Origin of the sequence: Streptomyces sp. NRRL F-2580, assembly GCF_000720115.1 — a bacterium.
GTDB lineage: Bacteria > Actinomycetota > Actinomycetes > Streptomycetales > Streptomycetaceae > Streptomyces.
In genome coordinates this window covers 1-50,162 of sequence record NZ_JOIR01000044.1, presented here as the reverse complement: position 1 = coordinate 50,162, position 50,162 = coordinate 1, and the positions used below count along the sequence as shown (strand labels likewise).

Sequence of the window (50,162 nt, the reverse complement as noted above, 5' to 3'; positions counted from 1 at the left end):
GGCTGGGGCAGTGCCGGGGGCCGGGGCGCTGCCGGGGGCCGGGGCGCTGCCGACGGCGTGGGCGCTGCCGACGGCGTGGGCGGCACCTGGGGGCGGGGTGCCGTCAGGGCCCAGGGGTGCCCGGTCGTCCGGGACCGGTGCGGTGGTGGTCATGGCTGCGGGGATCCCTCGGGCCCTCAGCCCTGGCTCTTCGACGGGTCCTTGAGGCCGACCGTCGCGTAGTCGATCTCGCCGGTCCACACCGGGTGGCCGAACGCGCCGGCGATGTTGGGGCCGACGAGCAGCGGCTTGCGCTCCAGCAGGACCGGGATGGACGGGGACTTCTTCATGAGCTCCGCGTCCAGGTCGATCCAGGCCTGGTTGGCCTGCTTCGCGTCGGCCATGTTGTTGATCTCGTCGATCCGCTTGATGGTCGCCTCGTCGCGGAACTGGCTGTAGTTGCCCTGGTTGCCCTTGTCCTTGATGGTGCGTCCGTCGAAGACGAACGGGATCCAAGTGGAGCCGGACGGGTAGTCGGGGCACCAGCCGGTGAAGGTCATGTCGGGGGTGGTGGACAGATCGCCGATGACGTCGTAGTACGCGCCCGGGTCGACGGTGTCGATGACGACCTCGATGCCCGCGCGGGACAGGCCCTGCTGGATGGCCTCGGCGACGTTCTTGTCGCCGGTGGAGACGGACAGGGAGACCTTGAGCTTCTCCTTGCCGGCGGCCTTCAGCAGTTCCTTGGCCTTGGCCGGGTCGCCGGCCGGGGCGATCTTCAGCGTGTCGGCCTGCTTGCCGCCGGTCAGCGCCGGGGGCAGGTAGGCGGTGGCGATCTCGTTGAGGGCCGGCCCGCCGCCGGCGGTGACCACGGCCTCCTTGTCGACGGCGTACTGCACGGCCTCGCGGACCTTGGGGTCGTCGAAGGGGGCGCGGGAGTTGTTGAGGAAGAGCATCTCGGTACAGCCCTTGGACTCCGCGATCAGGCGCGCCTTGACGTCCGGCTTGGGCAGCACCTTGGGGGCGCTCTCGGGGCGCATGTCGGCGTACTGGACGGTGGAGGCGTCGGGGCCCTCGCCGGCGATGATGCGGTCGTCGACCTGGCCGCCCTTGAGGCCCATGACGACGACGAACTTGTCGGGGTAGGCCTTGCGCACGGTGTCGGTCTTCGCGTCCCAGTGCTCGTTGCGGACCAGGACCAGCTTCTTGTCGCGGTCGTACGACTCGATCTTGTAAGGGCCGGAGGAGAACGGGCGGGCGTCGTACTGGGTGCCCTTCTCCTGGGACTGGGGCACGGGCGAGAAGGTCGGCAGGGTGGCCGTCGCGGAGAACTCGGCCACCGGTCGCTTGAGTTCGAAGACGATCGTGCGGTCGTCGGGGGTCTTGACGGAGTCGAGGTGCTGCCCCTGGAGCGGGCCCTTGTAGCCCTCGGTCCCGGCCAGGTACTGGGCCGCGTAGTCGGGGCCGCCGGTGAGGTCGGGGGCGAAGGAGCGCTCGACGTTGTACTTGACGTCCTGGGCCCTGACCGGGGTGCCGTCCTCGTACTTCACGCCCTCCTTGAGGGTGAAGGTCCAGGTGCGGCCGCCGTTGGAGGGGGTGCCGAGGTCGGTGGCGAGGTCGGGGACCAGCTCGCTGCCGGCCTTGCCGGGCTCGGCCTTGAAGGTGACGAGGGTGCGGTAGAGGAGGCGCGTGCCGAAGTCCATGGTCGGCATGACCCAGTTGCGGGCGGGGTCGAGGTGGGCGAAGTCCTGGTTGGACAGGACGGTGAGGGTGCCGCCCTTGACCGGGGCGCCGCCGAGGATCTTGCCGTCGTTGGCGGCGGCGGGGTTGGACGCGCCGGCGCCGGCGGAGCCCTTCTTCGTGTCGGAGCAGCCCGAGGCGCCGAGTGCGAGTGCTGCCACCAGGGCGGTGGCGAGGGCGAGTTGGGTGCGCTTGGTCATGGGTCACTCCAGTGAAGGGCCGCGCTCTAGGGTGTGACCGGTAACATAGTAATGTGAAATTGTACTGACAAGGGGTTGAGCGGCCCGTTATTCAGCCGTGTCCAAATCCCTCTGCCCGGTGCGGTGTTGGGAGGCTCGGTGTGGGGAGGCAGGCTCGGACGCGACCCGGGGGACGGGGCCGGGTGTCAGATCGCGGCGAGCAGTTCCGGAAGCTTGCGCATGTCGTCGAAGACGATCGTGCCGGGGCCTTCGAGCCGCCCGGCGGGCGTCGGGCCGCCGGAGTAGCCGAACGCGCGCATCCCGGCCGCCCTGGCCGCCCGGACGCCGGGCCCGCTGTCCTCGACCACCGCGCACACCTGCGGGTCGAAGCCCATCGTGCGGGCGGCATGCAGGAAGAGGTCCGGGGCGGGCTTGCCCCGGGAGACCTCGCTCGCACTGAAGATACGGCCCTCGAAGTGGCCGTACAGACCGGTGCGCCCCAGGGTGTGCCGCATCTTCTCGTGCGAGCCGCTGGACGCGACGCAGGTCGGCAGGGTGATGGCGGCGAGCGCCTCGGGCAGCCCCTCCACCGGGTCCAGCCCGAGGTCCACCGCGTCCCGGTGCCGCTCGATGAGCCGCTTCCACCAGAGCGCGGCCGTCTGCACGCCGAGCCGCTCGGCGAGCTGCTCGACGATCGACTCCTTGGAGCGGCCGATGAAGCGCTCGACCACCTCGTCCGCGGTCAGCGGCCAGCCCAACTCCGCCCCGAGCTCCACCTGGAGGCGTACCGCGAGGCGTTCACTGTCGACCAGGACACCGTCGCAGTCGAATATCACGAGCTCTACCGGCTTGATCATCCCCACAGGATAGGCGGTGGACCGGCGGCTGCCGCCGGGTCTAGAGGCCGGAGCCGAGGCCGCCCGGGGTGCGGCCGACCGGTTCGTCGCGGCCCTGGGCCCAGAGCGAGCGGACGTGGCCGAGGTGGCGGACCATGCAGGCCTCGGCCGCCGCGGCGTCGCCGCTGATCATCAGGTCGAGCAGCTCGATGTGCTCCTCCGCCGAGGAGACGAGCTTGCCGGCCTCGTCCAGGCCGGTCAGCCCGTACAGGCGGGACCGCTTGCGCAGGTCGCCGACGGTCTCGACGAGCCGGTCGTTGCCCGCGAGCCCGAGCAGCGTGAGGTGGAAGCGGCGGTCCGCCTCCAGGTAACCGATGAGGTTGTGCTCGCGCGCGCTGGTGACGATCTCCTCCGCGATCGGCCGCAGCGCCTCCAGCTGCTCCGTCGTGGCGATCTTCGTGATCCGGCCGATGGTCGGCACCTCGATCATCGTGCGCAGTTCGGTGAACTGGTCCAGGTCGCGCTCGCTGACCTCGGTGATCCGGAAACCCTTGTTGCGGACCGGCTCGACCAGTCCCTCCCGGGCCAGGTCGAGCATCGCCTCGCGCACCGGGGTGGCCGAGACTCCGAGTTCGGTCGCGAGGCCGGGAGCCGAGTAGACGCTGCCGGGGCGCAGCTCACCCGCTATCAGGGCGGCTCGCAGTGCGTGGCCTACCTGGTCGCGGAGCCGTTCCTGGGCCTTGATGAGACTGTGCTGCTTCAGGTCACCCATTGCATTTCCTCCGAGACCCCCGACACCACCGACGCGCAGAGGAACAGCGTACAATGTCACGTTGCGCTGCTCACACTCCGGCGGCCTCCCACAGCGCGACCGCCACGGCGAGATCTTCCCAGGCCATGCCCACACTCTTGAAGAGCTGTGGACAACTCTGCGCTCCGCCCGCCGGCATCCGCCCCGCGACCAGGTCGGCGAGGGTGCCGGTGATGTGGCCGGGCCCGATCGCCCCCTCCGCCTCCGGGACCAGCAGGTCACCGGCCTCCCGCAGGGCCGCCGCGCGGGATTCCACGTACACGGCCGCGCGTCGCACGAGGGCCGTGTCCGTCTCCCGGGCGGTCGGCTCGTGCGAGCCCACGGCGACGACGGTGGCGCCCGGGCCGACGAGGCGCCCGTCGAAGAGCGGTTCCCGGGCGGTGGTGCAGCAGATCACCAGATCCGCGTCGGCCACCGCCTTCGGGGTACCGGTCCGGGCGGGCAGTCCCAGGCCGCGGGCGTGCGCGGCGAGCCGCTCCCCGCCCGCCGGGTCGCGGGCGACCACCACCACCTCGGCCAACTCCCGGACCGAGAGCGCCGCTTCGAGGTGCCCATAGGCCTGGGGTCCGGAGCCGAAGAGCACCAGCCGCAGCGGGCGGCCGGCCGGGGCCAGGTGGCGCAGCGCGAGGGCGGAGACGGCCGGCGTGCGCAGGGTGGTCAGGGCGGCTCCGTCGAGCAGGGCCAGCGGGCGCAGGGTGGGCCCGTCCAGCAGCAGGTAGGAGCCGGTGATCCGGGGCAGCCCGCGGGCCGGGTTGCCGGGCGCCACCCCGGCGATCTTCACCCCGGCGTACGAGCCGGACGCGGCCGGCATCAGCAGCAGTTCGCCGCCGGGTACGGCGAGCGCCGTACGCTGCGGACAGTTCTCGGGATCCAGCCCGGCCCGAAGGACCTCCGCCAGGGCATCCGCCGCCGCCGCCGGGGTCAGGAGCTCGGCCATGGCGTCGGCGCCCAACTGCGGGAGCCCGCCCGCAACCGGACCCGCCGGGGCCGTGGCCGGCGCCGCGGCGGCCGACGCGGCCGGGGCCGGCCCGGCGGACCTCCCCACATCGGACCGCCTCACCACGGGAATCCCGTCCCCAGCGCGTCGTGCGGGTCGAGCACGAAGGAGTGTTCGCCGGTGCGGTAGGCGGTGCCGGTGACCTCGGTGACCCCGCCGTCCAGCATCCGTCCGGTGAACATCGTGCCGGTGACCGACTCGTGCAGCAGGTCCTCGCCGGGGCCGAGCCGCCCGTCCTCCGCGAGCAGGGCGAGCCGCGTCGAGGTGCCGGAGCCGCAGGGCGAGCGGTCGATCTGGCCGTCCGCGAACACGGTGACGTTGCGCTGGTGCGGCCCGAACGGAGTGTCCGGGAGCTCCTCGTGGAGGATCACCCCGTACACCCCGGACAGCAGCGGGCCGTCGGGGTGCCAGGTGGCGGGGTGCGTGGCGAGCGCGGCCCGGATCTCCCGGCCGGCCCGCACCAGGGCGGGCAGGGAGGACCGGGAGACGTCCAGGCCGAGGTCGCGGGCGCGGACGGAGGCGTAGCAGGCCCCGGCGTGCGCGATGTCCACCTCGGCGAGGCCGAGGGTGGTGGCGACGGGGACCTTGCGGGCGCCCACCCGGGCCGGCACGTTGCGGAAGGTGACCCCGGTGGTGCGGCCGCCGTCCCGGTGCACGGTCGCGGTGACCCGCCCGGACGGTACGTCGATGCGCACCTGGGCGTCGCCGTCGTCCGGGGCGGCGACCCGGCCGGTGTCCACGGCCCAGGCGCCGAGGGCCATGGTGCCGTGGCCGCACGCGGTGGAGTAGCCGTCCTTGTGCCAGAACAGCACGCCGAAGTGGGCCCCGTCGTCGTCGGCCGGGACCACGAACCCCCCGTACATCCCGGCGTGTCCGCGCGGCTCCTGCACGAGCAGGCGCCGTACGTCGTCGAGCGCGCCCCGGCGCGGGGCGGTCCCCGAGCCACCCGGGCCGATGGCGGTGGCACAGCGCTCGGCGACGGTATCACCGGGCACCGCCGGGCCCTGCGCGCCGCAGTCGACGATCCGGAACGGCTCGCCGGCGGTGTGGTAGTCCACCGTTCGGACGGTGATCACAGGAGGAAGCCTCCGGGGAAGGGGTCGGCCGGATCGAGGAAGTACTGGGCGGTGCCGGTGATCCAGGCCCGGCCGGTGACCGTGGGGACCACGGCCGGGAGTCCGCCGACGGTGGTCCGCGCGACCAGCCGCCCGGTGAACTCGGTGCCGATGAAGGACTCGTTGACGAAGTCCGCGCCGAGCTCCAGGAGGCCGCGGGCGTGCAGCTGGGCCATCCGCGCGCTGGTGCCCGTACCGCAGGGCGAGCGGTCGAACCAGCCCGGGTGGATGGCCATGGCGTGCCGGGAGCGGCGGGCGTCGGAGCCGGGGGCGGCGAGGTAGACGTGCTTGACCCCGGCGATGGAGGGGTTCTCGGGGTGGACGGGCCGGTCGTCGCCCGCGTTGATCGCGTCCATGACCGCGAGTCCGGCGGCGAGCAGGTCGTCCTTGCGGGCGCGGTCGAAGGGGAGGCCGAGGGCGTCGAGTTCGACGAAGGCGTAGAAGTTGCCGCCGTAGGCCAGGTCGTAGGTGACCGTGCCGAAGCCGGCGACCTCGGCCTTGAGGTCGAGGCCGACGCTGAAGGAGGGGACGTTGGTGAGGGTGACGGCGGTGGCCGCACCGTCCTCGACGCGGACGTCGACGCTCACCAGTCCGGCCGGGGTGTCGAGCCGGACCGTGGTGACCGGCTCGACGACGGGCACCATGCCGGTCTCGACGAGGACGGTGGCGACACCGATGGTGCCGTGCCCGCACATGGGGAGCAGGCCGGACACCTCGATGTAGAGGACGCCGAAGTCGGCGTCGGGGCGGGTGGGGGGCTGCAGGATGGCGCCGCTCATCGCGGAGTGCCCGCGCGGCTCGTACATGAGCAGGGTGCGGACGTGGTCCGTGTGCTCGATGAAGTGGAGCCGCTTCTCGGCCATGGTGGCACCGGGGATCACCCCGACTCCCCCGGTGATCACCCGGGTCGGCATGCCCTCGGTGTGCGAGTCCACCGCGTGGTAGACGTGGCGCGTACGCATCTGGCGTCCCCTCCAGTCGGTTAGTTGAGGCCCTCGGCGAGGGCCTTCTCGGTGGCGGCGCGGACGGCCGCCTCGGTGTCGCCGGTGAGCGGGAAGCGGGGCGGACGGGTGGCGCCGCCGGGGCGCCCGGCCAGGTCCATGGAGAGCTTGATGGCCTGGACGAACTCGGTCTTGGAGTCCCAGCGCAGCAGGGAGTGCAGGGACTTGTAGAGCGGCAGGGCGGTGGTGAGGTCCCCGGCGACGGCGGCCCGGTAGAGGGTGGCGCAGGAGTTGGGGAGCGCGTTGGGGTAGCCGGCGATCCAGCCGACGGCGCCCGCGAGGGCGAGTTCGAGCAGGACGTCGTCGGCGCCGATGAGCAGGTCGAGGCCGGGGGCGAGTTCGGCGATCTCGTAGGCGCGGCGCACGTCCCCGCTGAACTCCTTGACGGCGACGATGGAGCCGTCGGTGTGCAGCCGGGCGAGGAGGGCCGGGGTCAGGTCCACCTTGGTGTCGTACGGGTTGTTGTACGCGACGACGGGCAGCCCGGCGCGGGCGACCTCGGCGTAGTGGGCGCGTACGGTCTCCTCGTCGGCCCGGAAGGCGTTGGGCGGCAGGAGGAGTACGGAGCCGGCGCCGGCCTCGGCGGCCTGCTCGGCCCAGCGGCGGGCCTCGGCACTGCCGTACGCGGCGACGCCGGGCATCACGCGGGCGCCGTCGCCGGCGGCTTCGACGGCGGTGCGCACGACCCGCGCGCGCTCCTCGTCGGTGAGGGTCTGGTACTCCCCGAGGGAGCCGTTGGGGACCACGCCGTCGCAGCCGTTGGCGATCAGCCAGGCCACGTGTTCGGCGTAGGCGTCGTAGTCGACGGTGAGGTCCTCGCGCAGGGGGAGGGCGGTGGCGACCATGATGCCGTGCCAGGGGCGGGTGCGGGTGTCCGTACCGGTGGTGGGCGCGGGGGTGTGCGCGTCGGTCATGAGAGAGCTCCCTAGAGTGATGTGTGACATTTTACTAGTGGGTGTGGAGCGGCCACAAGAGGCCGGGCCGCCCGATCAGTCGTCCGCCGGGGGCAGTTGCGCGAGGTGGCGCAGCGGGACCGGGCAGGACAGGGGCCGCCGGTCGGGCCCGGGCTCGCCGCCGGCGAGGGCGGCGACGGCAGGTCCGCACATGCGGCCCTGGCACCAGCCCATTCCGGAGCGGGTGAGGAGTTTGACCGTACGGGCGTCCCGGGCGCCCAGATCGGCGACGGCCTCGCGGATCCGGCCGGCCGGAACCTCCTCGCAGCGGCACACGACGGCGTCGTCGCGGAGCCAGCCGGTCCAGCCGTCGCCGGGCCGGTGGGCGGCGCCCATGGCCTCGGCGAAGCCGCGCAGGCGGGCGCGGCGGCCGGTGAGGGCGGCGGGCGCGGGCCGGCCTGCGATCGCGTGGGCGGCGATCTCCCCCTCGACGAGGGCCAGTTGGGCGCCGCCGATGCCGCCGGTCTCCCCCGCGGACCAGATCCCGGGGACGGAGGTCCGCTGCTGGGCGTCCAGCGCCAACGCGACGGTGCCGTCGGCGGTCCGGCGGGTGGCGCAGCCAAGGCCGGTCGCCAGCTCCAGCTGCGGGACGAGCCCGTGCCCGACGGCGAGGGCGTCGCAGGGGATCCGGCGGGCGGTACCCGGCAGCGGCCGCCAGTCCCTGTCGAGCCGGGCCACGGTGACGGCCTCGACCCGGTCGGTGCCGTGGGCTTCGGTCACGGCGTGCCGGGTGAGGAGGCGGATGCGGCGGCGCACGAGGGCGCTGCCGTACGTGGCGGCTTCGGCGAGCTTGCCGGGGTTGCGGAGCAGGGCGGGGAGGTGGCCGGCGTACGCGGTGTACGCCGCGGCTTCGACCACGGCCGGCACCCGGGCCCCGGCGGCCGCGAGCGAGCCGGCGACGGCGAGCAGCAGCGGACCGCTCCCGGCGACGACGACCCGCCTGCCGGGCAGGACGAGCCCGCTCTTGAGCATGGCCTGGGCCCCGCCGGCCCCGACCACGCCGGGCAGGGTCCAGCCGGGGAAGGGCAGTTGCCGCTCGTACGACCCGGTGGCGAGGAGCACGGCCCGGGCGCGCAGGGCGGCGGCGGCCTCCTCGGGACCGGCGACGGCGTGCTGTGTCCAGCCGCCGCCGTCCGGGACCACGGCCCAGACGTGGTGGGCCGGGAGGTACGTGATCCGGCCCGCCGACTCGTGGACGCGCAGGGCGGCTTCGCGACGGGCGAAGTCGGCCCAGCCGTGGTGCAGGGCCTCGGGGCGGGCAGCGCCGAGGCCCGGGGCGGGGTGACGGTAGTACTGCCCGCCGGGGCGGTCCCCCGCGTCGAGCACGGCGACCCGCAGGCCGAGCCCGGCGGCGGTGACGGCCGCGGCGAGCCCGGCCGGCCCGGCGCCGACGACGGCGAGGTCGAAGGCGGCGTCGGCCGAGGCGGCGTCGGTGAAGGCGGCGGGGTCAGACGGTGAGGTCGGCACGGCCGGTTCCCTCCTGGGTGGTGACGGTGTCCCCCGGGCGGGCCGGGACCAGGCAGGCGCGCTGGTTCGGGCGGCCGTTGACGGTGACGAGGCAGTCGTAGCAGCTGCCGATCCCGCAGAACGCGCCGCGCGGGGCGCCGCCCTCGCGGGTGGTCCGCCAGGCCAGGATCCCCGCGCCCCAGAGCGCGGCGGCGATGCTCTGGCCCGCCTGGGCCGTGAGTTCGCGGCCGTCGAAGCGCAGGACGTACGTGGCAGAGGGGGCTCCGCCGACGAGGGTGCGCGGGGTCTGGCTCATCGGCGGTTCTCCTCGGGCGCGGGCGCGGTACGGGTGGGGGGCGCGGGCCGGTACCGGGTCGCGCTGCGCGCGCCTTCTCCCCGGACCGTCATCGGGCCGGGTCCTGGTCGAAGCGCGCCGGGTGGAAGGGGGCCTGGGGGAGCGGGGGTTCGGCGCCCGTCAGGGCGGCGGTGATCAGGGCGCCGGTGGCCGGGGCCAGGCCGATGCCGGCTCCCTCGTGGCCGCAGGCGTGCAGGAGGCCCGGGCGCCGGGGGTCGGGGCCGATCGCCGGGAGGTGGTCGGGGAGGTAGGGGCGGAAGCCGTGGTAGGTGCGCAGGACCCGGACGTCGGCCAGCACCGGGAAGAGCGCCGCCGCCTGCGCGGCCAGCCGGCGCAGGGCCTCCGTCGAGAGGGAGCGGTCGAAGCCGACCCGCTCCCGGGTGGCGCCGATCAGGACCGGGCCCGAGGGGGTGCCCTCGACCACCGCCGAGGACTGCAGGGCGGCGGAGCCGCTGGCGACGTCCGCGATGTAGTCGGCGGCGTAGACCTTGTGCCGGACCAGTCGCGGGAGCGGCTCGGTCACCAGGACGAAGCCGCGGCGCGGGAGGACGGGCAGGGTGACGCCGGCCAGCTCGGCGATGCGGCCGCCCCAGGTGCCGGCCGCGTTCACCACGGCCGGGGCCAGGAGTTCGCGGCGCGGGGTGCGCACGCCTCGTACGGCGCCCCGGTCCAGCAGGACGCCCGTCACCTCCTCGCCGAGGTACACCTCGGCCCCGGACGCGGCGAGCAGCCGCGCCGCCGCCTGGGCCGGCTGGACCTGGGCGTCCTGCGGGTAGTGGAACCCGCCCGCCAGGCCCGGGGCCAGGTGCGGCTCCAGCTCCTGTAGGGCGTCCGCGGGCACCTCGACCGCGTCGACCCCGGCCTTGCGCTGGCCCTCGGCGAAGCTCCGCAGGGCCCGCACGGTGGCGTCGTCCGGGGCGACGACGAGCCCGCCCTTGGGCTCGTACTCGATCGCGGGCGGGAGGACCGCGGCGAGTTCGGTCCAGAGCCGGGTGGACAGGAGGGCCAGGTCGAGCTCCGGGCCCGCCTCCTTGTCGGAGACGAGCAGGTTGCCTTCGCCGGCGCCGGTCGTGCCGCCGGCGACGGCTCCGCGGTCGACCACGGCCACGGCGAGCCCGGCGCGGGCCGCGTAGTAGGCGCAGGCCGCCCCGACGACGCCGGCGCCGATGATCACGGCGTCCAGGGAGTGTCTCTTGAGCACGGCAGTAATATGTCACATTCTTTATTGGCTGCCCAGACCTGCCCGGACCGGTCCCGCACCCTCCTCAGGCGCGGGACCGGTCCGGTGCCGGGTCAGCTGCGGAGCGGTCCCTCACAGCTGTAACTCGAGGTGCCCGCCTTGTTGTTGCTCCAGATCTCCAGCGGACCGAAGGAGCAGTTCATGTCGGCGAGGTTGTTGGAGGCCGCGCCCGCCCGGTCGAGGATGAAGTAGTCGACCGTCTCCGACATGTCCTTGAAGTTCTGGTCGTCGCTGCGCCAGTTCTTCAGGTTGGCGGTGATCCGGCCGGTACAGGCGAACCGGCGCTTGCCGGCGTCGCCGTTCTCCACGCAGTCCGGGGTGTTGTACGTGGCCTTGGCGAAGGCCGACTTCACCGACGCGAGCGCGGAGTCGCGCAGCTGGTCGTTGGGGGTGAAGGAGGTGTTCGGCACGTAGAGCTGGTCGACCTTGGCGATCTGCGCGTCCAGGAAGCGGTCGTAGTCGCGCTGGAGGTAGCTGTCGGCGCCCATCCGGTGGCGCCAGGAGTCGTACGCCGCCACGTCGTTGTTGCGCAGGTGGGTGTACATCTCGCGCAGCAGGGTGGGCTTCTCGGTCCACAGGAACTCGAAGAAGGTGCCGGCGTAGCTGTAGAAGCGGAAGCCGTCGCCGTCGTAGGTGGCGTTCAGCAGCTGCTCGACGCTCATGCGCGGGCCGCCGCCCGAGGTGTCGCTGATGACGCTCTTCACGAGGGACTTGCGGACGGCGATGCCGTTGTCGCGGGTGGCGCCGTCGAAGAACTCGGCGGTGCCCTCGTCCATGGCGGTCGTGCGGTCGCCCTCGTACCAGGGGCCCTCGCCGAAGAAGCCGGGGACGGCGTAGCGGCCGTTGAGGTAGTGCGTGTACTCGTGGCGGAAGAGCTCTTCCAGGGTGAGGGAGGAGTCCTGCGGGACGCGGCGCTGGTAGGTGTAGAAGGTGGCGCCGTTCTCGATGTAGATGCCGCCGTTGTTGGTGCCGTAGCCGGTCAGGATCGGGTGGTAGTTCACGTAGTCGGCGCGGGAGGCGTAGAGCACGATGTTGAGCGTGGTGTTGGGGTCGCCCGCGATCGGCTGCTCGGTGCCGAGCACGCGGTGGTACTGGGCCTTGACCTGCTTGCTCGCGTAGTACAGCTGGTCGACGGTGGCCCGGTCCAGGGCGGTGCGGACCTTGATGGCGCCGTTGTCGTAGGAGTAGGTGTAGGGGAAGAGCTGCTTCTCGATGTCCTCCTTGCACACCCCGTACGGCTTGCACGCCTCGTAGAAGTTCAGCCAGGAGACGAGCTTGGCCCACTGCTCGCTGCCGTCGCCGAAGCCGGTCTTGACGGGCCCCAGCAGCGCGCCGAGGTCGGTGGCGATCTGGCCCCGCAGGCCGTCGACCTGGCCGAAGCGGCCGTACTCGCCGAGCGCGTCGCGGGCCACCCAGGCGTTGCCGGTCCCCTTGAGGTGGGTGTAGCCGGCGAAGGCCTTGAAGGCGGCGCGGTAGGCGGGGTCGGCGGAGACGGCGGCGTGGAAGGCGGTGTCCTCGTTGCCCGGGTAGACGCCCAGGTAGTTGGTCGAGAGCGCGGCGAGGACGGCGCCGGCCCAGGTGGCGTCGAGATTCGTGGCGGGGTGCGCCGGGTCCATGGTGGCCAGGACCTTCTTGATGAGCCCGAGCTGGTGCTGGCGCAGGCCGGGGCCCGCGGCGTAGAGGGCCTCGCGCAGCGTGCGGGCGTTGGAGGGGGTGACGTCGAAGGTCCGCGCGGCGTTGCCGAAGTCGTCGATGGCCTTGCGGGTCGCGGCGACGGTCGGGGCGTCGGTGACGTCGATCTCGTCGCGTGAGAAGTCGTGGTAGGCGACCGCGTGCAGGTACGTGAACATCTCCTCCAGGTGGGAGGAGTTGCGGCCGTCGTGGGCGGCGGCCAGGGCGGATATTCGGCGGGCGACGGCCTGGACGTGCGCGTCCGACATCACCGGGGCCAGGCGGGCGTCCCAGGTCCAGATGAGACCGCGCAGGCAGCCGTCGGCGAGGACGGCCTGGTCGCCGAGGAAGTCGGCGAACTGCTCCGGGGTGAGGTTCGTGATCCCGTCGAGGGTGCAGGGGACGCCGGCGGCGACGCTCTTCGCGGTGGGGGCCGCCTTGGCCGCCTTGCCGCGCTTCTCCAGGTCGTCGGCGGGCGCGGCGGCGGTCGCCGCGCCGGGCACCTGGCCGGTGATGGCCTGTCCGCCGGGGGCCGGGGCGGGCGCCGGGGTGTTGTCCTTCGCGTTGGCGAGGCGGTCGACCTCGTCGAACGGGTTCCCCGTGGGACCGGGGGCGGGAGCGGTCCGGGCGGCGGTGAAGGGGGCCGGCGCCGCGGACTCGGCGGCCTGCGTCGTGGCCTGTCCCGCGGTGGCGAGGAGGGTCACGGCCACGGCGGAGGCGAGAAGGGAAGAGCGCACAGCTCTGTGCTTGAGCACCGAGAACTCCTGATGGGGAGAGAGGTGAGGTGGGGGGTGGTGCGTGAACTGCCCTGGGTCACACGGCGTTTGACGGGGGTTAACGTGCCGCGGTGTGAGCTGTAACATAGTAATGTGAAATTGCACTGACAAGACCTGTGCGCCCATCAGTTCGCATCATTCTTGAAGGAGCCTCGTGACCGAGACCCCCGCCCTCCTCAACACGGGCAGTCACGACCGCCCGGTATCCCCGGAGTTGTCCCGCTTCATGGCGGGCGACTGGGCCACTTCCCCGCTCCCCGACTCCGCACGCGTACCGGGGTACGCCGTCACCCCGGCCCGCCGGGCACGGCTCTCGGCCCGCTTCCCCGGCGAGCGGCTGATCGTCCCGGCCGGCGAGCTGAAGGTCCGCTCCAACGACTGCGACCACCGGTTCCGCCCGCACAGCGCGTACGCCTGGCTGACCGGCCTCACGGGCGAGGACCAGGCGGGTCACGTCCTGGTCATGGAGCCGTCGGGCCCGCACGCCCACGAGGCAGTGCTGTACCTGCGGCCGCGCTCGCCGCGGGCGGGCGGGAACGAGGAGTTCTTCCGGGACCGCAGGTACGGGGAGTTCTGGGTGGGCCGCCGGCCGGACCTGGCGGAGGCGCAGCGCCTCACCGGCATCCGCTGCGCGCACCTGGACGAGCTGGGGTCACCGGCGGGCCGCGACGCGGCCTGCGACCCGGAACTGGCCTCCGCCCTCTCGGAGTTGCGCCTGGCGAAGGACGCGTGGGAGGTCGAGCAGCTCCAGCTGGCCGTGGACCACACGGCGGCCGGCTTCGAGGACGTCGTACGGGCCCTGCCGCGCGCCCTGGCGCATCCGCGCGGGGAGCGGTGGATCGAGGGGGTCTTCGGCCTGCGCGCGCGGGCCGAGGGCAACGGCACCGGGTACGAGACCATCGCGGCCTCGGGCGCCCACGCCTGCACCCTCCACTGGATCCGCAACGACGGCCGGCTGAACGGGGACGAACTGCTGCTGCTGGACGCAGGCGTGGAGACGGACACCCTCTACACGGCGGACATCACCCGCACCCTCCCGTTGTCGGGCCGCTTCTCCCCCGTCCAGCGGCAGGTCTACGAACTGGTCCTGGCCGCGCAGGAGGCGGGCATGGCGGCGCTGCGCCCCGGCGCGAGCTTCGGCGACTTCCACCGGGCCGGCATGCGGGTGATCGCGGAGGGCCTGGCGGAGTGGGGCGTCCTGAAGGACGCGGAGGGCGACCTGCACCGCCGGTACACGCTGTGCAGCAGCGGGCACATGCTGGGGCTGGACGTGCACGACTGCGCGAAGGCGCGGGCGGAGACCTACCTCGAGGGCGTCCTGGAGGAGGGCCAGGTCCTCACGGTGGAGCCGGGCCTGTACCTCCAGCCGGACGACGAGACGCTCCCGGCGGCGCTGCGGGGCATCGGGGTCCGCATCGAGGACGACCTGGTGATCACGGCGGACGGCGCCCGCCTGATGTCGGGCGCACTGCCGCGCACGGTCGCCGGGATCGAGGAGTGGATGGGCCGCCTGCTGGAGGGCTAGGGATGTCTTGTCGACCGGGCCGGGCGCCCCGTACGCGCGTCAGGGCGGCGGGTAGAACTGGCGGGCCCAGTGGCGGAAGAGGCCGATCGCCTCGTCGTTCGCGGCGAGGCGGGGCTGCGGCTCGTAGCGTTTGGTGTTCCAGATCCTCAGGTCCTGGCGGACTTTGCCGACCGCGGTCCTCAGCATCGCGTGGGCGAAGGCCCGGTGCAGGCCGCGCCGCGGGAGTGGAGCTGCCGCGGCGTCCGGCGCGTGGAGGTCCGCACAGGCCGTCGCCACGAGCATGCGGGTGTGCCGGGGCCCGGTCGGCGTGTGCATGGCCCACAGGTAGCTGACGAGACCGAGCCGGGGCAGCGGGAGTTCGACGCGGAGGTGTCCCAGCCCCGCCATGAGGAACGAATGGTCGGCCTGGATCCGCCGCCTCAGGGCGGCCGGCCGGTCCGGTCCCAGGCGCAGGCGCATGCGCAGGAGGGCGCCCTGGACCGTCGGGGGTTCGAGTTCCCGTACGGCCACGTGGTGCAGGACGGGCAGGTGCCGGTAGTCGAGGGTGTTCTCGATGATTTCCTGGGGGTGGGTGCGCACGTCGGTGCTCCAGGCGGCCGTCGGCACGACCCCCGCCTGGAGGGTGCCGGGAACCTCCCAGGTGGGCGGGGCGCCGTCCGGTTCGTTCCAGGCGAAGAGGAAGCCGTTGCGCTCGCTGACGGCGTGGTGCTGCAGGCGGGCGCGCGGTGGCGGGCCGTGGGGCGTCGAGGCGCAAGTGCCGTCCGGGGCGAAGGCGAAGCGGTGGAAGGGACACACCAGGTACTGGCCCTCGACGGTGCCGCCCGCCCCGAGATGGGCACCGAGGTGGGGACAGTACGGGTGCACCGCGCGGGCCCGGCCGTCGCGGGTGCGGTAGAGGACGACGTCCTCGCCCATGAACCGGCGGGTCAGGACGTTGCCGGGGGCGAGTTCGCGCGAGCGTGCCAGACAGAACCAACCGCTGGGGTACGGGAGATGCCGTCCCGGGTCTTCGACGGCATGCTGCGGACCACCGGCCCCGGACGGTGCGTCCCTCGTCGTCATGACCGGCAGCCAACCACAGAACGGGGCAAGGGATTTCACCTGCCCGGCAAGATCACTCGTACGAGCCACGTGCACGGCGCGACCCCCCGCCCGATGACGGGAGGGCCTAGGATCGGTCGCCCTGAGTGACCGTCATGTCACTTTCGAGAGCGATCCGGCACCGGCCGTGATGCTCACCGCGCGGGGAGGGAGCAGACGTGGCCCGGGAAACCTCCGGCAGTAACCGTCAGGCGGCGGAGGTCGTCGTCATCGGGGCCGGTCTGTCGGGTGTGGCCGCCGTGATCGCCCTGCGCCGGGCCGGGATCGACGACGTCGTGGTGCTGGAGAAGGCCGATCGCCTCGGCGGGACCTGGCGGGACAACACCTACCCGGGATGCGGGTGCGACGTGCCCGCGATGCTGTACGAGTACTCCTTCGCTCCCCACCCCTGGAGCCGCTGTTTCGCCGACCGCTCCGAGATCCTCGACTACCTGCGGCTCACCGCGTCCACGCACGGCGCGGACGACGCGATCCGCTACGGCACCGAGGTGCTGGACGCCCGCTGGGAGCCCGGGGCGCACCGCTGGAACCTGGAGACCACGACAGGTGCGTACACGGCCCGGGCCGTGATCGTCGCCACCGGCCCCTGGCACCGGCCCCGCCGTCCCGCCATCCCCGGCCTCGACGCCTTCCCCGGCCCCGTCTTCCACTCCGCCCGCTGGAACCACGACGCCGAACTGGCCGGGCGCCGTATCGCGGTGGTCGGCACCGGGGCGTCCGCCGTCCAGTTCCTGCCCGAGATCCAGCCGGAGGCCGCTCGCCTCGACGTCTTCCAGAGCACACCGCACTGGGTGCTCCCGAAGCCCGACTACCCCCTGCCCGCCCGGCTGCACGGCTTCCTCGGGCGCCATCCGGCCGCACGCCGCGCGCTGCGCGGCATGCACCACTGGACCCAGGAGGCCGTCGGCCTGCCGCTGCGCCACCCCCGCCTGCTGCGGCCCCTGGAGGCCGTGGCCCGCCTGCACCTGCGCACTTCCGTGCCGGACCGGGCCTTGCGCGAGGCGCTCACTCCCCACTACCGCCTCGGGGGCCGCCGTCTGATCACCTCCGACACCTACTACCCCACCCTCACCCGGCCCAACGTCCGCCTGCATCCCACCCGCGCGACCGCTGTGGAAGGCTCCCACGTCATCGGAGCCGACGGCCGGCGCGCACCCGCCGACGTCATCGTCCTCGCCACCGGCTACCACGTCGGCGAGATCCCCCTGGCCGGCCGGCTGCACGGCACCGGCGGCGTTCCGCTGGCCCGGACCTGGGCGGACGACCGCCGCGCCTACCTGGGCACCAGCGTCAGCGGATACCCCAACCTCTTCCTCCTCGTCGGGCCGAACCTGCTCACCGGCACCACTGCCGTACCCACCGTCCTGGAGGCCCAGCTCCGCTACATCGCCGGCGCCCTCACCCACTTGCGGGCCAGCGGGTGCGCCGCCATGGACGTCAGGCCCGAAGCCGAGGAAGCCCACCAGCGGGCCCTGCGCGAGGCGCTGCGCACCACCGTCTACAGCCCCGCCAACGGGTCCGGCTACTACTTCGGCGTCCCGGGCGTCAACACGTTCTCCTGGCCGTGGTCGACCGCCAGGCTCGTCAAGCGACTGCACGCCTTCTCCCCGGACCCGTACGCCTGGACGCTGCCGGGGGCGCTGCCGGCGCCCCGCGAGGGGCGGGATCGGCACGCGGACGGGACTCTCAGCCTCCGCCCGGGAGCGCGGCCCGGGGGGCCGTCAGGCACGCCGTGAGTTCCTCGACGAAGGCCTCCAGGTGGGGCGGGCGCGGCCCGGTCCGGGTGGCGCAGAACCAGGTGCGGGTCATCGGCTTCGCGCCGATCCGCACGAGGGCGAGGCCGTGCGAGGCGACGTACGGGGCGGCCACCCAGTTGGGCAGGACCGTCACGCCTTGGCCGCCCGCGACCATCTCGACCACCAGTTCGGTGACCACCGGCATGATGGTGATCCGGCCGGGCCGGGACCCCGGCGGGATCGGCAGCGGCGTCGAGGGGATGCGGCTCTGGTCGTAGCCGTCGTAGAGGACCAGGTCGACGCCGTCGAAGTCACGGGCGGTCAGGTGCGCCCGCGCGGCCCACGGGTGCCCGGCCGGCACCACGGCCATCATCTCGTCGTCGAACAGCCTGGTCAGGGACACCCGGTCCATCTGCACATCCGGCTTGGTGACCAGCGCGACGTCGACCAGGTCGGCGAGCAGTGCCGGGATCGGAGCGTCGTCGGGGACGGTCTCCAGGCGTACGTCGACGTCCGGCGCGCGCTCGCGGAAGGCGCGCAGTACGGGCGGCAGCCAGGGGAAGGTCGTGCTGCACTGCGCGGTGAAGCGGACCCGCCGGTCGCGCCCGTCGCGGATCTCCCTCAAGTCCCGGGAGGCCGAGGCCAGTTCGCCGAGGACCTGGCGGGCCGCCACGAGCATCCGGCGGCCGGCGGGGGTGGGGACCAGGCGGCGGCCCTTGCGGTCGAAGAGGGGCATGCCCAGGCGGGCCTCCAGGCGGGTGAGCCGCTGACTGAGTGCCGGCTGGCTCACGTAGAGCCTCTCGGCGGCCGCGGTCAGCGAGCCGGCCTCGGCGGTGGCGTCCAGGAGCTCAAGGTCGCGCAGATCCACATCCATAACGTGGGATTATGGCATGCTTCAATTTTCGTCGTGGTGTTATGGGTTGATGGTTCGTAGGTTTTCTGGTGTCAGCAGGACGGACCCCTCGCCCGGAAGGCACACACCATGAACGCCAACGCCAACGCCAGCTCCAACGCCGTCACCGCAATCGTCACCGGCTCCTCCAGCGGCATCGGGCTGGACATCGCCCGCGCCTTCCTGGCGAGTGGTGCCAACGTCGTCCTCAACGGCCGGGATTCCGACCGCCTCGCCAAGGCCGCCGCCGGTCTCGGTCACCCGGAGCGGACCGCCTGGGTCGCGGGTGCCATCGCCGAACCGGAGACCGGCGAGGCCCTCGTCCGTACCGCGCTCGACCGGTTCGGCGGAATCGACGTCCTGGTGAACAACGCGGGCACCTTCGCCTCGAAGCCCTTCGCCGAGGTCACCGAGGCCGAGCTCGACGGATTCCTGACGGGCAACCTCAAGGGGACCTACCTCACCACCCAGGCCGTGGTGCGGGCGCTGCGCGCCCAGGGCCGCGGCGGCAGCATCGTCAACATCGGCACCGTCCTGGTGGACCACGCGCTGGCCGGCTTCCCGGCCTCCGCACCCGTGGTCAGCAAGGCCGGAGTGCACGCGCTGACGACCAGCCTGGCCGCCGAGCTCGCCGCCGACGGGATCCGCGTCAACCTCGTGTCACCCGGCATCATCCGCACCCCACTGCACGCGGGCTCCGACGTGGACTCCTTCGGCGGACTGGCCCTGCTGAACCGGGTCGGCGAGGCCCCCGAGGTCTCCGACGCCGTGCTCTACCTCGCGGGCGCCACGTTCGTCACCGGCCACGCCCTGCGCGTGGACGGCGGTCATGTGACCGGCCGCGCCGTCTGAACCCCTGCCGCTCGCCCGCGTACTCCGCGCACTCCCCGCCCATCGGAAGGACATCCACCGCCATGCCGTACGTCAACGTCAAGATCACCCGTGAGGGCGCCACCGCCGCCCAGAAGGCCGAGATCATCGCCGGTGTGACCGACCTGCTGGTCAGGGTCCTCGACAAGGACCCGGCCACCACCTTCGTGCTCATCGACGAGGTCGCTCTGGAAGACTGGGGCGTCGGCGGCGTCACGACGGCCGAGTACCGCCGGACCCGTGCGCGGAGCTGAGCGGTAGGGGTCCGCTCCTCTGGGACGGTTACGGGAGCACCGCGATGCCGTCGAGTTCGACCAGGGCCTGGTCGTCCCAGAGGCGGACCACTCCGATGACGGCCATCGCCGGGTAGTCGCGGCCCGCCAGCCGGCGCCAGACGCGGCCCAGTTCGGCCGCGCAGGCGCGGTACGCCGGCACGTCCACGGCGTACACCGTCACCCGGGCCAGGTCCGCCGGGGAGCCGCCCGCCGCCGCGAGGGCGGCCAGGAGGTTGGTCAGGGCCACCTCGAACTGTTCCGGCAGGCCCTCCCCCACCACCTTGCCCGACCCGTCCAGCGCGGTCTGGCCCGCCAGGAACACCAGCCGGGATCCGCTCGCCGCGACGGCGTGCGAGAAGCCCGTCGCCGGCGACAGCTCCGCCGGGTTGATCCGGTCGAGGCTCATCGCCCGGCCGCCTCTCCGGCCGACGGCCCGGCCGGCGGCCCCGGCAGGGTCCCGTACAGCTCCTTCGCGATGATCGTGCGCTGCACCTCGCTCGCCCCCTCGTAGATCCTCGGCGCCCGCACCTCCCGGTAGAGGTGCTCCAGCAGGTGGCCCCGGCGCAGGGCGACCGCCCCGTGCAGCTGGACGGCGTGGTCGACCACGTACTGGGCCGTCTCCGTGGCCAGCAGTTTCGCCATGGCCGCCCGGCGCGGAACGTCCGCGGCGCCCCGGTCGTAGGCCCCGGCCGCCGCGTACACCAACAGCCGGGCCGCCTCCGTGCGGGTGGCCATCTCGGCCACCCGGTGCGCCACCGCCTGGAGGTCGCTCAGCGTTCCGCCGAACGCCGCCCTGCCCGCCGTGTACGCGAGCGTCGCGTCGAGCGCGGCCCGGGCCATGCCCACCGCGAAGGCGCCGACGCTCGGCCGGAAGAGGTTCAGGGTGTCCATCGCGACGCGGAAGCCCCGCCCTGGTTCGCCGAGCAGGTCCCGCGGCCCGACCGGGACCCCGTCGAAGGTCAGGGAGCCGATCGGGTGCGGGGAGAGCATGTCCAGCGGTTCGCCGGAGAGTCCGGGACGGTCGGCCGGGACGAGGAAGGCGGAGACCCCCTTGGCCCCCGGCCCCTCACCCGTCCGGGCGAACACGGTGTAGAAATCCGCTTCCGGGGCGTTGGAGATCCAGCACTTCTGTCCGCTGAGCCGCCAGCCGCCCCGGGCGTCCGGGTCGGCCGCGGCCGCAAGCGCCAAGGCCGCCGCGTCCGAGCCGGCTCCCGGCTCGCTCAGGGCGAAGGCCGCCACCGCCCGCCCGGCGCGCACCTGCGGCAGCCAGCGCTCCCGTTGCGCCTCGCTCCCGGCCCGGAGCACCGGGTACGCGCCCAGTCCCTGGAGGGCGAGTGCGGTCTCGGCCTCCGTACAGCCGTAGGCGAGGGACTCGCGCAGCAGGCACAGTTCCAGCGCGCCCGAGGCGAACACCCGCTCCAGCAGGCCCAGCTCGCCGAGCGCGGCGAGCAGCGGCCGGTTGACCCTGCCCGGTTCCCCCTTCTCGGCCAGCGGCCTCAGCCTGTCGGCCGCCAGTGCGCGCAACTGCCCGCACCACTCCTCCTGGTCCACCCCGAGCGCGAATCCGGTCATCCGAATGTCCCCGCATCTATCGCGTCCTGTTGACTGCCGTCACCATCACGATACGCTCGTGTGGCAACAGCACGGCCGGCCCCACCCCACTCCGGACCGCTGCAGGGGGCGACCCGCCTTGGACCTCATGCCTTCCGCTCACACGGACACCTTCGCCCGTGACCATCTGCCACCCGCCGACACCTGGCCGGAGCTCGTCTTCGATCTGCCCGAACTGGCCTATCCCGACCGGCTGAACTGCGGGGTGGAGCTGCTCGACGCCACCATCGCCCGGTTCCGCCCCGGGGGCGCCGACCGCCCGGCCTTCCGCAGCGGGGCGGGCGAGGTGTGGACGTACGGAGGGCTGCGCGAGCGCGTGGACCGCCTCGCCCACGTACTCACCGTCGACCTCGGCGTCGTCCCCGGCAACCGGGTGCTGCTGCGCGGGCCCACCAGCCCCTGGCTCGCCGCCTGCTGGCTGGCGGTCATGAAGGCGGGCGCGGTGGCGGTTACCGTACTGCCCCAGCAGCGCGCGAAGGAGCTGGCCACGGTCTGCGCGATGGCCCGGGTCCAGCACGCCCTGTGCCATGCCGACGTGCTGGACGACCTGGTCAAGGCCGAGGTGCCGGGGCTGCGGATCACCGCCTATGGGGGCGTGGCGCAGGACGACCTGCTGCGGCTGGCCGAGAGACACGAGGGGCCCTACCAGGCCGCCCCGACCTCCGCCGACGACGTCGCCCTGATCGCCTTCACCTCCGGGACCACCGGACGGCCCAAGGGCTGCATGCACTTCCACCGCGACCTGCTCGCCGTCGCCGACACCTTCTCCCGCAGCGTGCTGCGCCCCCGCCCGGACGACGTGTTCGCGGGCAGCCCGCCGCTCGGGTTCACCTTCGGCCTCGGCGGCCTGGTCGTCTTCCCGCTGCGGGCGGGCGCGTCCGCGCTGCTGCTGGAGGAGGCGGTGCCGCGCCGGCTGTTGCCCGCCCTCGCGGAGCACCGGGTGACGGTGCTGTTCACCGCCCCCACCGCGTACCGGACGATGCTGGACGCCCTGGGGCCGTACGACGTGGGCACGTACGACCTGTCCGCGCTGCGCCGCTGCGTCTCGGCCGGGGAGAACCTGCCCGCCGCCACCTGGCAGGCCTGGCACGAGCGCACCGGCCTGCGGATCATCAACGGCATCGGGGCGACCGAGCTGCTGCACATCTTCATCTCCGCCGCCGACGAGGAGATCCGGCCCGGCACGACCGGCCGGGTGGTCCCTGGCTGGCAGGCGCGGGTGGTGGACCGCGCCGGACGTCCCGTCACGGACAACGAGCCGGGGCTGCTGGCCGTACGCGGCCCGGTGGGCTGCCGCTACCTGGCCGATCCTCGGCAGGGGGAGTACGTACAGGGCGGCTGGAACCTGACCGGTGACACCTACGTGCGCGATCCGGAGGGCTACTTCCGCTACGTCGCCCGGGCCGACGACATGATCGTCTCGGCGGGTTACAACATCGCGGGCCCGGAGGTGGAGGAAGCCCTGCTGCGCCACCCGGACGTGGTGGAGGCGGCGGTGGTGGGCCGCCCGGACGAGCGACGCGGGCAGGTCGTGGTGGCGTACACCGTCACACGTGACGGCGTGGTCCTCACGGAGGAGGCGCTGCGCACCTTCATGCGGGCGGAGCTGGCCCCGCACAAGTGCCCGCGCTCCTTCGTCTTCCTCCCCGTGCTCCCCCGCACGGCGACGGGCAAGCTGCAGCGCTTCCGGCTGCGGGATCATGGAACCCCGCCCGACCGGCCCGACGGCCTAGAGTGAAGCCGTGGTCGAGCAGCACACCCCGCGATCCCTGATCGTCACGTTCTACGGAGCCTACGGGCGGGCCTTCGAGGGCCCGGTCCCGGTGTCCGCGCTGATCCGCCTGCTGGGCGCGGTCGGCGTGGACGCCCCGTCGGTCCGCTCGTCGGTGTCCCGGCTGAAGCGGCGCGGCTTTCTGCTGCCCGCGCGCGCCGCGGACGGTTCGGCGGCGTACGGGCTCTCCGAGGAGGCCCAGCAGCTGCTGGACGACGGCGACCGCCGGATCTACGGCAGTCCGCCGCTGTCGGACGAGTGGCTGGTGGCGGTGTTCTCCGTTCCGGAGCAGGAGCGGAGCAAACGGCACCTGCTGCGCTCCCGGCTGGCCCGGCTCGGTTTCGGCGCGGTGGCGCCGGGCGTGTGGATCGCCCCGGCCCGGCTGGCCGAGGAGACCGCGCACACGCTGGAGCGGCTGCACCTGACGCCGTACGTGGAACTGTTCCGCGGGGCCCACCTCGGCTTCGCGCCGAGCGCCGAGGCGGTGGCCCGCTGGTGGGACCTGGCGGCCCTGGCCAAGCAGCACGAGGAATTCCTCGATGTGCACGAACCGGCCCTGCGCGCCCTCCAGTCGGGCCCGGAGCCGACGCCGGAGGAGGCCTACCGCGGCTACCTGTTCGCGCTGGACTCCTGGCGGCGCCTGCCGTACGCCGACCCGGGCATGCCGCGCGAGCTGCTCCCGGCGGACTGGCCGGGCGACCGGGCGGCGGCCGTCTTCGCCGGGCTGCACGAGCGGCTGCGCGATTCCGGGGCGGCCTTCGCGGAACCGTAGGCGGCGAAGACCGCGTCACGAGGTGGCGCGACGCGTCACTCCCCTGTTCCTCCGTACCCGCCGCCACAGCCCCCGCCCTCGGCTCGGCCGCCGTCCCAGCCGCAGCCCTCGTACCGGGGCCCCGCGAGGCCGCCCGGGCGAGGGGCCACGGCCCTGCTGCTGGTGACGGCGGCGCTGGTCGGAGCCGCGGCCGGGTGCTCCGCCATCGCGCTCGCCTCCCGCGCCCGCGCCTACTGCGACGCCGCCTGGGAGCCGGCCGGGCGGTTCGAGATGGCCTTCCTGCTGATGCCGATGGTGCCGGGATGCGCCTTCCTCGCAGTGGTGACCGCCTCCCTCAGCCGAGAGCTGCCCATGCTGTTGCGCCCGGTGCCGTTCCTGCTCGTGCTCGCGCTGGTGGTGCTCGTGTCCTTCGCCACGATGGGGACGCTGGACGGATATCCCGGGAACCTGGAGCGGTGCGGGCCCGACAACGTGCCGCCGTGGTGGCCGCGTTGGCTGCCGACCTGACGGAAATCCGGGTGCGCGGCCGCTCCCCGTCCTGCCAGGATGGGCCATGACCTGGACCTTCACCACGGACCTGACGGCCTATCTGGCCGCGGCGGGTCCGGCCGCGGCTGCGCAGCCCGTCTCCAACACCCTTCTGCTGACCGTGGCCGACGGGCTGCGGCGGCGCGGCGGCGGCGCCTACGGCGACGGCACCCCCGTCTTCGGCTGGTGGACCGGCCCCGACCGGACCGTCGTCGGCGGGCTGCTGTGCACCCCGCCGTTCCCGATGGTGCTCGGCGTGGTTCCCGCCGAGGCGGTCCGGGCGCTGGGGGCCGCGCTCCGCGCCGAGCCGCTGCTCGCCGGGGTCCGCGCGTTCAACGCCCGCCGCCCGGACGCGGAGGCGCTGGCCGCGGCCTGGGGGCGGCCCACCCGGATCGCGGAGGAGCTCCGCCTGTACCGGCTGGCCGGCCTGGTCGCCCCGGATCCCGCCCCGTCCGGGCGGGCGCGCCCCGCCACCGGGGCGGACCTCCCGTTGCTGATGGAGTGGATCGAGGCCTTCCACGAGGAAGCGGGCGGGCACGGCACCGCCTCCGAGACCGCGCTGCGCGAGCGCATCTCGTACGGCGGGGCCCTGCTGTGGGAGCACGAGGGCGAGCCCGTCTCCCTCGCGGGCTTCTTCCGCCCGATCGGCTCGGCCTCCCGCATCGGCCCGGTCTACACCCCGCCCGCCCACCGCGGCCGCGGCTACGCCGCCGGGGTCACGCACGCGGCGACCCGGGCAGCGCACGCGGCCGGTGCCACGGAGGTCCTCCTCTTCACCGACCTGGCCAACCCCACGAGCAACGGCGTCTACCAGCGCCTGGGCTACACCCCGGTCGAGGACCGCGCCGAGGTCGTCCCGGTGTGAGCGGGCGGGGGCGGCGGCGGAGGCGGGGGAACCGGTCGAAACCCGCTTGAACATGTTTTCAATCTGAACACGTTCAAGGTGAGGCAACGCCGCCGTGCGTCACGCCGGCAGGCTCAGCCCCGGCCGGTGGGCGGTTTGCGGCTGCCGGCGCGGTACGGGGCCGGCCAGGGGGCGGCCGGGCCTTCGTAGGACTGGTCGGCGGCCGCGTGCAGGGTCCAGTGGGGGTCGTAGAGGTGGGGGCGGCCGAGGGCGCAGAGGTCGGCGCGGCCGGCCAGCAGCAGGGAGTTCACGTCGTCCCAGGAGGAGATGGCGCCGACCGCGATGACGGGGACGCCGAGCGCGTTGCGGATCCGGTCGGCGTACGGGGTCTGGTACGAGCGCCCGTACTCCGGGACCTCGTCCGCGACGACCTGACCGGTCGAGACGTCGATGGCGTCGGCGCCGTGCGCGGCGAAGGCGGCCGCGATCCGCACCGCCTCCTCGGGCGAGGTGCCGCCGGGCGCCCAGTCGGTGGCCGAGAGGCGGACCGTCATCGGGCGGTCCTCGGGCCAGACGGCGCGGACCGCGTCGAAGACCTCCAGCGGGAAGCGCAGCCGGTTCTCCAGGGAGCCGCCGTAGTCGTCCGTGCGGTGGTTGGTCAGGGGGGACAGGAAGCCGGAGAGCAGGTAGCCGTGGGCGCAGTGCAGTTCCAGGAGGTCGAACCCGCAATCGGCGGCCCGCACGGCGGCGGCCGCGAAGTCGGAGCGCAGCGCCACCAGGTCAGCCTGGTCGAGGGCGCGCGGGAGCGCCGAGACGCCTGGCCGGTAGGGCAGCTCGGAGGCGGCCACCAGCGGCCAGTTGCCCTCCGGGAGGGGGTCGTCCATGCCCTCCCACATGACCCGAGTCGAGCCCTTGCGGCCCGCGTGCCCGAGCTGGACGCCGAGCGCGGTGCCGGGTGCGGAGGTGTGGACGAAGTCGGTGATCCGCTGCCAGGCCGCCGCCTGCTCCTGGGTGTAGAGGCCGGCGCAGCCGGGGGTGATCCGCCCCTCGGCGGACACGCAGACCATCTCGGTCATGACCAGGGCGGCCCCGCCGAGGGCCCGGGCGCCCAGGTGCACGAGGTGGAAGTCCCCGGGGACGCCGTCGGCGGCCGAGTACATGTCCATCGGCGAGACGACGACCCGGTTGCGCAGGGTCAGACCGCGCAGGGTGAGGGGGGTGAACATCGGCGGGGTGTGCTCGTCCGGGCAGCCGAAGTCCCGTTCCACCGCCCGGGTGAAGCGCTCGTCGCGCAGCCGCAGGTTGTCGTGGGTGACCCGGCGGCTGCGGGTGAGCAGGTTGAAGGCGAACTGCCGGGCGGGCTGGTCGACGTATCCGGCGACCTCCTCGAACCAGGCCCGGCTCGCGGCCGCCGCCCGCTGGGTGCTGGCGACCGCGGGGCGGCGCGCCGCCTCGTACGCGGCGAGGGCGGCCGGTACGTCGCCCTCCGCGCCGGCCACCGCTTCGGCGAGCGCGAGCGCGTCCTCGACGGCCAGCTTGGTGCCGGACCCGATGGAGAAGTGGGCGGTGTGCGCGGCATCGCCGAGGAGCGCCACGTTGCCGTGTGACCAGCGGGCGTTGACGAGGGTGTCGAAGCGGGTCCAGGCCGAGCGGTTGCCGCGCAGCGGCCGGCCGCGCAGGGCCTCGCTGAAGGTCTTGGCGCAGCGGGCCGCGGACTCGTCCTCGTCGCAGAGGTCGAGGCCGGCCGCCCGCCAGACCTCCTCCCGCATCTCCACGATCACCGTGGAGGCGTCCGCCGAGTAGGGGTAGGCGTGCAGTTGCATGACCCCGTGCTCGGTCTCCGCGATCTCGAAGCGGAAGGACTCGAAGGCGAAGTCGGCGGCGAGCCAGATGTAGCGGCAGCGCCCGGGGGTCAGCGTCGGCCCGTAGTGCGCGGCCCGGGCCTCCCGGATCGCGCTGTGCACCCCGTCCGCCGCGACCACCAGGTCGTACGCGGAGGCGAGGTCCCGCACGTCGGGGGCCGCGGTGCGGAAGCGGAGCCGGACGCCGAGCCCGGCGCAGCGCTCGTGCAGGATCCGCAGCAGCCGGCGCCGCCCGATGGCGGCGAAGCCGTGGCCGCCGGAGGTCAGCAGCCGGCCCCGGTGCACGACGTCCACGTCGTCCCAGCGCACGAACTCGGCGCTCAGGGCGGCGTAGACGACGGTGTCGGCCCGCTCGATGCCGCCGAGGGTCTCGTCGGAGAGGACCACGCCGAAGCCGAAGGTGTCGTCCGGGGCGCGCCGCTCCCAGACCTCCACGGTGTGCCCCTGGCGGGCCAGCAGCGCGGCGGCGTACAGCCCGCCCGGCCCCCCGCCGACGACGGCGACCCGCATGGCGCCCGGAGACACGCGGCACGCTGGCATCCGGCTACCTGCCCTTCCAGGCGGGCGGCCGCTTCCCGGTGAAGGCCGCGTGGAACTCCGCGTAGTCCTGGCCGTTCATCAGCAGGGCCTGGGTGGCGGCGTCCAGCTCCACCGACGCGGCCAGCGGCATGTCGAGCTCGGCGGTGAGCAGTGCCTTGGTCTGCGCGTAGGCGAGGGCGGGGCCGGCGGCCAGGTGCGCGGCGAGTTCCGCGGCCCGTACGTGGGCCTTGCCCTCCTCGGTGAGCTCGCTGAGCAGGCCGATCCGCTCGGCCTCGGGGGCGCGTACGGGCTCTCCGAGCATCAGCAGCCGGGTGGCGTGGCCGAGGCCGACGACCCGGGGCAGCAGGTAGGCGGCGCCCATGTCCCCGCCGGAGAGTCCGACGCGGGTGAAGAGGAAGGCGAAGCGGGCGGTGGGGTCGGCGATGCGGAAGTCGGCGGCGAGCGCGAGGACGGCGCCGGCGCCGGCGGCCACGCCGTGCATGGCGGCGATCACCGGGAAGGGGCATTCGCGGATGGCGCGCACCACCTGGCCGGTCATCCGGTTGAAGTCGAGGAGCTGGGCGGTGTCCATGGCGAGGGTGGCGCCGATGATCTCGTCCACGTCGCCGCCGGAGCAGAAGCCCCGGCCCTCGCCGCCCAGGACGAGGGCGCGCACGGAACGCTCGCGGGACAGTTCGGCGAGCAGATCGCGCAGGTCGGCGTAGGCGCCGAAGGTGAGCGCGTTCAGCTTCTCGGGGCGGTCGAAGGTGACGGTGGCCACGCCGTCCTGCCGGGTCACCCGGAGGTGGTGCCACCGTTCGGTCGCTGCTGTGGAACCGGTGAAGGGGCTCACACGACCGACGGTATCAGCAGATCCTGACTTCCGTCACAGAAACGCGACACGCATCGCCGCGGGCGGGCCGCCCCTGCGGCGTATGACTATGCGTCACTCCGGCCGGGCCGGGCGAGCGTGGCGACGAGTACGGCCTTGATGGTGTGCAACCGGTTCTCGGCCTCGTCGAAGACGACGGAGTGCGCCGACTCGAACACCTCGTCGGTCACCTCCAGGGATTCGAGCCCGTGCCGCTCGTGGATCTCCCGGGCCACCTGGGTACCGAGGTCGTGGAAGGCCGGCAGGCAGTGCATGAACTTCACGTCCGGGTTCCCGGTGGCCCGCAGCACGTCCATGGTCACGGCGTACGGGGACAGGGCCGCGATGCGCTCGTCCCAGACCTCCTTGGGCTCGCCCATGGATACCCAGATGTCGGTCACCACGAAGTCCGCCTGCGCCACCCCCTCGGCGACCTCCTCGGTCAGCGTGATCCGGGCGCCGCTGCCCTCCGCGAGCTCCCGCGCCGCGGCCACCACCGGCTCGGCCGGCCAGTAGGCCCTGGGCGCGACGATCCGTACGTCCATGCCCAGCAGTGCGCCGGTCACCAGGTACGAGTTACCCATGTTGAAGCGGGCGTCGCCGAGGTAGGCGAAGGCGATCCGGTCCAGCGGCTTGGTGGTGTGCTCGGTCATGGTGAGCAGGTCGGCCAGCATCTGGGTCGGGTGCCAGTCGTCGGTGAGCCCGTTGAAGACGGGGACGCCCGAGTGGGCGGCGAGCTCCTCGACCGCCTGCTGACTGTCACCCCGGTACTCGATCCCGTCGAACATCCGGCCCAGCACCCGCGCGGTGTCCTTGACCGACTCCTTGTGGCCCATCTGGGAGCCGGCGGGGTCGAGGTAGGTGGTGTGGGCGCCCTGGTCCGCGGCCGCGACCTCGAAGGCGCAGCGGGTCCGCGTCGAGGTCTTCTCGAAGATCAGCGCGATGTTCCTGCCCTGGAGCAGGCGCTGCTCGACCCCGGCCTTCTTGGCCGCCTTCAGTTCGGCGGCGAGCTCGATCAGGCCGCGGAACTCGGCGGCCGTGAAGTCGAGCTCCTTGAGAAAACTACGGCCGGCGAGGTCGGTGGCCATGGGGTCGCTCCAGCGTCACGGTGACAGGGGATGCTGGAAGTCTATACGATGCTCCGTATTGATATACAGAGACCCCTCCCTCCCCCGCCCCCTCTCCCCGGGCCGGTGGCCGCCCGGGGCCTCAGACCGCGTCCCGCTCCACCGGACAGCTCATGCAGCGCGGACCGCCACGGCCCCGCCCCAGTTCGCTGCCCGGGATCTCGATCACCTCAATGCCCTGCTTGCGCAGGTGTGTGTTGGTCGTCACGTTCCGCTCGTACGCGACCACCACCCCCGGCTCCACGGCCAGCACGTTGCACCCGTCGTCCCACTGCTCGCGTTCCGCCGAGTGCACGTCCTGGGTCGCGGTCAGCACCCGGATCGAGTCCAGGCCGAGCGCCGCCGCGATGGCCCGGTGCATGTGCTCCGCCGGGTGGTCGGTCACCTTCAGCTCCTGCGGCCCGGCACCCGGCTCGATCGTGTAGGAGCGGAGCATGCCGAGCCCCGCGTACTGAGTGAACGTATCTCCGTCCACCATCGTCATCACCGTGTCCAGGTGCATGAACGCCCGGCTCTTCGGCATGTCCAACGCCACGATGGTGGTGGCCGAGCCGGCGGCGAACAGGCCCCGCGCCAGCATCTCCACCGCCTGCGGCGTGGTGCGCTCGCTCATCCCGATCAGCACCGCGCCGTTGCCGATGACCAGCACGTCCCCGCCCTCGATGGTCGAGGGGTAGTCCGCCTGCCCCTGCGACCAGTAGTGGAAGGCGCCGGAGGAGGTGAAGAGCGGGTGGTGCTTGTAGATCGCCTCGAAGTGGACGGTCTCGCGCTGCCGGGCCGGCCAGCGCATCGCGTTGATGGACACCCCGTCGTAGATCCAGGCGGAGGTGTCCCGGGTGAAGAGGTGGTTGGGCAGCGGCCCGAGCAGGAAGCCGTCGGTGTCCAGGGCGTGGAAGCGCACGGACACCGGCTCGGCGTGCCGCTCCAGGAACTCCCGCTTGGTCATCCCGCCGACCAGCGCCTCCGCCAGCTCGGCCGAGGGCAGCCCGTCGAAGACCGACCGCAGGTGGTCGGTGGCGAGCGGCCCGTACTCCTTCTCGTCGAAGACCCGGTCCAGTACGAGGTGTCTGGCCTCCGGGATGTCGAGGGCCTCGCACAACAGGTCCCCGAAGAGGTGGACCTCCACCCCCCGGTCCCGCAGCACGTCCGCGAAGCCGTCGTGCTCCTGGCGGGCCCGGCGCACCCACAGCACGTCGTCGAAGAGGAGCGCGTCCTTGTTGCTCGGTGTGAGCCGCTTCAGCTCCAGGTCGGGCCGGTGGAGGATGACGCGGCGAAGCCGCCCGGTCTCGGAGTCGACATGGAATCCCATGCCGTACACGTTCGCAGACCGGGCGGCCTTTTGAGGTGGCGTCCGCTCAGCGGGGGGTGCCGAGGCCGAGAAGGGCCGAAGGGGCGCCGGTGAGTTCCGGGGTGGTCAGGCCCAGTTCGGGCGCGGCCAGGTTCGGGATCCCGGAGTTGGAGGCGTCCGGCATCGTCAGCAGACCGCCGGCGACCAGCCCGGGGGTCCGGGCGAGCAGGTCGGTGGCGGGGGCCTCCACGGAACCCTCGCCGTCCGTCTCCGGCTTGCCCAGCAGGTTCGGCACCGGGGAGGTGACGAGGGTGCGGCCGAGCTCGGTGCCGATCGGGAGCACCGGGAGCAGTGGGCTCGGGAGCATGTCCCCCTTGTGGAAGCGGGGCGCCTCGGGCGCTCCCACGACCGGCACCGGCACGCCCGTGCCCACGCGCGGGGTGTCCACGCCCAGCGTGGTCTTCACGGCGTCCAACGGCACACCGACCGGCACCGAGTCCGCCGCGGCCGGGGTGGCCGCGCCGGCCGCGGCCATACAGGTCATGAGCGCCGCAATGCTTCCGCGCGCGGTCATCTTCATAAGTGACGTTCCGTCCTTCCAGGGTCGCGGACATTCCGCTGCCCTGGTTGAACGATCCCGCCGGTGGGTTTCCCGGAGTTCTCCGCGAAAGTTCCCCCATACGACCTAATTAGCGGCCGTACGGGGGCCGCTCCTTTACGGGTCGTGCTGACTGGGGCCGGCCCCGCCCCCTCAGAGCCGCGGGTCCACCGGCTCCGACTCCAGGGCGAGCACCGCGAAGACGGCCTCGTGGACCCGCCACAGCGGCTCCCCGGCCGCCAGCCGGTCCAGCGCCTCCAGCCCGAGCGCGTACTCGCGCAGGGCGAGTGAGCGCTTGTGCCCGAGGAACCGCTCGCGCAGCCGCTCCAGGTGGTCCGGCCGCGTGTACTCCGGGCCGTAGATGATCCGCAGGTACTCGCGCCCGCGCACCTTGACCCCGGGCTGCACCAGGCGGCCCTTCCCGTCCCGGGCGTACGCCTGGAGGGGCTTGACCACCATGCCCTCACCGCCGGCGGCCGTCAGCTCCAGCCACCAGTCGGTGCCGGCCCGTACGGAGTCCTCGTCCGCGGTGTCCACCAGGATCCGGCCGGTGCGGCGCAGCAGCCCGGTTCCCGCCGCCTCATCGGCGGCGACGAGGCGGTCCAGCCAGAACAGTTGCTCGTCGTGGGGCACGGCGGCCAGCGACCGCCCGGCCGCCGCCAGCAGCTGGAAGGGAGCGAACCGTACGCCGTCCAGCCCGTCGGTGGTCCAGCAGTAGCGGCGGTATGCCTCGGTGAAGGCGGCCGCGTCGGCGGCCCGGCCGCGCTGGCGCTCCAGCAGCTCCCCGGTGTCGACGCCCCGGGCCGCGGCCGCCTCCAGGGCGGCGATCGCGCCCGGGAAGACGGCGCCCGAGGCCGCGCCCACGGCGGCGTACTGGTTGCGCAGCAGTCCGCCGGACTTCAGGGACCAGGGCAGCAGTTCGCCGTCGACGAGCAGCCAGTCCGTGCCGAGCTCCTCCCAGAGGCCGGCGCCGGTGACCGCCGAGCGGAGCCGGGTGAGGACCTCCTCGGTGACCTCCGGATCCTTGAAGAAGGGCCGCCCGGTGCGGGTGTAGACGGAGCCGGTCGGGCCGTCGGCGCCGAAGCGCTCGCGGGCCGCGTCGGCGTCCTTGCAGACCAGGACGGTGGCGCGGGAACCCATGTGCTTCTCCTCGCACACGACCTGGGCGATGCCGTCCGCGCGGTACTGCGCGAAGGCCTCGGCCGGGTGCTCCAGGTAGCCCTCTTCACGGGAGGTGGCGGTGGGCGCCATGGTCGGCGGCAGGTACGGGACCAGCCGCGGGTCCACCGCGAAGCGGCTCATGACCTCCAGGGCCGCCGCCGCGTTCTCCTCGCGCACGTTGACGTTGCCCAGGTGCCGGGTCTCCACGACCCGGCGCCCGTGCACGTCGGCCAGGTCGAGCGGGCGCCCCTCGTGGCCGCCCGGCGCCTCGGCGGCGAGCGGCTTGACCGGCTCGTACCAGACCTTCTCGGCCGGTACGTCGACCAGTTCGCGCTCCGGCCAGCGCAGCGCGGTCATCTTCCCGCCGAAGACGGCCCCGGTGTCGAGGCAGATGGTGTTGTTGATCCAGGCGGTGTTCGGGACCGGGGTGTGGCCGTAGACCACGACGGCCTTGCCGCGGTAGTCCTCCGCCCACGGGTAGCGCACGGGCAGGCCGAACTCGTCGGTCTCGCCGGTGGTGTCCCCGTACAGGGCGTGCGAGCGGACCCGGCCGGAGGTGCGGCCGTGGTACTTCTCGGGCAGGCCGGCGTGGCAGACCACCAGCTTGCCGCCGTCGAGCACGTAGTGACTGACGAGGCCGCGGATGAACTCCCGTACCTCCTCGACGAACTCCGCCGGCTCCCGCTCCAGCTGCTCGATGGTCTCGGCGAGGCCGTGGGTCCGCTGGACCTTGGAGCCCTTGAGGTACCGGCCGAGCTTGTTCTCGTGGTTGCCGGGCACGCACAGGGCGTTGCCGGACTTCACCATGCCCATGACGCGGCGCAGCACGCCGGGGCTGTCCGGGCCGCGGTCGACGAGGTCGCCGACGAAGACGGCCGTGCGGCCCTCGGGGTGGACGCCGTCCTCGTAGCCGAGCTTGGCGAGGAGGGTCTCCAGCTCTGAGGAACAGCCGTGGATGTCACCGACGATGTCGAAGGGGCCGGTGAGGTGGGTGAGGTCGTTGAAGCGCTTCTCCAGGACCACCTCGGCGGTCTCGGCCTCCTCGACGGTGCGCAGGACGTGGACCTTGCGGAAGCCCTCGCGCTCCAGGCCGCGCAGCGAGCGCCGCAGGTCGCGGCGGTGGCGCTGGATGACGGCGCGGGGCAGTGCGGCCCGGTCGGGGCGGGCCGCGTTGCGCTCGGCGCAGACCTGTTCGGGCAGGTCCAGGACGATGGCGATGGGCAGGACGTCGTGCTCGCGGGCCAGCTGGACCAGCTGACGGCGGGCGTCGGCCTGGACGCTGGTGGCATCGACGACGGTGAGGCGGCCGGCGGCGAGGCGCTTGCCCGCGATGTAGTGCAGGACGTCGAAGGCGTCGCGGCTCGCGCTCTGGTCGTTCTCGTCGTCGGAGACCAGGCCCCGGCAGTAGTCGGAGGAGATGACCTCGGTCGGCTTGAAGTGCTTGCGGGCGAAGGTGGACTTGCCCGATCCGGTGGCCCCGATCAGGACGACGAGGGACAGGTCGGTGACGGGAAGTACGCGGGTGCGGTGGGGCCGGGTGTCGGTCTCGGTCTCGGTGCCGGTCTCGGTGGTCATGCTGCCTCGCCCTCCTTCGGGGTGTCGGTGGCGGTGTCCGTGTGGGCGGCCGGGTCGGTGGTGCTCTCGGTGGTGCTCTCAGTGGTGGTGTCGGGCTGGGTGAAGACGGCCATCTGGGTCGGCGGCCCGACCTCGGGGTCGTCGTCGCCGACGGGGACGTAGGCGACCTCGTACCCGTGGCGCGCCGCCACGGAGCCGGCCCAGGCGCGGAACTCCTCGCGGGTCCACTCGAAGCGGTGGTCGCCGTGCCGGACGTGCCCGGCGGGCAGGGTCTCCCAGCGGACGTTGTACTCGACGTTCGGCGTGGTCACGAGGACCGTGCGGGGGCGGGCCGAGCCGAACACCGCGTACTCCAGCGCGGGCAGCCGCTCCGGGTCCAGGTGCTCGATGACCTCGCTGAGCACGGCCGCGTCGTAGCCGGCCAGCCGTTTGTCGGTGTAGGCGAGCGAGCCCTGCAGGAGCGTGACGCGCGAGCTCTGCCGCTCGCCCAGCCGCTCCAGGCGCAGCCGCCGGGCAGCCGTGTTCAGGGCCCGTACCGACACGTCCATGCCGACGATCTCGGTGTACGCGGGGTCCTTGAGCAGGGCCTGCACCAGCTGGCCCTGTCCGCAGCCGAGGTCCAGCACCCGCTGGGCACCCGCGGCGCGCAGCGCGGCGAGGATCGCCTCGCGCCGCTGCGCGGCGAGCGGCACGGGCCGCTCCTGCGTGTCCCGCGTCTCGTCCACGGCGTTGTCGAGCTCCTCGACCTCGCTGCCGTCGGCCTCGGCGAGGCGGACCAGCTCCAGGCGCTCGATGGCGTCCTGGGTCAGCCGCTTGTGGCGGGCCAGGTAGCGGGAGCTGATCAGCCCGTTCTCGGGGTGGGCGGCGAGCCAGCCGTCTCCGGCGCGCAGCAGCTTGTCGACCTCGTCGGGGGCGATCCAGTAGTGCTTGGCGTCGTCGAGCACCGGCAGCAGCACGTAGAGCTGGCGCAGGGCGTCCGCCAGGCGCAGTTCCCCTTCCAGGACGAGGCGTACGTAGCGCGAGTCGCCCCACTCGGGGAACTGCCCGTCGAGCGGCAGGGCCTCGGCCTGTACGAGGTCCCAGCCGAGCGGGTCGAACAGCCGGTGCACCAGCTCGGCCCCGCCGCGGGCGGGCAGCACCGGGATCTCGATGCGCAACGGCAGCGCTCGCTCGGGCAGTTCCGGGCGGAGGACGCACTGGCCCTTGAGGGCGGTGCGGAACACCCCGCTGAGCGCGACGGCGAGCAGCGAGGAGGCGGCGTACGGGCGGTCGTTGACGTACTGCGCGAGCGCGGCGTCGGGCGCTCCGCCCCGGCCCTTGCCCTTGCCGCGCCGCACGAGCGCGACGGGATCCACCTCCAGCAGCAGGGCCGCCGTGCACCGTTCGGCCGTGGCCTCGGGATAGAACACGTGGGCGGTGCCGTGGGAGGTGGAGAACGCCTGCGTCTTCCCGGGATGCTTGTGCAGCAGGTAGCCCAGGTCGGTGGCGGATCGTTCAGGGGAGCCGGTGGTGGAGATCGTCAGGAACACACGCCCGATTGTTGCTGGTCACCGCCCCTGAGCGCCTCTCGTTTTCCGGGCGGAGGCGGGGGTCAGGCCGGATCCGCGCCGGGGGCCTCCCGGCCCTCCCCCGGGTGGACGGCGGTGGCCAGCGCGGCGATCCCGGCGGGGCCGATGCGGCAGCAGCCGCCGATCAGGCGGGCGCCGGAGCGGTGCCAGGCGCGCGTGGGCCAGGGGGCCGGGGTCCCGGGGGCGTGCCAGGTGTGGGTGGCGGCGTCCCAGACGGAGCCGTCGTTGGGGTAGGCCAGGAGCGGCTTGTGGGTGGTGGCGGCCGCCGCTTCGAGGGCGGGCAGGACCTCGGCCGGGTCACAGCAGTTGACGCCGACCGCGATGATCTCCGGGGCGTCCGCGGCGAGGGCGAAGGCCTCGCGGAGGGGCGCGCCGGAGCGGGTGCGGCCGTCGGCCACGGTGTAGGCGAGCCAGGCCGGGGCGCCGGTCTCCGCGAGGACGGTGAGCACGGCCTCGGCCTCGTCCGGGTCGGGGAGGGTCTCCACGGCGAGGACGTCGGGGCCGGCGTCGAGCAGGGCCTCGATGCGGGGGCGGTGGAAGGCGGCGAGCTCGCGCACGCTCAGGCCGTACCGGCCGCGGTACTCGGAGCCGTCCGCGCGCACGGCCCCGTACGGGCCCACCGACGCGGCCACCCACACCTCGTGGTCGGCGGACTCGGCCGCGCGGGCGGCGAGGGCGACGCTGCGGTGCAGCAGGGCGGTGGTCGCGGCCCGGTCGTACCCGTGGGCGGCGAAGGCCTCGTAGCCGACCTGGTAGCCGGCGGTGATCAGCACCTCGGCGCCGGCCCGCGCGTACGCCGTGTGGGCCGCCTCCACCTGGTCCGGCCGCTCGGCGAGCACCCGGCCCGTCCAGAGGCCGCCGGACAGGTCGCAGCCCTGGTCGGCGAGCTGGTTGCTCAGACCGCCGTCCAGGATCACGGTCCTGTGGCCGAGGGCCTCGGCGAGCGGGCCGGACGCGCGGGGCACGGGGGTGGCTCCTACCGGCCGAGCTGGGAGAGCACCTGGGCGGAGATCAGCTCCAGGTGGTCCAGGTCGTCGAGGTCGAGCAGCTGGAGGTAGACGCGGGAGGCGCCGGCGGCCCCGTAGGCGCCGATCTTCTCGACGACCTCGGCCGGGGAGCCGGCCAGGCCGTTGGCCTTGAGCTCGTCCACGTCCCGGCCGATGGCGGCGGCCCGGCGGGCCACCTCCGCGTCGTCCTTGCCCACGCACACGACGAGGGCGTTGGAGTAGACCAGCTCCTCGGGCTTGCGGCCGGCCTCCTCGGCGGCCTCCCGGACGCGGCCGAACTGCCGCTCGCTGTCGGCGACCGAGGCGAACGGCATGTTGAACTCGGACGCGTAGCGCGCGGCGAGCCGCGGGGTGCGCTTGGCGCCGTGGCCGCCGATGAGGACGGGGACCTTCGCCTGGGCGGGCTTGGGGAGCGCGGGTGAGTTCTCCACCTGGTAGTGGCGGCCCGCGAAGTCGAAGGTGGCGCCGGTCTCGGTGGCCCACATGCCGGTGACGATGGCCAGCTGTTCCTCCAGCCGGGACATCCGGTCCGCCGGGAAGGGGATGCCGTACGCCTTGTGCTCCTCCTCGAACCAGCCCGCGCCCAGGCCCAGTTCGACGCGGCCGCCGGACATCTGGTCCACCTGGGCCACCTGGATGGCGAGGACGCCGGGCAGCCGGAAGGTGCCGGCCGTCATCAGCGTGCCCAGGCGGATCCGCTTGGTCTCGCGGGCCAGGCCGGCGAGGGTGATCCAGGCGTCGGTGGGGCCGGGCAGGCCGTCGGCGGATCCCATCCTCAGATAGTGGTCGGAGCGGAAGAAGGCGTCGAAGCCCAGATCCTCGGTGGCCTTGGCGACGGTCAGGAGGGTGTCGTAGCTCGCACCCTGCTGCGGCTCGGTGAAAATGCGCAGATCCATGTACCCATCCTGCCCTTCCCGCCCCGGCAGGGTGAATCTGCGTCAACCGGACGGTCCACCCGGGACGGCGCCAGTGACCAGCCCGGATGGGGATCGTTTCCTCGGACGGAGCCGGACCGCCCGGCCCGCGCGCCGGCGGACTCTCGCCGGTGCGTCCACCGCCCCCTTCCGCCTCGGAAGGGCCAGGGCCGAGGAGGCCGCCATGTCCCACGAGGCCGTGCCGGAGACCCCACGACAGACCGGACCGAACGGACCGGCCGGACAGGCAGCACACGAGTACGCCCACCAGGAGCCCGCGGTACCCGCCCAGGGCGGTGGCGCGCCGCAGGGCCTGCTCCAGCAGATGGAGGAGCTGCTGGCGGCGCTGAACGCCGACCTCTCCCAGCTCGACGCCGATCTCCAGTCCTCCACGGACCGCACCGCCGAGGGCGAGCGCCCGTCCTACCGGTCGTCCTGACCGTGCGGGTCCCGCCGCGCACGGCGGGGCCCACTCGCTTCACCCGCGCCGTCGAAGCGTCCGCTCAGGCCACGCCCGAGGCGGATCCCCGCTCCCGGACCACCATGCGGCGCAGGATCGCCCGTACCCGGTCGCTCGACTCGTCAGCCGCGTCGATCGACTCTATGCACTGCCAGTACAGGGTCTCGTCGTCCGTGCCGCAGGCCACCCCGACCAGGGCTATCCCCACTTCGCCCAGCAGCGCCTGAAGCCCGAGCAGCACCTGTCGGACGTCCGAGACCTCGCTCAGCTGCGCCGCCCGCGGCGGATACTCGGGCGCACTGCCCTCGCCGCGCAGGGCGGCTCTGTCGAGCACCCCGCATCCTCTGCCTCCCGCTTCCCCCAGTCCCCGTGCCTCCGATCTCAGCTCCGGCGGCCCGGTGACCGCCAGATAGCTCCCGATCCCCTGCGCGAGCGCCTGGGCCTGCCAGGCCTCGCCCACGATGTCCCACGCAGCCCCACTCTGTGCCAGCGCGTGCCGACCGACCGCGATGAGCCGTACCGCATCCATATGCCGTCCCCCGTCCGCACGACATCCCGCCGTCCTCACCACTACCCAGAGTGAGGGCAACAAGCCAGTAAAGCCAGGGGTATTCGGAAAATGTGGACAGAAACGTGATTGTGGATGAGTCCATCACTCCGAAGAGTGACGATTCGGTGTCGGTGTACCGGTCACGGGGAAGCGGAGTTCGTTCCTCTCGATCTTCGCCGCGAGCGCATCCAGCACATCCACCCCGAGGACCTCACAGAACTGCAGCAGATACGCGAGCACGTCGGCCACCTCATCGGCCACGCGGTGGGCGGTTTCCGGCTTCTCCATGACCTTCGCCGACTGTTCCGGTGTCAGCCACTGGAAGATCTCGACCAGTTCGGCCGCCTCCACGCTCAGCGCCACGGCCAGGTTCTTGGGCGTGTGGTACGGCTCCCAGCCGCGTGCGGCCGCGAACTCCGCGAGCCGGCGCTGCAGTCGGTCCAGCCGTTCGTCGGGCCGCTGCTCGGGCCGCGGCTCGGGCTGCGGCTCCTGGTTCTCGTTCATGCCGTCAGGTCTACCATCGCGACGCCCGGGAGGCGGCGGGCGGCCGCCGCGGTACCCTCCCCCACCGCCGCCACCAGCCGGATGTGGCCGCGCGCCCCGGACAGCAGGGCCAGGCGCAGCAGCTCGGCGCTCTGGTTCCGGTCCAGGCCGCGGTCGAAGCCGTCGGCCAGCACGGTCAGGGCCTGCTGCGCGGAGAGCAGTTCGGCGGCCGGATCCATGGCCAGCACTCCCGGGCCGGTCAGCAGGACCAGTGCCAGCGCGAGGAAGCGCAGCTCGCCCGCGCCGAGGCGGGCCAGTTCCGTGGCGGGCCGGGCGGGGCCGCGGTCCAGTACGGCCGTGACCGCCCCGCCGCCCGCGGGGGCCCGTACGTCGAGGCCGGCGACGGGCCCGGCGCAGCCGGTGCGGGCCGCTCCGGCCAGCAGCGCGTGGCGGGTGCCGCATTCGTGGCGGGTCCGGCGCAGTACGTCGGCCAGGTTGGCGCAGTCGCCGAGCAGCCGGCCCTCCCCGGGCGGGACGGCGGCGCGCATCCGGTCCGGGCGGGGGTCGCAGGGGAACACCGAGCGCAGGGCGACCACGACCTGCTCGGCGGCGGCCAGGACCTGTCGCTGGCCGGCCGTGGAGCCGGCGACGCGCAGCGGGAGCAGCGCCGTCCCGAGCCGGTCGTCGGGCAGCGGGGCCCGGGTGACGCCGATGGCGCCGCCGGTCAGCCAGGCGGCCTGGACGGAGCGCCGGCCGGGGTCGCGCAGGGCGGTGGCGAGCAGGATCTGCCCGTCCTGCGAGAGCCGTTCGCCGACGATCCGCAGCGCGGGCTCGGCCTGGACGGCGAGGTCGAGCCGGACCGGTCCGGCGGGGCCGTCGACCGTGCAGCCGAGGCGGAATCCGCGCCGCCGCTGGGCGTCGGGCACGGCCAGGTCGGGGATGCGGGCGCGCGGGTCCGGGAAGGCCTCCTCCAGCGTGGCGCCGGAACCGAGCCCCGCCAGGGCCTCGTAGGCGGCCAGGGCCTGGGACTTGCCGCTGCCGCTCGGCCCGGCGAAGAGGGTGACGGGGCCGAGCGGGAAGGCCGCCGACCGGTGCGGTCCAAAGGCGGAGAGCCGCAGTTCGGTGACCACGGGCCGCCGGTGCGGCTGCTGCCTCGGGGACTCGGCGCGCGTCGGCGCGGCCTGCGCGGGCACGGTGGGGCCGTCGGTCCACGCGCCGTCGGCCGGAGCGCCCTCGGCTAACGAGGGGTCGACGTCGGGGGCGGGTGCGGCGGGGGCGAGGGCAGGTGCGGCGAGGGCGGGTGCGGCGGGGGCCGGGCCCACCGCCGCGTCCAAGGTGGCGTCCATGCGCGGGACGGTACGGGCCGCCGGACCCCCCGTGGACCCGGCGAACCGTTCCCTCGCGGGGACCTTCCTACGATCGGGGGACGGCCGCGGCCGCGATGCCCTCGACCTCGGTCCCCACCGGCGCCAGCAGGAAGACGTTCCGGTCCACCCGGTGCATCCCGCTGCCCAGCCCGAAGACCACGCCGCTGCTGAAGTCCAGGATGCGCTTGGCCACTTCACTGTCCGCGCCGGTGAGGTCGAGCAGCACCGGGATCTGCGCGATGAGGTACTCCGCCACCTCCCGCGCGTCCGCGAAGATCTGAACTCTGATCACCACGAAGCGCCGCTGCTCCGCCACCGACGCTCCGGGCGCCTTGGGAATCGTGCGGTGGTCCACCCGGGAGGGCCATTCGTTGCGACTGCGCAGGGGGACCACCTGCGCGAGCCCCTCCCACTGTTCGTCGGTGACGTCGTACCTGCTCACCGGGCCGCCTCGGCCGCGCGCTTCTTGTGCATCCCCCCATCCTCTCGCGTTTCACCCGTTCAGCCCAACAGCGACACGAACCACGCCGGTACTCCCGGGACGCAAGATGAGTTAGGTTAGGCATACCTAACCCACTCGGACGATGGAGAGATCCGCATGCGCATGTCCGGTGCTCCCGCCACCCCGGCCGCCCGGCCCACCGACGCCGAGCGGATCCGGTCGATCCTGACCGCCGCCCACTCCATGACGCTGATCACCGACGAGCGGCGCACCGAGGTCCGCCACCTCGACGGCGGCGACCCGATGGGCAGGCTGCACCTGCACCCCGCCGAACCGGGCGGCGACGACGAGTACCGGCCCACGATCCGGCTGGAGTTCACCGACGTCGCCCCCACCCCCGTACGAGACCGGGTGCGCGCCCGCGTCACCGTGCTGGGCCGCCTGCTCACCCCGTACTCGGACGAGGCCGCCGACTCCACCTGCGTGGAGTTCGGCCAGGCCGTCCTGGAAACCGGACGCGGACTCGCGTACGTCGGCCTGGAGGAGCTGGAGGCGGCCCGCCCCGACCCGCTCGCCCCGTACGAGGCGGGCATGCTCACGCACCTCCTCGACGACCACCACGACCTCGTCACCCTGCTGCTGCGCCTGGTCCGGCCGCTGCCCACCTCCGCCGTCGTGCGCGCGCTCCCGGTCGCCATGGACCGGTACGGGATCACCCTGCGGCTGGAGGAGCGGCGCGGCCACCGGGACGTGCCGCTGCCCTTCCCCTCCCCCCTCGACGACGTCGAGCAGTCGGGTACGCAGATCCAGGCGCTCTTCGCGGCGGCCCGCCGGAGCTCGCACCGCAACACCCTGCCAGCGTGAGGGAATAGGGTCCGGCGGGGCCCGGTTGGGAACGATCATGAAGGCCATCACGTACAGCGCATACGGAACTGCCGAGAACCTCACGCTCGTTGACGTACCGGAGCCTAAGGTGGGACCGGGCGAGGTGCTCGTCCGCGTCAAGGCCGCCGGGGTCAACCCGGTGGACTGGAAGCTCGCCGCCGGGTACCTCGACCCGATCCTCGAAGTCCGCCATCCCGTCATACCCGGCTGGGACGTCGCCGGAGTCGTCGAGGCGGTCGGCCCGGACACCTTCGAGTTCGCCGTGGGCGACGAGGTGTACGGCTACGTCCGCAAGGAATGGGTGGAGCTCGGCACCTACGCCGAACTGGTCAGCGCCCCCGTCCGCACCCTCGCCCGCAAGCCCCGCGCGCTGAGCTTCGAGCAGGCCGCGGGCATCCCGCTGGCCGGCCTCACGGCCTACCAGTCCCTCACCCGCGTGGGCGTCAAGGCCGGCGAGACCGTCGTCATCCACTCCGCGGCGGGCGGCACGGGCTCCTTCGGCGTGCAGATCGCCGTCGCGCTCGGCCTGCGGGTCATCGGCACGGCCGGCGCGCACAACCACGACTACCTGCGCGGGCTCGGCGCCGAACCGGTGCTGTACGGGGAGGGCCTGGCGGACCGGATCCGCGAGCTGGCGCCCGAAGGCGTCGACGCGGCCCTGGACTTCTACGGGGACGACGTCGTGGAGACCCTGCAGTCCCTGGTCAAGGAGCGCGGCCGGGTCGTCTCCATCGCCGACCACCAGGCCGCCGCCAAGGGCGCCCACCAGCTGTGGGTGCGCCCCGACACGGCCGACCTGACGTTCCTCGCGGAACTGGCCGACGCGGGCGGCCTCACCGTCAACGTGGAGCACGCGCTGCCGCTCGCCGAGGCGGCCAGGGCATGGGAGCTGAGCACCGCGGGCCGCACGCGCGGCAAGATCGTCCTGACGGTCTGACGCGAGGACCGGCGGGGGCAGGGGGCCCGCCCTGATCGCCCCGACCGCCCCGACCGTCGGGGGCGGGGCGGTCCGCGCGGAACGCCCCTCCCCCGGCCCTCAGGACGTGATCGGCCGCAGGTCCCCTCCCAGCGGCGGCCCGATCGCCCTGAGCGACCCGGGCGTCCGGCCCTCGCCCCAGCCGATCTCGCGCCGGTAGCTGCCGAGCAGCCCGCGGTCCGCCAGGGCCGCCTCGTCCCGTACGGCCGGGTCGTCCCCCGCCGGGCGGGTCAGCGGCGAGACGAACAGCGCGTCCGCCGGGCAGTTGGCCTCGCACAGGAAGCAGGTCTGGCAGTCCTCCTGCCGGGCGAGCAGCGGGATCCCCCCGGGGCCGCGCTCGAAGACGTCCGTCGGGCACACCTCGATGCACTTGTCACAGGTGATGCACCGTTCGTGCGAGACCAGCTCGATCACGCCGCCACCCCCGTGCCCGCCGGGGCCGCAGGCCGGGTCCACACCCGGTCCAGGCCGCCCACCAGGATCCGGTGGTGCAGTGCCGGGTCCTGCTGCGGATGGTCCAGCCGCTTGGCCATCCCACGGGTCTCGGGCCGGGCGAGGGCGGCCGCGTACATCCACCGCGCGTGCGCCGTCATCGCGGCCGCCTGCCGGGCCCGGACCAGCTCCGCGCCCTCGCCGTGGAGCGTGGCCCTCAGCCGCGACCAGGCCGCGTCCAGGGTCCGCAGCGAGGCGGCGAGGACCTCACCGCGGCGCAGGTAGTTCTTGTCGTACGGGAGCACCTCCGCCTGTACGAGTTCCACGGCGGCCCGGTGCCCGCCCGGCTCGGCCCGGTGTCCCGTCGGGCGCAGCCCGGCTCCGCCGACGCCGGTGACGGGGCGGTCGGCGGCCCGTCCCCACGGACCGAGGGACAGGGCGTGCGCGGCGGCGCCCCGGCCTGCCCAGCTGCCGGAGGAGACGGCCCAGGCGGCGTTGTGGCTGCCGCCTCCGGTGAAGCCGCCGCAGATCTCCTCACGGGTGGCCGCGTCCCCGGCGGCGTACAGGCCCGGGACGCCGGTGGCGCAGTCGTCGCCGGTGATCCGGATGCCGCCGGTGCCGCGGACCGTGCCCTCGGCGAGCAGGGTCACGGCGAAGCGGTCGGTGAAGGGGTCGATGCCGAGCCGGTCGAAGGTGAGGAAGAAGTTGGGCTGGGCCAGGCGCATGGCGGCCCGGGCCTTCTCGTCGGCGCGGTCGAGGCGCGCGTACACGCGGGCGCCCGTGAGGAGTTCGCGGGCGATCGCCGAGCGGCCGCCCTGGCTGGCCGCGCCCTCCAGCACGCTGCCGTCCTCCTGGGAGAAGGTGGCGAAGGAGTAGAAGGCGGTCTTGGTGACCGAGGTGCCCTCGGGGGCGATCCCGTAGGCGTTGGAGAACTCCATGCCGGAGAGCTCCGCCCCGGCCTCGGCGGCGAAGAGCGCGCCGTCGCCGGTGTTGGTGTTGGTGCCGAGCGCCCCGCTGAGGAAGGCGCAGCCGCCGGTGGCGAGGACCACGGCGCCGGCCCGGACCCGGTAGTGCTCCCGGGCCTGGCGGCGGTAGCCGGCGGCGCCCGCGACGGCGCCGTCCGCGTCGGTGAGCAGTTCGGTGACCGGGCTGTGGTCGAGGATCTCGACCCCGGCGCGGCGGATCCGGATGCGCATCCGCCGCATGTACTCGGGGCCTTGGAGGCCGCCCCGGAGCGGCCTGCCGTCGGGCCCGGTGGGGAAGGGGTAGCGGCCCTCGGTGGCCAGCTCGTTCATCCTGTCGTACGTCTCGTCGAGGACCCGGGCCATCCACCGCCGGTCGGCCAGGTAGCCCCCGAGGCCCTCGCGGGAGGCCATGGCCGCCTCGCGGGCGGCCGGCTCGGGCGGCACGTACCAGACGCCGGTGCCGCCGGCGGCCGTGGCGCCGCTCGTCCCGCAGTAGCCCTTGTCCGCGAGGACGACCCGGGCCCCGGCCCGGGCCGCCTTGAGGGCGGCCCAGGTCGCGGCCGGTCCGCCGCCGACGACGAGGACGTCGGTGCCGTGATCGGTCATGCGCTCCCCCTGGTGTGGCGGTTGGCCGGCCGGGCCAGGCCGTAGTTCTCGCGGAGGGTGCGGCCGGTGTACTCGGTGCGGAACAGGCCGCGCCGCTGCAGGATCGGCACGACGTGGTCGACGAAGTCGGTCAGGCCCGTGGGCAGGACGGGCGCCATGATGTTGAAGCCGTCGGCGGCGCCCTGCGCGAACCACTCCTCCAGCTGGTCGGCGATCTGCTCGGGGGTGCCCGCGAAGGTGCGGTGGCCGCGGCCGGCGCCGAGACGGGCGATCAGCTCGCGCAGGGTGAGGCCGTCACGGCGGGCGAGCTCGGCGACGAGGGTGAAGCGGCTCTTGTTGCCGTTGACGTCCCGTTCCTCGGGCAGGTCGGGCAGCGGGCCGTCGAGCGGCAGGCCGGTCAGGTCCACGTTGAGCATGCCGGAGAGCTGGGCGAGGCCGTACTCCGGCACCTGGAGGTCGGTCAGCTGCTGCTCCAAGGCCTTGGCCTCGGCCTCGGTGGAGCCGATGACCGGGGCGATGCCGGGCAGCACGAGCAGGTCGCCCTCGGTGCGGCCGTACTTGGCGAGGCGGGACTTGAGGTCCTTGTAGAAGGTCTGGCCGTCGGCGAGGGTCTGCTGCGCGGTGAAGACGGCCTCGGCGTACTGGGCGGCGAACTCCTTGCCGTCCTCGGAGGAGCCGGCCTGCACGAGGAGCGGGTGTCCCTGGGGCGAGCGCGGGACGTTGAGCGGTCCGGCGACACCGAAGTACTCGCCGCGGTGGGCGGCGGGGTGGAGCTTGTCGGTGTCGGCGTAGATGCCGCCCTCCTTGTCGAGGACGATCGCGTCGTCCTCCCAGCTGTCCCAGAGCTTGGTGGCGACGTCGAGGAACTCGCGGGCGCGGTCGTAGCGGAGGTTGTGCGCCAGGTGCTCGTCGCGGTTGAAGTTGCGGGCCTCGTCGACGGTGCCGGAGGTGACGATGTTCCAGCCGGCGCGGCCACCGCTGATGTGGTCGAGGGAGGCGAACTTCCGGGCGGTGTTGAAGGGCTCGTTGAAGGTGGTGGAGACGGTCGCGATCAGCCCGATGTGCTCGGTGACGGCGGCGATGGCGGACAGCAGGGTGAGGGGCTCGAAGCCGCCGAGGGCGTTGTAACGGGCCTTGCCCCAGAGGGCGAGTCCGTCGGCGAAGAAGATGGAGTCGAGCCGTCCGCGCTCGGCGGTGCGGGCCAGTTCCTGGAAGTACCTCAGGTCGGTGACCCGTTCGGGGGTGCTGTCGGGGTGGCGCCAGGCGGCGTCGTGGTGCCCGGCGTTCATGAGGAAGGCGTTGAGGTGGAGGGTCCGGGGGGTGGTGGTCATGACTGTTCCTCGTGTGTCAGGTGGTGCGAAGCGGGGGTCGGGCACCGGGCGGCGGGCGTCGGGTGCCGGGCGTCGGGTGCCGGGCGTCGGGTGCCGGGCGTCGGGTGCCGGACGTCGGGTGCATCAGCCGTGGGGCATCAGGCACCGGGCGTCAGGCCGGGGCGCGTCAGGCCGGGACGCGCCAGGTGCTGAGGCGGCGTTCGATCGTGACCAGCAGCTGGTTGAAGGCCACACCGATGGCGGAGATGGTGACGATGCCCGCGTACATCTGCGGGATCGCGAAGTTGAACTGCGAGGCGTTGATCAGATAGCCGAGGCCGGCCTTGGCGCCGATCATCTCGGCGGCGACGAGGACGAGGATGGAGACGGCGCCGGCGAGCCGGATGCCGGTGAAGATGGCCGGTACGGAGGCCGGGAGGATCACCTTCTGGAACAGGCGGGGCGTCGAGAGGTCCATTGACCGGGCGAGCCGGATCAGGGTGGGATCGGCGTTGCGGACGGCGCTGATGGTGTTGAGCAGGACGGGCCAGAGGCAGGCGTAGACGACGATCGACACCTTCGAGGTCTCGCCGATGCCGAGGAGCAGGACGAACACCGGGAGCAGCGCGAGGGCCGCGGTGTTGCGGAAGACCTCCAGCAGCGGCCCGAGGAAGTCGGCGAGCGGCCGGTACCAGCCGATGAGCAGGCCGAGCGGGACGGCGACGGCCACGGCGATGCCGAAGCCGCCGAAGGAGCGGATCAGGCTGGCCTGGGTGTGGTCGGCGAGCTGGCCGTCGCCGGCCAGCTCCCACCAGGCGACGGCCACCTCGCTGATGGGCGGCAGGAAGGTGGCGTCGACCAGGCCGGCGCGCGGGGCGAACTCCCAGAGGGCGACCAGCGCGAGGATCGCGGCGGTCCGGACGGCGACGGCCTTCAGGGCGCGTACGACGGCGAGCGCGGCGGACTTCGTACGGGCGGGGGCCGGCCCGCGGGCGGCGCCGGCGTCGGCGTCGCCGTCGCCGACGGCCGGGGGCTTCCCGGCCGGGGCCGGGGCCGGGGCCGAGGCCGAGGCAGCGGCCGGAGCCGAGGCAGGGGCCGAGGCAGCGGCAGGGGCCGGAGCCGAGGCAGGGGCCGAGGCAGCGGCCGGGGCCGAGGCAGCGGCCGGGGCCGAGGCAGGGGTCTTGGGCGCGGAGGGTCCGTCCACGGCGGCGGTGCCAGCGTCCGGGACGGACCCGGCCGGGACGGCGACAGGGCCGGTCCCGGCCGGAGCCGGAGCCTGGGCCTGGGCCTGGGCCTGGGCCGGAGCCTGGGTCTCGAGGGCGGAAGCTCCGTCCGCGGCGGCAGTCCCGGCGGCGGCGGTGACGGCCTGCGCGGCCGGGACGGATCCGGCCAGGGCGGAGGCTGGGGCGAGGCCGGATTCCGCCGGGGCCGGGGCTCGGCCGGACTCCGCCGGGGCCGGCGCGGAGTCGGCCGGGGTCGGGGCGGAGTCCGCCGGGGTCGGGGCGGAGTCCGCCGGGGTCGGGGTCGGGGCGGAGTCCGCCGGGGTCGGGGTCGGGGCGGAGTCCGCCGGGGTCGGGGTCGGGGCGGCCGGGGTCGCCAGGGGGGTGGTGTCGGTTCCGGTGCTCATGCGGCTGCCGCCTCCTTCTCCAGTTGCTGGGCGCGGGCCACCTCGTCGTGGAGGAGGTTCCAGATCTCGTGCCGGTAGCGGGCGAACTCCGGGCTGGACCGCAGGGCCTCCCCCAGCAGTCCGTCGCGGTCGCCGAAGGAGACCGGGACGACCTCCTTGACCCGGCCGGGCCGGGAGGTCATGACGGCCACCCGCTGCCCGAGGTAGACCGCCTCCTCGATGCCGTGCGTGATGAAGACGACGGTCTTGCCGGTCCTCTGCCAGATGCGGCGCAGCTCGTCCTGGAGGGACTCGCGGGTCTGCGCGTCGAGCGCGGCGAACGGCTCGTCCATCAGCAGCACGTCCGGGTCGTACGCCAGCGCGCGGGCGATGGCGACGCGCTGGCGCATGCCTCCGGACAGCTGGTGCGGGTGCCGGTCCTCGAAGCCGGTCAGTCCGACGAGGTCCAGGAACTCCCTGGCCCGGGCGGCGCGTTGGCGGCGCGGCACACCGGTGGCTTCCAGGCCGAACTCGACGTTGCCCTGGGCGGTGCGCCATGGCAGCAGCGCGTACTGCTGGAAGACGATGCCCCGGTCCAGACCCGGCCCGGTGACCGGCTTGCCGTCGAGCAGGATCCGGCCGCCCGTCGGACGCGACAGCCCGCCGAGGAGGTCGAGGAGCGTGGACTTGCCGCAGCCGCTGGGTCCGACGACCACGAGGAACTCCCCGCTGCGGATCTCCAGGTCGATGCCGTCGAGGGCGGTGAACTCCCCGAAGGTCTTGCGCACTCCCTCGAACACGATCTTCGTCATGATGGCCGTCACCCCTTTCCGTAGGCGTTGAACTCGTTGGTGTAGAGGTCGGACGGCTTGAACTGCCCCTGCTTGATGTCGCCGCGCTCACCGAGCCAGTCGAGCCAGAGCTGGAACTCCTGGTCGGGGATCCGGCCGCCCGTCTCGGCGATCCCGTACGAGCGCCAGTACTGCAGGGCGGTGGTGTCCTCGTTGCGGCCGCGCTTCTTGACGATCTCGGTCATCCGGGCGACGGCCTCCTCGCGCGGGGTGGTGCGGGACCACTCGATGGCCTTGGCCACGCCCGTCACGAAGGTCCGTACGGTGTCCGGGTTCTGCTTGATGAAGCGCTCGGTCATGATGTAGGTGCCCGCGCTGAACGGGCCGAGCAGTTCCACGTCGGTGAACAGCGGGCGGATGCCGCCGGCGGCGACGGCCTTGTCGCGCAGGATGCCGGTGAGCACCCCGACCTCGATCTGCTTCGCGCGCAGCGCCTGTTCGGTGTTGACGGGCGGTATCACCAGGGCCTCGACCTTGGCCGCGTCCGCCTTGGAGAGGCCGTTGCGGCTGAGGTAGGTGTCGAGCAGCGCCTGGTAGTGGGCGCCCAGGGTGTTCATGCCGACCTTCTTGCCGATCAGGTCCCGGGCGGAGCGGATCGGGCTGTCCTCCAGGACGAAGTAGCCGGCGTAGGAGTACTGGTCCGAGCCGTAGGAGGAGATGAGCGCCTTGATCGGCGCCTTGCCGGCGGCGAGCTTGATGACCGCGCCGTTGAAGGCGCTCCCGAAGTGGGTCTGGCCGGTGGCGGCGGACTGGATGTCCTGCGGGCCGCTGATGGTGTTGCCGACCCATTCGAGCGTGACGTCCTCGAAGTAGCCGAGGTCGGCGGCGAGTTCGGGGAGCGTGACCGCACCGACCGAGCCCTGGTACTTCAGGGTCTTGACCTGCGAGCCCGATCCGCCGCCCGTGGCGGTGGCCGTGCCGCAGCTCACCGCGGCCGCCGAGATGCCGAGCAGGGTCAGGAACTGGCGTCGGGAGGTGCGGGTCGAGGTGAATCCTGCGGGCATGACGAGGTCCTTGTCGGTGCGGTTGCGTGGTGGCGTCGGGTTGTCGGGTTGTCGGGTTGTCGTGTCGTGTTGTCGTATTACGGAGCGGTGGTGAGCGCGGCGGCGGCGGGCGCGGCGCGCAGGGCCTCCGCGAACTCGTCGACCGCCTGGAAGAGATCGAGCTCGGCCTCGGGCCGCAGCCGGTCGGGGCCGGAGCCGCGCTCGACGGAGGAGTCGAGGACGAACCGGCCGGCGGTGACGTGCCGGGCGCCGAGGGCGGCGAGCACGGGGCGCAGGGCGTAGTCGATGGTCAGGACGTGGGCGAGGCTGCCGCCGGTGGCCAGCGGGAGAATCGTCTTGCCGGCGAGGCCGTCCTGCGGGAGCAGGTCGAGGAAGGCCTTGAGCAGGCCGGTGTACGAGGCCTTGTAGACCGGGGTCGCGATGACCAGGCCGTCCGCCTCGGCCACGGCTTCGAGCGCCCGGCGGATCTCGGGCTCGCCGCGGCGGGCGGCGAGCAGGTCGGCGGCTGGGAGCTCGCGCACGGACAGGTGTGCGGTGCCGAAGCCGGAGTGGGACAGGCGGCGCAGCACGTGGTCGGCCACGACGGCGGTACGGGAGTGGGCGGAGGGGCTGCCGGTGATGGCGAGCAGGTGGGGCACGGGGGCTCCTTGGGTGGCGTACGGGAGCGGTCGGGGCGGTGCTGGGCGGGGGGTGCTGGGCGGGGGGGGGGGG

The 50,162-nt window shown here is 73.6% G+C and carries 46 protein-coding genes; 11 read left to right on the top strand and 35 right to left on the bottom strand.

Features of this window, described 5'->3' with window-relative positions:
* Positions 1-176 precede the first annotated feature (176 nt).
* From IF88_RS0134035 to IF88_RS0133985, 11 genes are all read right to left on the bottom strand, one after another.
* Positions 177-1,919 (bottom strand): ABC transporter substrate-binding protein, encoded by a 1,743-nt coding sequence (locus IF88_RS0134035; protein WP_030721543.1) that lies wholly within the window; start codon positions 1,917-1,919, stop codon positions 177-179.
* A 185-nt stretch (positions 1,920-2,104) separates the two neighbouring features.
* Positions 2,105-2,755, bottom strand: a complete 651-nt coding sequence (locus IF88_RS0134030) for an HAD family hydrolase (RefSeq protein WP_030721542.1) — start codon at positions 2,753-2,755, stop codon at positions 2,105-2,107.
* 40 nt (positions 2,756-2,795) lie between these two features.
* On the bottom strand, positions 2,796-3,506 hold the full coding sequence (locus IF88_RS0134025; protein ID WP_037808050.1) for a GntR family transcriptional regulator: 711 nt from the start codon (positions 3,504-3,506) through the stop codon (positions 2,796-2,798).
* A 70-nt stretch (positions 3,507-3,576) separates the two neighbouring features.
* A complete protein-coding gene (locus IF88_RS0134020; RefSeq protein WP_037808074.1) occupies positions 3,577-4,482 on the bottom strand; it encodes an ornithine cyclodeaminase family protein in 906 nt (301 codons plus the stop codon).
* A gap of 119 nt (positions 4,483-4,601) precedes the next feature.
* The gene (locus tag IF88_RS0134015; RefSeq protein ID WP_030721536.1) at positions 4,602-5,618 is read right to left on the bottom strand and encodes a proline racemase family protein; all 1,017 of its coding nucleotides are present in this window, start codon (positions 5,616-5,618) and stop codon (positions 4,602-4,604) included.
* The gene (locus IF88_RS0134010; protein WP_030721534.1) at positions 5,615-6,619 is read right to left on the bottom strand and encodes a proline racemase family protein; all 1,005 of its coding nucleotides are present in this window, start codon (positions 6,617-6,619) and stop codon (positions 5,615-5,617) included. The genes IF88_RS0134015 and IF88_RS0134010 overlap by 4 nt, the downstream gene beginning before the upstream one ends.
* Positions 6,620-6,639: 20 nt before the next feature.
* The gene (locus IF88_RS0134005) at positions 6,640-7,572 is read right to left on the bottom strand and encodes a dihydrodipicolinate synthase family protein (protein WP_030721532.1); all 933 of its coding nucleotides are present in this window, start codon (positions 7,570-7,572) and stop codon (positions 6,640-6,642) included.
* A gap of 75 nt (positions 7,573-7,647) precedes the next feature.
* A complete protein-coding gene (locus IF88_RS0134000) occupies positions 7,648-9,078 on the bottom strand; it encodes an NAD(P)/FAD-dependent oxidoreductase (protein WP_030721530.1) in 1,431 nt (476 codons plus the stop codon).
* Positions 9,059-9,373: a (2Fe-2S)-binding protein gene (locus tag IF88_RS0133995; RefSeq protein ID WP_030721527.1), complete on the bottom strand. Its 315-nt coding sequence runs from the start codon at positions 9,371-9,373 to the stop codon at positions 9,059-9,061. Before IF88_RS0133995 ends, IF88_RS0134000 begins: the two co-directional genes overlap by 20 nt.
* An 88-nt stretch (positions 9,374-9,461) precedes the next feature.
* Positions 9,462-10,613, bottom strand: coding sequence for an NAD(P)/FAD-dependent oxidoreductase (locus IF88_RS0133990; protein WP_030721525.1), 1,152 nt, complete (start codon positions 10,611-10,613; stop codon positions 9,462-9,464).
* A gap of 92 nt (positions 10,614-10,705) precedes the next feature.
* Positions 10,706-13,078 (bottom strand): collagenase, encoded by a 2,373-nt coding sequence (locus tag IF88_RS0133985; RefSeq protein ID WP_030721523.1) that lies wholly within the window; start codon positions 13,076-13,078, stop codon positions 10,706-10,708.
* Positions 13,079-13,253: 175 nt separating this feature from the next.
* Between IF88_RS0133985 and IF88_RS0133980 the strand changes: the two genes are divergently transcribed.
* Positions 13,254-14,624: an aminopeptidase P family protein gene (locus IF88_RS0133980; RefSeq protein WP_030721522.1), complete on the top strand. Its 1,371-nt coding sequence runs from the start codon at positions 13,254-13,256 to the stop codon at positions 14,622-14,624.
* Positions 14,625-14,663: 39 nt separating this feature from the next.
* On the opposite strand, the gene IF88_RS0133975 is transcribed toward IF88_RS0133980, so the two are convergent.
* Complete coding sequence (locus IF88_RS0133975) at positions 14,664-15,686, bottom strand: Rieske 2Fe-2S domain-containing protein (protein ID WP_078893308.1); 1,023 nt, start codon at positions 15,684-15,686, stop codon at positions 14,664-14,666.
* A 197-nt stretch (positions 15,687-15,883) separates the two neighbouring features.
* On the opposite strand from IF88_RS0133975, the gene IF88_RS0133970 reads away from it, so the two are divergent.
* Positions 15,884-17,461, top strand: coding sequence for a flavin-containing monooxygenase (locus IF88_RS0133970; protein WP_063754877.1), 1,578 nt, complete (start codon positions 15,884-15,886; stop codon positions 17,459-17,461).
* Here IF88_RS0133970 and IF88_RS0133965 read toward each other — a convergent pair.
* Positions 17,412-18,335 (bottom strand): LysR family transcriptional regulator, encoded by a 924-nt coding sequence (locus IF88_RS0133965; RefSeq protein ID WP_051838019.1) that lies wholly within the window; start codon positions 18,333-18,335, stop codon positions 17,412-17,414. The genes IF88_RS0133970 and IF88_RS0133965 overlap by 50 nt on opposite strands.
* Positions 18,336-18,443: 108 nt before the next feature.
* On the opposite strand from IF88_RS0133965, the gene IF88_RS0133960 reads away from it, so the two are divergent.
* Together IF88_RS0133960 and IF88_RS0133955 are read left to right on the top strand one after the other, a co-directional pair.
* Positions 18,444-19,205 (top strand): SDR family NAD(P)-dependent oxidoreductase, encoded by a 762-nt coding sequence (locus IF88_RS0133960; RefSeq protein WP_051838018.1) that lies wholly within the window; start codon positions 18,444-18,446, stop codon positions 19,203-19,205.
* Positions 19,206-19,267: 62 nt separating this feature from the next.
* Entirely contained in the window at positions 19,268-19,477 is a 210-nt protein-coding gene (locus tag IF88_RS0133955; RefSeq protein ID WP_030721511.1) for a tautomerase family protein, read from the top strand.
* Between the two features lie 28 nt (positions 19,478-19,505).
* Here the strand turns inward: IF88_RS0133955 and IF88_RS0133950 are convergent, their stop codons facing one another.
* Both IF88_RS0133950 and IF88_RS0133945 read right to left on the bottom strand, forming a co-directional pair.
* Positions 19,506-19,904 (bottom strand): RidA family protein, encoded by a 399-nt coding sequence (locus IF88_RS0133950; RefSeq protein ID WP_030721497.1) that lies wholly within the window; start codon positions 19,902-19,904, stop codon positions 19,506-19,508.
* Positions 19,901-21,070, bottom strand: coding sequence for an acyl-CoA dehydrogenase family protein (locus IF88_RS0133945; protein ID WP_037808044.1), 1,170 nt, complete (start codon positions 21,068-21,070; stop codon positions 19,901-19,903). Before IF88_RS0133945 ends, IF88_RS0133950 begins: the two co-directional genes overlap by 4 nt.
* Before the next feature lie 127 nt (positions 21,071-21,197).
* Between IF88_RS0133945 and IF88_RS0133940 the strand changes: the two genes are divergently transcribed.
* The 4 genes from IF88_RS0133940 to IF88_RS0133925 all read left to right on the top strand — a co-directional run bounded on the left by IF88_RS0133940 (position 21,198) and on the right by IF88_RS0133925 (position 25,045).
* A complete protein-coding gene (locus tag IF88_RS0133940) occupies positions 21,198-22,847 on the top strand; it encodes an AMP-binding protein (RefSeq protein ID WP_030721492.1) in 1,650 nt (549 codons plus the stop codon).
* A gap of 4 nt (positions 22,848-22,851) precedes the next feature.
* Complete coding sequence (locus tag IF88_RS0133935) at positions 22,852-23,652, top strand: PaaX family transcriptional regulator C-terminal domain-containing protein (RefSeq protein ID WP_030721489.1); 801 nt, start codon at positions 22,852-22,854, stop codon at positions 23,650-23,652.
* A gap of 162 nt (positions 23,653-23,814) precedes the next feature.
* Positions 23,815-24,159, top strand: coding sequence for a hypothetical protein (locus tag IF88_RS45925; RefSeq protein WP_051838017.1), 345 nt, complete (start codon positions 23,815-23,817; stop codon positions 24,157-24,159).
* A 46-nt stretch (positions 24,160-24,205) separates the two neighbouring features.
* Positions 24,206-25,045, top strand: a complete 840-nt coding sequence (locus tag IF88_RS0133925; RefSeq protein ID WP_030721482.1) for a GNAT family N-acetyltransferase — start codon at positions 24,206-24,208, stop codon at positions 25,043-25,045.
* 113 nt (positions 25,046-25,158) lie between these two features.
* Here the strand turns inward: IF88_RS0133925 and IF88_RS0133920 are convergent, their stop codons facing one another.
* The 9 genes from IF88_RS0133920 to IF88_RS0133880 form a co-directional block, all read right to left on the bottom strand.
* Positions 25,159-27,426, bottom strand: a complete 2,268-nt coding sequence (locus tag IF88_RS0133920; protein WP_037808041.1) for a bifunctional salicylyl-CoA 5-hydroxylase/oxidoreductase — start codon at positions 27,424-27,426, stop codon at positions 25,159-25,161.
* Between the two features lie 4 nt (positions 27,427-27,430).
* Positions 27,431-28,258, bottom strand: a complete 828-nt coding sequence (locus tag IF88_RS0133915) for an enoyl-CoA hydratase family protein (protein WP_030721476.1) — start codon at positions 28,256-28,258, stop codon at positions 27,431-27,433.
* A gap of 86 nt (positions 28,259-28,344) precedes the next feature.
* Positions 28,345-29,364 (bottom strand): ornithine carbamoyltransferase, encoded by a 1,020-nt coding sequence (gene argF, locus IF88_RS0133910; protein WP_030721473.1) that lies wholly within the window; start codon positions 29,362-29,364, stop codon positions 28,345-28,347.
* A 121-nt stretch (positions 29,365-29,485) separates the two neighbouring features.
* Complete coding sequence (locus tag IF88_RS0133905) at positions 29,486-30,712, bottom strand: arginine deiminase (protein ID WP_030721469.1); 1,227 nt, start codon at positions 30,710-30,712, stop codon at positions 29,486-29,488.
* A 46-nt stretch (positions 30,713-30,758) separates the two neighbouring features.
* The gene (locus IF88_RS0133900) at positions 30,759-31,265 is read right to left on the bottom strand and encodes a hypothetical protein (RefSeq protein WP_234323794.1); all 507 of its coding nucleotides are present in this window, start codon (positions 31,263-31,265) and stop codon (positions 30,759-30,761) included.
* Between the two features lie 177 nt (positions 31,266-31,442).
* Positions 31,443-34,025 carry a polynucleotide kinase-phosphatase gene (locus IF88_RS0133895; RefSeq protein WP_030721463.1) on the bottom strand — a complete coding sequence of 861 codons (2,583 nt, stop codon included), beginning with the start codon at positions 34,023-34,025 and terminating at the stop codon, positions 31,443-31,445.
* Positions 34,022-35,554 (bottom strand): 3' terminal RNA ribose 2'-O-methyltransferase Hen1, encoded by a 1,533-nt coding sequence (locus tag IF88_RS0133890; protein ID WP_030721460.1) that lies wholly within the window; start codon positions 35,552-35,554, stop codon positions 34,022-34,024. The genes IF88_RS0133895 and IF88_RS0133890 overlap by 4 nt, the downstream gene beginning before the upstream one ends.
* A gap of 62 nt (positions 35,555-35,616) precedes the next feature.
* Positions 35,617-36,558 (bottom strand): homocysteine S-methyltransferase, encoded by a 942-nt coding sequence (gene mmuM, locus IF88_RS0133885; protein WP_051838016.1) that lies wholly within the window; start codon positions 36,556-36,558, stop codon positions 35,617-35,619.
* Between the two features lie 11 nt (positions 36,559-36,569).
* Positions 36,570-37,496 carry an LLM class F420-dependent oxidoreductase gene (locus IF88_RS0133880; protein WP_030721455.1) on the bottom strand — a complete coding sequence of 309 codons (927 nt, stop codon included), beginning with the start codon at positions 37,494-37,496 and terminating at the stop codon, positions 36,570-36,572.
* Between the two features lie 202 nt (positions 37,497-37,698).
* Between IF88_RS0133880 and IF88_RS41280 the strand changes: the two genes are divergently transcribed.
* Complete coding sequence (locus IF88_RS41280; RefSeq protein WP_051838015.1) at positions 37,699-37,953, top strand: hypothetical protein; 255 nt, start codon at positions 37,699-37,701, stop codon at positions 37,951-37,953.
* A 64-nt stretch (positions 37,954-38,017) separates the two neighbouring features.
* Here the strand turns inward: IF88_RS41280 and IF88_RS0133870 are convergent, their stop codons facing one another.
* From IF88_RS0133870 to IF88_RS0133855, 4 genes are all read right to left on the bottom strand, one after another.
* Positions 38,018-38,503, bottom strand: coding sequence for a DUF6099 family protein (locus IF88_RS0133870; RefSeq protein ID WP_030721452.1), 486 nt, complete (start codon positions 38,501-38,503; stop codon positions 38,018-38,020).
* Positions 38,504-38,626: 123 nt separating this feature from the next.
* On the bottom strand, positions 38,627-39,028 hold the full coding sequence (locus IF88_RS0133865) for a nucleotide pyrophosphohydrolase (RefSeq protein WP_030721449.1): 402 nt from the start codon (positions 39,026-39,028) through the stop codon (positions 38,627-38,629).
* On the bottom strand, positions 39,025-40,353 hold the full coding sequence (locus IF88_RS0133860; protein WP_030721447.1) for a hypothetical protein: 1,329 nt from the start codon (positions 40,351-40,353) through the stop codon (positions 39,025-39,027). Before IF88_RS0133860 ends, IF88_RS0133865 begins: the two co-directional genes overlap by 4 nt.
* Positions 40,354-40,420: 67 nt before the next feature.
* Complete coding sequence (locus IF88_RS0133855) at positions 40,421-40,816, bottom strand: cell division protein SepF (RefSeq protein WP_030721444.1); 396 nt, start codon at positions 40,814-40,816, stop codon at positions 40,421-40,423.
* 156 nt (positions 40,817-40,972) lie between these two features.
* Here IF88_RS0133855 and IF88_RS0133850 point away from each other — a divergent pair, with 156 nt between their 5' ends.
* Both IF88_RS0133850 and IF88_RS0133845 read left to right on the top strand, forming a co-directional pair.
* Positions 40,973-41,680 carry a DUF2470 domain-containing protein gene (locus IF88_RS0133850; RefSeq protein ID WP_030721441.1) on the top strand — a complete coding sequence of 236 codons (708 nt, stop codon included), beginning with the start codon at positions 40,973-40,975 and terminating at the stop codon, positions 41,678-41,680.
* 37 nt (positions 41,681-41,717) lie between these two features.
* Positions 41,718-42,638: an NADP-dependent oxidoreductase gene (locus IF88_RS0133845; RefSeq protein ID WP_030721438.1), complete on the top strand. Its 921-nt coding sequence runs from the start codon at positions 41,718-41,720 to the stop codon at positions 42,636-42,638.
* A 99-nt stretch (positions 42,639-42,737) separates the two neighbouring features.
* On the opposite strand, the gene IF88_RS0133840 is transcribed toward IF88_RS0133845, so the two are convergent.
* The 7 genes from IF88_RS0133840 to ssuE form a co-directional block, all read right to left on the bottom strand.
* A complete protein-coding gene (locus tag IF88_RS0133840) occupies positions 42,738-43,091 on the bottom strand; it encodes a 4Fe-4S dicluster domain-containing protein (protein ID WP_030721436.1) in 354 nt (117 codons plus the stop codon).
* Positions 43,088-44,680 carry an FAD-dependent oxidoreductase gene (locus tag IF88_RS0133835; protein ID WP_030721433.1) on the bottom strand — a complete coding sequence of 531 codons (1,593 nt, stop codon included), beginning with the start codon at positions 44,678-44,680 and terminating at the stop codon, positions 43,088-43,090. Before IF88_RS0133835 ends, IF88_RS0133840 begins: the two co-directional genes overlap by 4 nt.
* Complete coding sequence (locus IF88_RS0133830) at positions 44,677-46,011, bottom strand: LLM class flavin-dependent oxidoreductase (RefSeq protein WP_030721431.1); 1,335 nt, start codon at positions 46,009-46,011, stop codon at positions 44,677-44,679. The genes IF88_RS0133835 and IF88_RS0133830 overlap by 4 nt, the downstream gene beginning before the upstream one ends.
* Positions 46,012-46,177: 166 nt before the next feature.
* The gene (locus IF88_RS49195; RefSeq protein ID WP_267884547.1) at positions 46,178-47,617 is read right to left on the bottom strand and encodes an ABC transporter permease; all 1,440 of its coding nucleotides are present in this window, start codon (positions 47,615-47,617) and stop codon (positions 46,178-46,180) included.
* A complete protein-coding gene (locus IF88_RS0133820; protein ID WP_030721423.1) occupies positions 47,614-48,408 on the bottom strand; it encodes an ABC transporter ATP-binding protein in 795 nt (264 codons plus the stop codon). Before IF88_RS0133820 ends, IF88_RS49195 begins: the two co-directional genes overlap by 4 nt.
* 8 nt (positions 48,409-48,416) lie before the next feature.
* Positions 48,417-49,451 carry an ABC transporter substrate-binding protein gene (locus IF88_RS0133815; RefSeq protein ID WP_030721421.1) on the bottom strand — a complete coding sequence of 345 codons (1,035 nt, stop codon included), beginning with the start codon at positions 49,449-49,451 and terminating at the stop codon, positions 48,417-48,419.
* 77 nt (positions 49,452-49,528) lie between these two features.
* Positions 49,529-50,089, bottom strand: coding sequence for an NADPH-dependent FMN reductase (gene ssuE / locus IF88_RS0133810; protein ID WP_030721418.1), 561 nt, complete (start codon positions 50,087-50,089; stop codon positions 49,529-49,531).
* Positions 50,090-50,162: the final 73 nt, after the last annotated feature.

Bases quoted from the DNA above. Each gene is read 5' to 3' on its own strand.
- IF88_RS0134035 (WP_030721543.1), bottom strand. From the start codon at position 1,919: ATGACCAAGCGCACCCAACTCGCCCTCGCCACCGCCCTGGTGGCAGCA.
- IF88_RS0134030 (WP_030721542.1), bottom strand. From the start codon at position 2,755: ATGATCAAGCCGGTAGAGCTCGTGATATTCGACTGCGACGGTGTCCTG.
- IF88_RS0134025 (WP_037808050.1), bottom strand. From the start codon at position 3,506: ATGGGTGACCTGAAGCAGCACAGTCTCATCAAGGCCCAGGAACGGCTC.
- IF88_RS0134020 (WP_037808074.1), bottom strand. From the start codon at position 4,482: ATGGCCGAGCTCCTGACCCCGGCGGCGGCGGCGGATGCCCTGGCGGAG.
- IF88_RS0134010 (WP_030721534.1), bottom strand. From the start codon at position 6,619: ATGCGTACGCGCCACGTCTACCACGCGGTGGACTCGCACACCGAGGGC.
- IF88_RS0134005 (WP_030721532.1), bottom strand. From the start codon at position 7,572: ATGACCGACGCGCACACCCCCGCGCCCACCACCGGTACGGACACCCGC.
- IF88_RS0133995 (WP_030721527.1), bottom strand. From the start codon at position 9,373: ATGAGCCAGACCCCGCGCACCCTCGTCGGCGGAGCCCCCTCTGCCACG.
- IF88_RS0133975 (WP_078893308.1), bottom strand. From the start codon at position 15,686: ATGACGACGAGGGACGCACCGTCCGGGGCCGGTGGTCCGCAGCATGCC.
- IF88_RS0133965 (WP_051838019.1), bottom strand. From the start codon at position 18,335: ATGGATGTGGATCTGCGCGACCTTGAGCTCCTGGACGCCACCGCCGAG.
- IF88_RS0133960 (WP_051838018.1), top strand. From the start codon at position 18,444: ATGAACGCCAACGCCAACGCCAGCTCCAACGCCGTCACCGCAATCGTC.
- IF88_RS0133955 (WP_030721511.1), top strand. From the start codon at position 19,268: ATGCCGTACGTCAACGTCAAGATCACCCGTGAGGGCGCCACCGCCGCC.
- IF88_RS0133950 (WP_030721497.1), bottom strand. From the start codon at position 19,904: ATGAGCCTCGACCGGATCAACCCGGCGGAGCTGTCGCCGGCGACGGGC.
- IF88_RS0133945 (WP_037808044.1), bottom strand. From the start codon at position 21,070: ATGACCGGATTCGCGCTCGGGGTGGACCAGGAGGAGTGGTGCGGGCAG.
- IF88_RS0133940 (WP_030721492.1), top strand. From the start codon at position 21,198: ATGCCTTCCGCTCACACGGACACCTTCGCCCGTGACCATCTGCCACCC.
- IF88_RS0133925 (WP_030721482.1), top strand. From the start codon at position 24,206: ATGACCTGGACCTTCACCACGGACCTGACGGCCTATCTGGCCGCGGCG.
- IF88_RS0133920 (WP_037808041.1), bottom strand. From the start codon at position 27,426: ATGCCAGCGTGCCGCGTGTCTCCGGGCGCCATGCGGGTCGCCGTCGTC.
- argF (WP_030721473.1), bottom strand. From the start codon at position 29,364: ATGGCCACCGACCTCGCCGGCCGTAGTTTTCTCAAGGAGCTCGACTTC.
- IF88_RS0133905 (WP_030721469.1), bottom strand. From the start codon at position 30,712: ATGGGATTCCATGTCGACTCCGAGACCGGGCGGCTTCGCCGCGTCATC.
- IF88_RS0133900 (WP_234323794.1), bottom strand. From the start codon at position 31,265: ATGACCGCGCGCGGAAGCATTGCGGCGCTCATGACCTGTATGGCCGCG.
- IF88_RS0133895 (WP_030721463.1), bottom strand. From the start codon at position 34,025: ATGACCACCGAGACCGGCACCGAGACCGAGACCGACACCCGGCCCCAC.
- IF88_RS0133880 (WP_030721455.1), bottom strand. From the start codon at position 37,496: ATGGATCTGCGCATTTTCACCGAGCCGCAGCAGGGTGCGAGCTACGAC.
- IF88_RS41280 (WP_051838015.1), top strand. From the start codon at position 37,699: ATGTCCCACGAGGCCGTGCCGGAGACCCCACGACAGACCGGACCGAAC.
- IF88_RS0133870 (WP_030721452.1), bottom strand. From the start codon at position 38,503: ATGGATGCGGTACGGCTCATCGCGGTCGGTCGGCACGCGCTGGCACAG.
- IF88_RS0133865 (WP_030721449.1), bottom strand. From the start codon at position 39,028: ATGAACGAGAACCAGGAGCCGCAGCCCGAGCCGCGGCCCGAGCAGCGG.
- IF88_RS0133860 (WP_030721447.1), bottom strand. From the start codon at position 40,353: ATGGACGCCACCTTGGACGCGGCGGTGGGCCCGGCCCCCGCCGCACCC.
- IF88_RS0133850 (WP_030721441.1), top strand. From the start codon at position 40,973: ATGCGCATGTCCGGTGCTCCCGCCACCCCGGCCGCCCGGCCCACCGAC.
- IF88_RS0133845 (WP_030721438.1), top strand. From the start codon at position 41,718: ATGAAGGCCATCACGTACAGCGCATACGGAACTGCCGAGAACCTCACG.
- IF88_RS0133835 (WP_030721433.1), bottom strand. From the start codon at position 44,680: ATGACCGATCACGGCACCGACGTCCTCGTCGTCGGCGGCGGACCGGCC.
- IF88_RS0133830 (WP_030721431.1), bottom strand. From the start codon at position 46,011: ATGACCACCACCCCCCGGACCCTCCACCTCAACGCCTTCCTCATGAAC.
- IF88_RS49195 (WP_267884547.1), bottom strand. From the start codon at position 47,617: ATGAGCACCGGAACCGACACCACCCCCCTGGCGACCCCGGCCGCCCCG.
- IF88_RS0133820 (WP_030721423.1), bottom strand. From the start codon at position 48,408: ATGACGAAGATCGTGTTCGAGGGAGTGCGCAAGACCTTCGGGGAGTTC.
- IF88_RS0133815 (WP_030721421.1), bottom strand. From the start codon at position 49,451: ATGCCCGCAGGATTCACCTCGACCCGCACCTCCCGACGCCAGTTCCTG.